Annotated in this window: 48 protein-coding genes, 1 tRNA gene and 2 pseudogenes; 27 read left to right on the plus strand and 24 right to left on the minus strand. The window is 64.6% G+C overall.

Going from position 1 to position 45,074, the window contains the following annotated elements:
* From CV102_RS24330 to CV102_RS24350, 5 genes and pseudogenes are all read right to left on the minus strand, one after another.
* A pseudogene (locus tag CV102_RS24330) lies at window positions 1-152 on the minus strand (galactonate dehydratase); the annotation flags it as partial.
* Window position 153: 1 nt separating this feature from the next.
* Window positions 154-1,275, minus strand: a complete 1,122-nt coding sequence (locus tag CV102_RS24335; protein ID WP_148860596.1) for an ABC transporter ATP-binding protein — start codon at window positions 1,273-1,275, stop codon at window positions 154-156.
* 21 nt (window positions 1,276-1,296) lie between these two features.
* Window positions 1,297-2,133 (minus strand): carbohydrate ABC transporter permease, encoded by an 837-nt coding sequence (locus CV102_RS24340; RefSeq protein ID WP_148860597.1) that lies wholly within the window; start codon window positions 2,131-2,133, stop codon window positions 1,297-1,299.
* Entirely contained in the window at window positions 2,133-3,155 is a 1,023-nt protein-coding gene (locus CV102_RS24345; protein ID WP_148860598.1) for a carbohydrate ABC transporter permease, read from the minus strand. The genes CV102_RS24340 and CV102_RS24345 overlap by 1 nt, the downstream gene beginning before the upstream one ends.
* A 15-nt stretch (window positions 3,156-3,170) precedes the next feature.
* Window positions 3,171-4,463, minus strand: coding sequence for an ABC transporter substrate-binding protein (locus CV102_RS24350; RefSeq protein WP_148860599.1), 1,293 nt, complete (start codon window positions 4,461-4,463; stop codon window positions 3,171-3,173).
* Window positions 4,464-4,793: 330 nt separating this feature from the next.
* On the opposite strand from CV102_RS24350, the gene CV102_RS24355 reads away from it, so the two are divergent.
* Window positions 4,794-5,561 carry an IclR family transcriptional regulator gene (locus CV102_RS24355; protein ID WP_148860600.1) on the plus strand — a complete coding sequence of 256 codons (768 nt, stop codon included), beginning with the start codon at window positions 4,794-4,796 and terminating at the stop codon, window positions 5,559-5,561.
* 89 nt (window positions 5,562-5,650) lie between these two features.
* Entirely contained in the window at window positions 5,651-6,301 is a 651-nt protein-coding gene (locus CV102_RS24360) for a bifunctional 4-hydroxy-2-oxoglutarate aldolase/2-dehydro-3-deoxy-phosphogluconate aldolase (RefSeq protein WP_148860601.1), read from the plus strand.
* A 54-nt stretch (window positions 6,302-6,355) separates the two neighbouring features.
* Here the strand turns inward: CV102_RS24360 and CV102_RS24365 are convergent, their stop codons facing one another.
* Both CV102_RS24365 and CV102_RS24370 read right to left on the minus strand, forming a co-directional pair.
* Window positions 6,356-6,889, minus strand: a complete 534-nt coding sequence (locus CV102_RS24365) for a hypothetical protein (protein WP_148860602.1) — start codon at window positions 6,887-6,889, stop codon at window positions 6,356-6,358.
* Window positions 6,890-7,217: 328 nt separating this feature from the next.
* Window positions 7,218-8,120 (minus strand): serine/threonine-protein kinase RIO2, encoded by a 903-nt coding sequence (locus tag CV102_RS24370; RefSeq protein WP_148860603.1) that lies wholly within the window; start codon window positions 8,118-8,120, stop codon window positions 7,218-7,220.
* Window positions 8,121-8,360: 240 nt separating this feature from the next.
* Here CV102_RS24370 and CV102_RS24375 point away from each other — a divergent pair, with 240 nt between their 5' ends.
* The 3 genes from CV102_RS24375 (at window position 8,361) to CV102_RS24385 (ending at window position 10,991) form a co-directional block, all read left to right on the plus strand.
* The gene (locus CV102_RS24375; RefSeq protein ID WP_148860604.1) at window positions 8,361-9,200 is read left to right on the plus strand and encodes a lipoate--protein ligase family protein; all 840 of its coding nucleotides are present in this window, start codon (window positions 8,361-8,363) and stop codon (window positions 9,198-9,200) included.
* A 48-nt stretch (window positions 9,201-9,248) separates the two neighbouring features.
* Entirely contained in the window at window positions 9,249-10,121 is an 873-nt protein-coding gene (locus tag CV102_RS24380) for a deoxyribonuclease IV (protein WP_148860605.1), read from the plus strand.
* A 72-nt stretch (window positions 10,122-10,193) separates the two neighbouring features.
* Window positions 10,194-10,991: a class I SAM-dependent methyltransferase gene (locus CV102_RS24385; RefSeq protein ID WP_148860606.1), complete on the plus strand. Its 798-nt coding sequence runs from the start codon at window positions 10,194-10,196 to the stop codon at window positions 10,989-10,991.
* A 250-nt stretch (window positions 10,992-11,241) separates the two neighbouring features.
* On the opposite strand, the gene CV102_RS24390 is transcribed toward CV102_RS24385, so the two are convergent.
* The 3 genes from CV102_RS24390 to CV102_RS24400 form a co-directional block, all read right to left on the minus strand.
* A complete protein-coding gene (locus tag CV102_RS24390; RefSeq protein ID WP_148860607.1) occupies window positions 11,242-11,442 on the minus strand; it encodes a hypothetical protein in 201 nt (66 codons plus the stop codon).
* A gap of 65 nt (window positions 11,443-11,507) precedes the next feature.
* Complete coding sequence (locus CV102_RS24395; RefSeq protein WP_148860608.1) at window positions 11,508-12,167, minus strand: DUF7095 family protein; 660 nt, start codon at window positions 12,165-12,167, stop codon at window positions 11,508-11,510.
* An 84-nt stretch (window positions 12,168-12,251) separates the two neighbouring features.
* Window positions 12,252-12,725 carry a DUF4442 domain-containing protein gene (locus CV102_RS24400; protein ID WP_148860609.1) on the minus strand — a complete coding sequence of 158 codons (474 nt, stop codon included), beginning with the start codon at window positions 12,723-12,725 and terminating at the stop codon, window positions 12,252-12,254.
* Between the two features lie 179 nt (window positions 12,726-12,904).
* Between CV102_RS24400 and CV102_RS24405 the strand changes: the two genes are divergently transcribed.
* Window positions 12,905-13,624: an alpha/beta fold hydrolase gene (locus CV102_RS24405; protein WP_148860610.1), complete on the plus strand. Its 720-nt coding sequence runs from the start codon at window positions 12,905-12,907 to the stop codon at window positions 13,622-13,624.
* A 62-nt stretch (window positions 13,625-13,686) separates the two neighbouring features.
* The gene (ncsA, locus tag CV102_RS24410) at window positions 13,687-14,646 is read left to right on the plus strand and encodes a tRNA 2-thiolation protein NcsA (protein WP_148860611.1); all 960 of its coding nucleotides are present in this window, start codon (window positions 13,687-13,689) and stop codon (window positions 14,644-14,646) included.
* A gap of 539 nt (window positions 14,647-15,185) precedes the next feature.
* Here the strand turns inward: ncsA and ftsZ are convergent.
* The 3 genes from ftsZ to CV102_RS24425 form a co-directional block, all read right to left on the minus strand.
* On the minus strand, window positions 15,186-16,367 hold the full coding sequence (ftsZ, locus tag CV102_RS24415; RefSeq protein WP_148860612.1) for a cell division protein FtsZ: 1,182 nt from the start codon (window positions 16,365-16,367) through the stop codon (window positions 15,186-15,188).
* Window positions 16,368-16,369: 2 nt separating this feature from the next.
* Complete coding sequence (locus tag CV102_RS24420; protein ID WP_148860613.1) at window positions 16,370-16,549, minus strand: ribbon-helix-helix domain-containing protein; 180 nt, start codon at window positions 16,547-16,549, stop codon at window positions 16,370-16,372.
* Between the two features lie 198 nt (window positions 16,550-16,747).
* Complete coding sequence (locus CV102_RS24425; RefSeq protein ID WP_148860614.1) at window positions 16,748-17,317, minus strand: double zinc ribbon domain-containing protein; 570 nt, start codon at window positions 17,315-17,317, stop codon at window positions 16,748-16,750.
* A 131-nt stretch (window positions 17,318-17,448) separates the two neighbouring features.
* Between CV102_RS24425 and CV102_RS24430 the strand changes: the two genes are divergently transcribed.
* The 3 genes from CV102_RS24430 (at window position 17,449) to CV102_RS24445 (ending at window position 20,425) form a co-directional block, all read left to right on the plus strand.
* Window positions 17,449-17,522: transfer RNA gene (locus tag CV102_RS24430), tRNA-Tyr, on the plus strand.
* A gap of 1,836 nt (window positions 17,523-19,358) precedes the next feature.
* Complete coding sequence (locus tag CV102_RS24440) at window positions 19,359-19,745, plus strand: DUF5789 family protein (RefSeq protein WP_148860616.1); 387 nt, start codon at window positions 19,359-19,361, stop codon at window positions 19,743-19,745.
* Between the two features lie 68 nt (window positions 19,746-19,813).
* Window positions 19,814-20,425: a translation initiation factor IF-2 subunit beta gene (locus CV102_RS24445; RefSeq protein ID WP_148860617.1), complete on the plus strand. Its 612-nt coding sequence runs from the start codon at window positions 19,814-19,816 to the stop codon at window positions 20,423-20,425.
* Window positions 20,426-20,500: 75 nt separating this feature from the next.
* Here CV102_RS24445 and CV102_RS24450 read toward each other — a convergent pair whose 3' ends face one another.
* Window positions 20,501-20,944: a helix-turn-helix transcriptional regulator gene (locus CV102_RS24450; RefSeq protein WP_148860618.1), complete on the minus strand. Its 444-nt coding sequence runs from the start codon at window positions 20,942-20,944 to the stop codon at window positions 20,501-20,503.
* A 194-nt stretch (window positions 20,945-21,138) separates the two neighbouring features.
* Between CV102_RS24450 and CV102_RS24455 the strand changes: the two genes are divergently transcribed.
* From CV102_RS24455 to CV102_RS24490, 8 genes are all read left to right on the plus strand, one after another.
* Window positions 21,139-22,344, plus strand: coding sequence for a M24 family metallopeptidase (locus tag CV102_RS24455; RefSeq protein WP_148860619.1), 1,206 nt, complete (start codon window positions 21,139-21,141; stop codon window positions 22,342-22,344).
* A 75-nt stretch (window positions 22,345-22,419) separates the two neighbouring features.
* Window positions 22,420-23,043, plus strand: a complete 624-nt coding sequence (locus CV102_RS24460; RefSeq protein ID WP_148860620.1) for an HAD family hydrolase — start codon at window positions 22,420-22,422, stop codon at window positions 23,041-23,043.
* Window positions 23,040-24,002: an adenosylcobinamide-phosphate synthase CbiB gene (gene cbiB, locus CV102_RS24465; RefSeq protein WP_148860621.1), complete on the plus strand. Its 963-nt coding sequence runs from the start codon at window positions 23,040-23,042 to the stop codon at window positions 24,000-24,002. The genes CV102_RS24460 and cbiB overlap by 4 nt, the downstream gene beginning before the upstream one ends.
* Window positions 23,999-24,757 (plus strand): adenosylcobinamide-GDP ribazoletransferase, encoded by a 759-nt coding sequence (cobS, locus tag CV102_RS24470; protein ID WP_148860622.1) that lies wholly within the window; start codon window positions 23,999-24,001, stop codon window positions 24,755-24,757. The genes cbiB and cobS overlap by 4 nt, the downstream gene beginning before the upstream one ends.
* Window positions 24,757-25,317, plus strand: coding sequence for an NTP transferase domain-containing protein (locus CV102_RS24475; protein WP_148860640.1), 561 nt, complete (start codon window positions 24,757-24,759; stop codon window positions 25,315-25,317). The genes cobS and CV102_RS24475 overlap by 1 nt, the downstream gene beginning before the upstream one ends.
* Complete coding sequence (gene cobT / locus CV102_RS24480) at window positions 25,308-26,351, plus strand: nicotinate mononucleotide-dependent phosphoribosyltransferase CobT (RefSeq protein ID WP_148860623.1); 1,044 nt, start codon at window positions 25,308-25,310, stop codon at window positions 26,349-26,351. Before CV102_RS24475 ends, cobT begins: the two co-directional genes overlap by 10 nt.
* Window positions 26,341-27,369: a threonine-phosphate decarboxylase gene (locus CV102_RS24485; RefSeq protein WP_148860624.1), complete on the plus strand. Its 1,029-nt coding sequence runs from the start codon at window positions 26,341-26,343 to the stop codon at window positions 27,367-27,369. The genes cobT and CV102_RS24485 overlap by 11 nt, the downstream gene beginning before the upstream one ends.
* Window positions 27,366-28,145, plus strand: a complete 780-nt coding sequence (locus CV102_RS24490) for an adenosylcobinamide amidohydrolase (RefSeq protein WP_148860625.1) — start codon at window positions 27,366-27,368, stop codon at window positions 28,143-28,145. Before CV102_RS24485 ends, CV102_RS24490 begins: the two co-directional genes overlap by 4 nt.
* A gap of 17 nt (window positions 28,146-28,162) precedes the next feature.
* Here CV102_RS24490 and CV102_RS24495 read toward each other — a convergent pair whose 3' ends face one another.
* Window positions 28,163-30,268 carry a cation:proton antiporter gene (locus tag CV102_RS24495; RefSeq protein WP_148860626.1) on the minus strand — a complete coding sequence of 702 codons (2,106 nt, stop codon included), beginning with the start codon at window positions 30,266-30,268 and terminating at the stop codon, window positions 28,163-28,165.
* A 136-nt stretch (window positions 30,269-30,404) separates the two neighbouring features.
* Between CV102_RS24495 and CV102_RS24500 the strand changes: the two genes are divergently transcribed.
* Entirely contained in the window at window positions 30,405-30,818 is a 414-nt protein-coding gene (locus CV102_RS24500) for a hypothetical protein (RefSeq protein WP_148860627.1), read from the plus strand.
* Window positions 30,819-30,951: 133 nt separating this feature from the next.
* Window positions 30,952-31,161 carry a hypothetical protein gene (locus CV102_RS24505; protein WP_148860628.1) on the plus strand — a complete coding sequence of 70 codons (210 nt, stop codon included), beginning with the start codon at window positions 30,952-30,954 and terminating at the stop codon, window positions 31,159-31,161.
* A gap of 48 nt (window positions 31,162-31,209) precedes the next feature.
* Here CV102_RS24505 and dhaM read toward each other — a convergent pair whose 3' ends face one another.
* From dhaM to CV102_RS24530, 5 genes are all read right to left on the minus strand, one after another.
* Complete coding sequence (gene dhaM, locus CV102_RS24510; protein WP_148860629.1) at window positions 31,210-31,593, minus strand: dihydroxyacetone kinase phosphoryl donor subunit DhaM; 384 nt, start codon at window positions 31,591-31,593, stop codon at window positions 31,210-31,212.
* Entirely contained in the window at window positions 31,593-32,336 is a 744-nt protein-coding gene (gene dhaL, locus CV102_RS24515) for a dihydroxyacetone kinase subunit DhaL (protein ID WP_148860641.1), read from the minus strand. Before dhaL ends, dhaM begins: the two co-directional genes overlap by 1 nt.
* Before the next feature lie 18 nt (window positions 32,337-32,354).
* On the minus strand, window positions 32,355-33,356 hold the full coding sequence (gene dhaK / locus CV102_RS24520) for a dihydroxyacetone kinase subunit DhaK (RefSeq protein ID WP_148860630.1): 1,002 nt from the start codon (window positions 33,354-33,356) through the stop codon (window positions 32,355-32,357).
* A 143-nt stretch (window positions 33,357-33,499) separates the two neighbouring features.
* Entirely contained in the window at window positions 33,500-34,588 is a 1,089-nt protein-coding gene (locus tag CV102_RS24525) for a hypothetical protein (RefSeq protein ID WP_148860642.1), read from the minus strand.
* 349 nt (window positions 34,589-34,937) lie between these two features.
* A complete protein-coding gene (locus tag CV102_RS24530; RefSeq protein WP_148860631.1) occupies window positions 34,938-35,468 on the minus strand; it encodes an NTPase in 531 nt (176 codons plus the stop codon).
* Between the two features lie 304 nt (window positions 35,469-35,772).
* Between CV102_RS24530 and CV102_RS24535 the strand changes: the two genes are divergently transcribed.
* Window positions 35,773-36,747, plus strand: coding sequence for an amidohydrolase family protein (locus CV102_RS24535; RefSeq protein ID WP_148860643.1), 975 nt, complete (start codon window positions 35,773-35,775; stop codon window positions 36,745-36,747).
* Window positions 36,748-36,855: 108 nt separating this feature from the next.
* Complete coding sequence (locus CV102_RS24540) at window positions 36,856-37,104, plus strand: amphi-Trp domain-containing protein (protein WP_148860632.1); 249 nt, start codon at window positions 36,856-36,858, stop codon at window positions 37,102-37,104.
* Between the two features lie 262 nt (window positions 37,105-37,366).
* Here CV102_RS24540 and CV102_RS24545 read toward each other — a convergent pair whose 3' ends face one another.
* Complete coding sequence (locus tag CV102_RS24545) at window positions 37,367-37,723, minus strand: nuclear transport factor 2 family protein (RefSeq protein WP_148860633.1); 357 nt, start codon at window positions 37,721-37,723, stop codon at window positions 37,367-37,369.
* Window positions 37,724-37,910: 187 nt separating this feature from the next.
* Between CV102_RS24545 and hisH the strand changes: the two genes are divergently transcribed.
* Both hisH and CV102_RS24555 read left to right on the plus strand, forming a co-directional pair.
* Window positions 37,911-38,630: an imidazole glycerol phosphate synthase subunit HisH gene (gene hisH, locus CV102_RS24550; protein ID WP_148860634.1), complete on the plus strand. Its 720-nt coding sequence runs from the start codon at window positions 37,911-37,913 to the stop codon at window positions 38,628-38,630.
* 59 nt (window positions 38,631-38,689) lie between these two features.
* Window positions 38,690-39,523 (plus strand): hypothetical protein, encoded by an 834-nt coding sequence (locus CV102_RS24555; protein ID WP_148860635.1) that lies wholly within the window; start codon window positions 38,690-38,692, stop codon window positions 39,521-39,523.
* A gap of 167 nt (window positions 39,524-39,690) precedes the next feature.
* On the opposite strand, the gene CV102_RS24560 is transcribed toward CV102_RS24555, so the two are convergent.
* Window positions 39,691-40,047, minus strand: coding sequence for a hypothetical protein (locus CV102_RS24560; RefSeq protein WP_148860636.1), 357 nt, complete (start codon window positions 40,045-40,047; stop codon window positions 39,691-39,693).
* Between the two features lie 192 nt (window positions 40,048-40,239).
* Window positions 40,240-40,770, minus strand: a complete 531-nt coding sequence (locus CV102_RS24570; protein WP_233710814.1) for an S-layer protein — start codon at window positions 40,768-40,770, stop codon at window positions 40,240-40,242.
* Window positions 40,771-40,970: 200 nt separating this feature from the next.
* Between CV102_RS24570 and CV102_RS24575 the strand changes: the two genes are divergently transcribed.
* The 3 genes from CV102_RS24575 (at window position 40,971) to CV102_RS24585 (ending at window position 44,457) form a co-directional block, all read left to right on the plus strand.
* Window positions 40,971-42,086 (plus strand): tRNA (guanine(26)-N(2))-dimethyltransferase, encoded by a 1,116-nt coding sequence (locus tag CV102_RS24575; protein WP_148860637.1) that lies wholly within the window; start codon window positions 40,971-40,973, stop codon window positions 42,084-42,086.
* An 81-nt stretch (window positions 42,087-42,167) separates the two neighbouring features.
* Complete coding sequence (locus tag CV102_RS24580) at window positions 42,168-43,475, plus strand: YihY/virulence factor BrkB family protein (RefSeq protein ID WP_148860638.1); 1,308 nt, start codon at window positions 42,168-42,170, stop codon at window positions 43,473-43,475.
* A gap of 73 nt (window positions 43,476-43,548) precedes the next feature.
* Window positions 43,549-44,457 carry a phosphatase PAP2 family protein gene (locus CV102_RS24585; protein WP_148860639.1) on the plus strand — a complete coding sequence of 303 codons (909 nt, stop codon included), beginning with the start codon at window positions 43,549-43,551 and terminating at the stop codon, window positions 44,455-44,457.
* Window positions 44,458-44,519: 62 nt separating this feature from the next.
* Here the strand turns inward: CV102_RS24585 and CV102_RS24590 are convergent.
* Window positions 44,520-45,074, minus strand: a pseudogene (locus CV102_RS24590) (glutamine synthetase); the annotation flags it as partial.

Raw genomic sequence — 45,074 nt, forward strand, 5'->3', positions numbered from 1 at the left:
TTGTCGAGCAGTTCCTCGACCGCCGTTCGAACGGTCTTCGCGCGACCTTCGACGACCGGTTCACCCCAGCCGACGGTACCGTCGCTCGTCGTGAGTTTGAGAAAGAGCCAGCGGGGCGGGACTTCGAACAGTTCGTAATCAGTGATTCGCATGTTATCGTGAGACCTCAGTTCCGATACCGGGAGAGACCGCGTCGGACTTCGTCTTCAACGCCGCACCGGAGTCGGCGTCGAAGAGGTACAGTGCTTTCTCGTCGAACGTGAACCTGACCTCCTCGCCGGCCTGCGGTCGGAGGTCGGGATCGATCCGTGCCGTGAGTTCGTGGTCGCCGAGTTCCATGTAGCAGAAGTTCTCGTTGCCCATCGGCTCGACGACGGAGACGGTCGCGTGGTTCGCGCCGTCCTCGGTGAGCGTGATGTCCTCGGGTCGAATCCCGACGCGAACCGTCGAGTGGCCCTCGACGGGGGCCGTATCCGACAGCCGATAGCTGAAACCGGCCGGTCCGACGAGGGTGTTGCCGTCGACCTCGGCGGTGAGGAGGTTGATACTCGGCGAACCGATGAAGTTCGCGACGAACTCGTTGGTGGGCTGCCGGTAGATCCCTTCCGGGGAGCCGACCTGCTGGAGCACGCCGTCGTTCATGACGGCGACCCGGTCACCCATCGCCATCGCTTCGGTCTGGTCGTGGGTGACGTACACCGTCGTCACGTCGAGGTCCTGCTGGAGTTCCTGCAGTTCGGTTCGCATCTCCGCGCGCAGCTTTGCGTCGAGGTTCGAGAGGGGTTCGTCCATCAGGAACACCGACGGCTCGCGGACGATCGCTCGTCCGAGCGCGACGCGCTGTTGCTGTCCGCCCGAGAGCTCCTTGGGTTTGTCCTCGAGCAGTTCGGTGATGCCGAGCATCTCCGCGACGGACTCGACGCGCTCGCTGATCTCCGCTGCCGTGAGCTTCGTCGAGAGCTTCAGCCCGAAGCCGATGTTCTCGCGAACGGTCATGTGCGGGTAGAGCGCGTAGTTCTGGAAGACCATCGCCACGTCGCGTTCGCTCCCGCGAAGGTCCGTCACGTCGCGTTCACCGAACTGGAGCGTGCCCCCGGTTACGTCCTCGAGTCCCGCGATACAGCGGAGGGTCGTAGACTTGCCACACCCCGAGGGGCCGACGAGGACGAGGAACTCACCGTCGTCGACCGCGAGGTCGAGGTCCTCGACGGCGACGATGGATTCGTCGCCGGAGTCGTACACCTTGGTCAGATCGTCGATCTCGATTCGTGCCATCTGTGTTCTCCTATCATCGTGTTACTCTTTGAGCGATCCCGCGAGGATCCCGCTGACGAACTGCTTCTGGAGCACCAGAAACAGGATCGCCATCGGGATGATCGCGAGCGTGGTCGCGACCATGATCTGGTCGTAGTAGATGCGTTGCGTTCCTTCGAGGCCGGCGAGCGCCACCGGGATGGTGTAGTTGCCCGGGTCCTCGAGAATGACCAGCGGGTAGAGGAACAGATCCCACTGGAACAGAAAGAGGATGATCGCGAGGGCAGCCAGCGACGAGCGCATGGCCGGCAGCGCGATGCGGTAGAAGATCTGCAGCTCCGAGGCGCCGTCCATCCGCGCGGACTCGAGCAGCGCGTCGGGGATCGAGCGCATGTTCTGGCGCATGAGGAAGATCCCGATCGGGTTCGCGAGCCACGGGATGATGATCGCCCGGAACGTGTCGGTCCAGCCGATCTGGGACATCATCAGGAACAGCGGGATGACGAGCAGCTGGATCGGCAGGACGAGCGTCGCCAGGATCGCGTAGAACAGCGGCTCCTTGAACCGGAACTCGTACTTCGCGAAGGCGAAGCCGGCCATCGAGCACAGCAGCAGCGACAGCACGGTGTAGACGACCGCGATGAAGACGCTGTTCCAGATCGTCACCACGTAGTTCATCCGCTCCTGAAGGGCCGCGAAGTTATCGAGGAACGCCGTCCCCGGGATGAGCCGCGGCGGGAACTCGATGAACTCCTGCTGTGGGAGGGTCGCCGCGACGATCATCCAGTACAGCGGGATGAGCATGACGACGACCATCGTGAGGATGAACGCGTAGGTGAGGAACATCCAGACGGCGTCCTTGCGGCGTTGTTCGCGCATCAGTCGTCACCTCCGATCCTGATCTGTGCGATCGAGATGGCGCTGACGAGGCCGACGAAGACCACCGTGAGCGCACTCGCGTAGCCGAGGTTCCAGTGGACGAACGCCTGTCGGTAGATGTACTGGACGATGGTGATCGTGGCGTTCGTCGGTCCGCCGCCGGTGATGACGTACGGCTCTGCGAACAGTTTGAACGTCCCGATCGTCGAGAGCACGACGACGAACAGCAGGACCGGCCGCAGTTGTGGCAGCGTGACGTATCGGAACTTCTCCAGGCGGCTCGCACCGTCGATCTCGGCGGCCTCGTACAGCTGCTGGGGGATGTTCTGTAAGCCGGCCAGCAGGATAATCATGTTGTACCCAATCCATCGCCAGGTGACTGCAGCGATAATCGTCTTGCGCGCCCAGAACTCGCTGGTGAGCCAGGCGATCGGACTGACGCCGACCTGGCTCAGCATGTAGTTGATGAACCCGAACTGCTCGTTGAACAGCAACAGAAACACCGTCGAGTAGGCGACGATGTTTGCCGAGATCGGCAGTGCGATCGCCGTCCGGAAGAATCCCTTGAACCGGACGAACGAAGCGTTCAGCGCGACCGCGAGCGCGAGTGCCAGCCCGATCATGAGCGGTACCTGGATCAGCAGGATGTACGTCGTGTTGAACATCGACTGCCAGAACAGCCCGTCGCCGGCGAGTCGAACGTAGTTCGAGAGACCGATGAACTGGAGTTCGGCGATCCGGGGCACCTCGACGTAGAACGGCCCGAAGTCGACCCAGAAGAGGTTCCCCTGGCCGACCGACTGCCACTCGAAGAAGGAAAGATACAGCGTGTACACGACCGGAAACGCGAGGAACAGCCCGAACAGGACGAAAAACGGCGAGACCAGCAGGTACGCGATCCGTTCTCCGCGAAGCGGCGGCAGCTTCGCGGCGACGTCCTGCCGAGCGAAGCGAAGCCGGTCGAGAATCGATGGCTCGCCGTGTGTGATCTGCTTCCCGGTCGATTCAGTTTCCTGAGACATGCTAGATTGCGGTCCTCAGGCCAGGTCTCGTCCCGTGTTGTCGGCAACGGTCTCGGCCGCCGCCTCGACGGCTTCTTCCGGCGTCTGATCGTCCCGAAGCATCCGCTGGAACTCGTCGTTGATCGCCTGGCTGACCTCGGGGGTATCCCCGGTAAACCGGTAGCTCGGTATCTCCTCGGCGACCTCCGCGAAGATCTCTCGAGCCGGCTGTCCGCCGAAGAACTCGAGTTCCTCGCTGAAGATGTCCGCGTCGAAGGTCGTCTCGAGCGCCGGGAACAGGCCGTACTCGTCGTACATGAGCAGCTGCATCTCCTCGTTGGCGGCCGTCCAGCGGATGTAGTCCCACGCACGGTTGTTCTCCGCGCTCTCGTGCTGGTCCGGGATCATCAGACTCGAGCCGCCCCAGTTGGACGCGCGTGCGCCGCCGGATTCGAACGCCGGAATCTTGTAGACACCCCAGTCGCCTTCGGTCTCCGGCAGTTCCGCCCGAAGTGTCCCCTCCATCCACGCCGCCGACGGGAGCGACGCGATCTCGCCGTCGCCGTACGCGCCGAACCAGGCCGACGACCAGCCCTCGAGGTTCGACGCGATGCCGGCGTCGTGGAGATCCTTGATGTTCTGGGCGACCTGCAGCGACGTTTCGGAGTGGATGTTCACCGCGCCGTCCTCCGTGAACGGTTCGCCCTCGAGCTGACGGAACTGGAACCGCCAGAACCCGTCGAGGTCGTTCTCCGGCAGGTTCAGCATGTAGACGTCGTCCGGAAGCTGTTCTCCCTGTTCGATGAAATCGTCCCAGGTCTCGATCTCGTCGGCGTCGAGACCGTGTTCGTCGTAGACGTCCCTGCGGTAGAACACCGCGGTCGGGCCGATGTCCCACGGCAGCGCGTAGATGTCGTCGCCGTCACTGAGCGACTCCCAGACGCCCGGGACGAAGTCGTCGTAGACGTCCGCCTCCTCGATCTGGTCCGTGATATCGAGCACGGCGCCGGTATCGATGTAGCTCGGTCCGTCGATCATCTCGAGCATCGAGACCTCCGGGGCGCCCGACCCCGAGGCGAGGCGGGTTTGCAGGTCTTCCTTCATCGCCTCCCGGCCGAACTCCTCGATCTCGACCGCTGCGTCGTGTTCGTCGTTGTACTCGTCGGCCGTCAGCTCCAGCGAGCGTGCGGCGACGTCCCATCCCCAGCCCGCGATTTCGTCGGCCATCTCGTCGGATTCGGTTCCGGTTTCGTCGTCCCCTCCTTCGGGATCACCGGTTCCGATACACCCTGCCAGCGCAGCCGCACCGAGCGCAGCAGTGCCTTTCATCAATCGACGTCGGCGGAACCGTCCGTACGTGGTATCTTGTGACATGTGGACACCGAGTGTTCCAGACACACTCACGAAACGCATTTAAATCTTTTCCACACCAGCCCAGAGAACAGCGTGTAGAGGGCATTTCGGCCGTGTTTTCGAGGAGAAAACGCCTCCTATTTATAGGCATATATCGACGGAAATGGTGGGTAAAGCGGAATTTATTGCCGGTTCGTGCGTTTCGTTCTACGGCTATAGGGCGAAACGAACACGGTCACTCGAGCGGTGTTCACTGATGGAGAACAACAGTTTAGTAGTTCGACTCTCGTAGTCCAGAGAGAAACAATGGGGGACGAGGATGGGATCTCTGTGCAGGCGACCGCGACCACCTTCGCAGTCATCGAGGCCCTTCGGGATCGAAACCACGCCGGAGTCACCGAATTAGCGTCCGAACTCGATCTCTCGAAGAGTGCCGTTCACAACCATCTCAGTACGCTCGTCGCGCTGGGATACGTTTGTCGTACCAGCGGCAGTTACCAGCTTACGCACGAATTTCTTCGGCTGGGGTTAGCCACGCGCGAACGCAACCCGATCTACGACGCTGCAAAGTCGGACCTGCGAACGCTCGCGGAGACGACCGGTGAGATCGTCAACCTCGTGGTCCCGGAAGCGGATCACGGCGTCTACCTCTACCGCGTCGGTGACGGTGCACACCCGATTCCGGAGGGGGGACAGGTGTCGCTGCACGCGTCCGCCGCCGGGAAGTCGATCCTCGCGTTTCGCGATTACGACGCAGTCGACGCGTACGTCGACACCCACGGCCTGCCGTCGCTGACCGAGCGAACCGTAACCGATCCCGCCACGCTCCGGAGCCAGCTTCGATCGATCCGGGACCAGCGCGTCTCGTTCGACCGCGGCGAACAGACGCCGGACTGGCAGTGCGTCGCCAGTCCGATCGTCGTCGAGGACGAACCAGTCGCTGCGATCAGCGTCTCCGGTCCCGCCGATCGGATGCGAGGCAAACGACTCGAGGAGGACGTGACCGGACTCGTCGTGAGCACGGCGAAAGCGATCGAACTCGAGTTACTCGACTCGAGCACCGGCGAGGCGTGAACGTCGGCCGTCCAGCCCCCTTCCCACGACCCTTCTGCCGCTCGCGACCGTATCATCGCGCTCAAGACCCCGTCACCCGAATCGCGACCATGGGAGCCGCTCACCAGATCGAACGACGAATCGTCGACGGCGGAATCGTCGCAGTGCTTCGCGGAATCGACGCCGAACGGATCGTGCCGGTCGCTCGCGCGATCCACGAGGGCGGCGTCGGCGCGATCGAAATCACGGCGAACGATCCGCGGGTCCGCGAGAAGGTCGCGGCGGTCGACGACGCGCTCGCGGACACCGACGCCGTCGTCGGCGCCGGAACCGTCCTCGACGAACCGACGGCGCAGTCGGTGATCGACGCCGGTGCCGAGTTCGTGCTGTCGCCCGACGTGAACCCCGACGTCGTCACGACGTGCAATCGCCACAGCGTGCTCTCGGCACCGGGCGTCATGACGCCGACGGAGGCCGTCACGGCGATCGACGCCGGTGCGGACGTCCTCAAGATGTTCCCCGCCACCACCGTCGGACCGGGCCACATCGGCGCACTGCAGGGACCGCTCGGCGAGATTCCAATCTTGCCGACCGGCGGCGTGTCGCTCGAGAACGTCGACGAATTCTTCGAGGCGGGCGCGGCCGCCGTCGGCGTCGGCAGCGCACTCGTCGACTACGAGGCGATCGACGCCGGGGACATGGACCAGGTCCGGGAGACGGCGGCGGCGTTCGCCGAGGCCGTCGAAGAGGCGAGAGAATAGGATACTGTCGGGCGACGCGCCCGATCTCTTTTTCGTCGGCCCTTTCGGTCGGCCCTACTCGGACGTGGGAACCCTGCTGCGAATCGTCTCGGGGGCGGCGCCGTTGACCGCCGCGAAGACTGCACCGAGGACCAGTCCGTAGACGAGGTGGCCGACGGCAAACAGGAGCGCGGCGAACAGTTCGCCCGCGAGTCCGGGCACCGGCAGGAACGGCAGGGGGAACCCCGCTACGCCCGCACGAGTCATCGCAACCGGGAAGATTAGCCCACCGGCGACGATGCCGAGCACCGTGCCGAAGACGATGCCGGCGATGACGTACTCGCGGAACGTGTCGACGAACTCCTGAACTGCCCGTCTCGAGATGATTGCTGCGAACGCCAGACCGAACAGCACGCTGAGCGTCAGGTGGATGGTCCATCCGGCGCCGATATCCGCCGCGGGAATCGGTGCAAGCCCACCGAGTAGTTCGATCTGGTTGCCCCCGAGGTGGAGCACCAGTCCCATTGCGATACCGCCCGCTAGCCCACCGGTGAAGCCGCCACCCCAGCGGCCGACGCCGTCGATGGAATGCGTGTCATTCTCACCCATACAAGGACGTAGGGCTGCCAGGAAAAATAAGTCTGCCACTCGACAGAGTTTGGGATTTTCACTCGAGAGAACACGTGAGGACGGTCCGTCCAAAACCGTTGCCGGCCGAACGGACCGTTCGACGGCTCTTCCGGGCGTCTCGAGCGTCGCTTCGGAACCAGGAGTGCAGCCGGACGCGATCTGATTTTGTATATCGTAATAAGATTTATTCAAGGCACGAAGCCGTTCGGCGGGCACTGTACGCAGTGATCCACGGCAGGCCTCAGCCCTCGGATAGCCGCCGCTCACCGGTGAGATTTGTCGAGCGAAAAAGCACCGTGTCGCGAACCTACGCGCGGATCGTTTCGAAGGACTCGTCGGCGATCGACGCCGCCAGTTCGTCACTCGAGAGTTCGTCGGGAACGTGCTGTGGATACTTCCGGCGGAAGTAGCCGAGCAGGTTGTCGAGGTCGCGCCGGAGGAACTCGTCGGCGTTCGCGTGATCGGTCGGAACGGCCTGGGGCCAGTCGAACACCTTCACGCCCTCCTCGCTCACGAAGACGTTGTACTCGCTCATGTCGGCGTGGACGTACCCTTCTTCGTACGCGCGCGAAACTTCCCTGAGGAGCAGATCGAGGACGCCGACCACCTGCGCGTCCTCGAGTTTCGTCTGCGAGAGCTCCACGCCGTCCATCTTCTCCATCACGATGGCGTGGCGGTTCTGGTCGATCGGCCGTGGCACCGCGACGTCGGGGTAGAGCTCCTCGAGGATGCCGTGCTCGCGCTCGGCGGCCTTTCGGGCGGTGTACATCCAGGAGACGTGGTCGTTGTCGGACGTGTAATCGCGCTCCTTGTGGACCTCCCGAAAGTTCGTGTACCCCTCGCGGTGGTACTTCAGGGCCAGTGGCTTGTAGGAGCGAACCTCGTAGACGTCGCTCTCCTTGCCGACGCCCAGCGGCGAGCCGAACTCGCCGATCGTCTCCCGCTCGACCAGGGCTCGCAGCGCGAGGACGTCGTAGCCCTCGAACTGGAGGGTGTAGCCCTCGTACTGGATCGTTTTCTTTTCGACTAACCCGCGCTTGAGACAGCGCTCGAGGCGGTAGTCGACCTCTTCTTCGGTCAGGCCGGAGAACTTCGGGAGTTTCTCCCGCTGGACCCACTCGGAGAAGCGCATTCCCTGCTCTACGCCGGAGAGGAGGTAGAAGTCTTCCTGCTCGAGTTCAGGCAGTAATCCGGCGACGTTCCGCACCATGCGTCGGGGTAACCGCCGTGTACGTAAAAACGTCGTGACGGCGGCTCCCCGACGACAGTTCGAAGCCATCGACCCCGATTCGGGCCGGGTGTTGACGGCTGTACTTGCGCTTTCTTGCCGTTCGACGACGCTTCGACTGTAGTAGATCGGCGGCTACTCACCACCAATAAATCATATGATGCGATATCAAATCGGATTCGCGACGGAATTGCTTTCCGTCCTGCTGTTCTGCAAACGAGCATGACAGCGCTTGCTGACCGCGAGTGGCGGCTCATCACCGACGACGCCCGCGAGGGGGCGACCCAGATGGCGCTCGAGGAGGTCGCCGCCCGAACGGCCCTCGAAGACGACGTTCGAACGGCCCGCGTCTACTCGTGGGAGCCGAGTACGCTCTCGCTTGGGTACCGACAGGAGCCGGAGTCGGTCGACTGGGAGTACTGCGAACGCGAGGGGATCGACGTCACGCGCAGACAGACCGGCGGCGGTGGGATCTATCACGACCGCTACGCCGACATCTCGTATACGATCGTCGCGCCGGCCGACGAGGTACCGGGGGATCTGATGGACTGTTACGCCCTGTTCTGCGAGCCGATCCTCGAGGCGTTCGATCGGATGGGGATCGACGCCGACTTCGCCGCCGCGGAGCAGGACGCCATCTACTATCCGTCGTGCTACCTCCGGGACATCAACCCGGCCCACGACGTCGTCGCGCCCGCGAGCGCGGGAACGGACGCGGAGAAAATCAGCGGGAACGCCCAGTACCGCCAGCGCGACGTGGTGATTCAACACGGCTCGCTGAGCTACGATCTCGAGCCCGATCGCCACGTCGGCGTGTTCGACACCGACGTCACGCCGGAGACGTTCACCGATCGGGTGACCAGCATCCGCGAGCAAGCGGGTATCGACCGTGACGAGGCGGTCGAGACGGTCGCCGAGTCGCTACGGGACTGGTGCGATGGCACGGCGGGAACGTGGCAGGACGAGGAACTCGAGGCCGCTCGCGACCTCGCGGACCGCAAGTTCGGTACCGACGCCTGGGTCAGGAATCGGGACGTACTCGAGGCGGACGGCCAGTCGTGATTCGGCGACTCCGTTATACCTATCACGAGCGGGTACCGACTGGCTTCCATGAACGTCGGCGCACACGTTTCGATCTCCGGCTCGCGCGTCTCTTCCGACGACGAAACACCCCCCTATAGCGACATCCGAAACGCGGTCCACCGCCAGCTCGCGTTCGGCGGCAACTGCGGACAGGTGTTTACGACCTCGCCGCAGGTCTGGGCCCAGCCCGAACTGAGCGACGAGGCCGCCGAAGGCTTCCGCGAGGAGAGCGACGAACTGCTCGAGGGGCCGTGGGTCATCCACTCCGCCTACCTCGTCAACCTCTGTACGCCGAAAGACGACCTCCGACGCAAATCGAAGGAGAGCATGCAGGCGGAACTCGACGCCGCCGAGAAACTGGGGATTCCGTACGTAAACGTCCACCTCGGCGCCCACACGGGCGCCGGCGTCGAAGGCGGACTCGACAACGCGGCGAGTCTCATCGACGAACTCGACGTCCCCGAGGACGTCCAGATCCTCATCGAGTCCGACGCCGGCAGCGGTACGAAACTCGGCGGCGAGTTCGAACACCTCGCGGGCATCATCGAGCGCACCGAGACCGACATCGGCATCTGTATCGACACCGCCCACACGCTGGTCGCGGGCAACGACCTCACGACCCCCGAAGCGGTCGACGAGACGGTCGGCCGGTTCGACGACGAGGTCGGGCTCGAGCACCTCGAGTACATCCACCTCAACGACTCGAAACACGACGTCGGCACGCACAAGGACGAACACGCCCACGTCGGCGAGGGCTACATCGGCGAGGACGGCATGCGCGCGATCGTGAACCACCCCGACCTGCGGGAGCTTCCGTTCGCGCTCGAGACGCCGACGGAGGACGGGCGCGGTTTCGCCTGGAACATCGAGAAAGTGAAAGAGCTTCGAGACGACGTATAAGCCGCCGATCAGCGCGGCGATCCCCGAAGCGAAACCGACCCTGTTTTCACTCTCACTCCCGCATACGCGAGTGTGCGCGAGTTCTCCGAAACCTACCTCGAGCGGACCCGTAAGGGGATGTGGGACGACACCCGCGCGGCGCTCGAGCCCCTCGACCTCGAGAGCCACGAGCGCGTCCTCGACGTCGGCTGCGGCACCGGCGAACTAAGTCGCGTGCTCGCGGCGGAGTGTCCGGGTGAGGTGATCGGCTGCGACGCCGATCCCGACCTGCTCGAGATCGCCGGCGAGCACGTCCCGGTCGTCGCCGGCGACGCCCTCCGACTGCCGTTTCCCGACGATACCTTCGACCTCGTCGTCTGTCAGGCGCTGTTGATCAACCTGCCCGAGCCGGCGGCCGCGATCGAGGAGTTCGCCCGGGTCTCGAGCGACCTCGTCGCCGCCGTCGAACCGGACAACGGCGCCGTCGAGGTCGACTCGAGCGTGCCGACCGAAGAGTCGCTCGAGGCGCGGGCGCGACGAGCCTACCTCGACGGCATCGCGACCGACGTGTCGCTGGGTGCCGACGCCCGCGAGGCGTTTACGGAGGCGGGACTCAGGGTACTCGAGACGCGTCGGTACGACCACGAGCGAACGATCGAACCGCCGTACGGCGAGATGGCGTTGACGATCGCCCAGCGCAAGGCGACGGGCGCGGGGCTGGCCGACGACCGGGAGACGATGCTCGAGGGGGAAATGGACGACGAGGAGTACGACGACCTTCGAAGCAACTGGCGATCGATGGGCCGGGACGTGATCGAGCAGATGGAAGCGCGGTCCTACCGTCGGACCGAAGCGATCCCGTTTTTCGTCACCGTCGGTCGTGTAGAGTGAACAGAGGTAGTCGACTCGTTGCGCCGGTATGTGAGTGGATCAATTTGGACCTCCGTCGGGCGATGGCTGAGAGCCAGATTCCGGTATCGTGGCAACACAGCTTTCCACGTCCTCTCCAGCCGACTCGTGCAGTGCCGTCGATCAGTTCGAGCGACAGCGCGCGCCACCGCGGCCTTGACCGGACAGTTCGAACTCCGTCGTCGACCCGTGTCCGACGACCGTCTCACGACGATCCGTCCCACCGACTCCGTTAGTTCGAGTCCGTGTCTTCAGCTCTTCCGATCAGCGAGACGTAGATCCCGACCAGTCCGAGACAGACGACGAAGACGCCGCTCCAGAGGTCGAGCATCCCCAGAAGCGCGAGCACGGAGCCCGTAAACACGAGCGCGACGTTGAGGAGTAACGCGATACGGGACGTATCGACCCGAGAAGTGAGCGACGACGTATTCATACGAGATACCTCCGATAGGATTGATAAAATTCTTTGTATACTCGCTGGTTCGTCGCGCCTGCGGCTCAGACCACGTCGCCGCGCACCGTTACGCCGTCCTGCTGTTCGCGCCAGGCGTGGAGCTCCTGGGCTGCGTCGCCCGCCTCGTCGTCGTCCATCCCGAGCATCTCGAGGGCGGCCGACAGCGTCGGCAACGCGAGTTCGCTCTCGCGAAGCTTCCGGAACGCCTCCTCGCTCCGGGTGCCGTCGACCCAGAGACAGACACCGCGGGGGTCGAGTAACTGGGTGTAATCGTCTCGGAGTTTCGCGCCGCGGAGCCGCTGGGTGACGTTGTCCTCGAAGCTGGCGTTACACACCTCGAGATGGATCGGCTCGTCCTCCCCGAGGAGGTGGGCCGCGAGGCACTTCTCGGGCGCGGCGTGACCGTTCGCGTTGGCCCGGAGGTGTTCGGGGTACTCGGCGGCCCAGTCCGCCCGGACCGACTTGCCGACACCCTCGATACCGTACTCTTCGCCGGAATCCTTCTCGGGGTCCGTCGGACGCTCGTCGCGCATCAGGACGTCCTTCGTCAGATAGACGTCGAGCCGTTCGACGGGGTCGACTCCCAGCGCGACGTCGCCGAACGCCCAGATCTCGCGAACCGGGACCGGCATCCGCTCTTGTTCGACGGTTTCGACCAGGTCCTCGAGCCGGTCGACCGCGACGCCGCGGTCAAATTCACTCATTACACCGAAGTGGGGCCTCGAGTCGCAAAACCGTTTCTCAGTGTCGATTCGAGCGGCGCCGCTCGAGCCGTCGCGTCGGCGTGGTCAGGCTGCTTTCTCCCGGTCGGTCGTCACGTAAACGGTGTTGCGGACGGTCGCGTGAACCGTTCCGTCGGCGTCGACGAGGTCGACGGTGTAGTGACGATCGACCGCGTCCGTTCCGTCGGTCGCCAGTTCGGCCTCGATCGCGTCGATCTCCTCGTCGGTCAGCGTAAACGTCGCGTACAGCGTCTCTTTCCCCGGTCTCTTGAATCGAATCTCCGCTTCCTTGTCCCAGACCACGTACTCGTCACCGAGGGTATTGAGCAGCATCATCATGTAGAACGGATCGACGGCCGCGTACATGCTACCGCCGAAGGTCGTCCCGACGTAGTTCCTGGTTCGCCAGTTCAGCGGGAGTTTGACTCGAACTTCCTGCCAGTCAGGGGAGATGTACGTGACGCGACCGCCGGTCCGACGATATGCGGGGAAGAGATTGAACCCGATACGATAGAGGCGTGACCGGAGCGAGGCGAACATACGCTCCCTGTAAACGAGCGCGAGGAAAGCCGTTGGCAAACGTCGGACGCGTGGCCAGCCGTTGTTCCGTCGGTCTCGACGGTGTCGCCACCGACTACGTGGACGGGATGCTCTGTCTCGCCAGGAAAAAACGCGTCAAGAGATCGGGTTTTTTATCCGATCACACCGAACGAAAACCTATGAGACACCGGATCTTCCACGATGATGGCGACGACGACCTCGTCTTCGTTATGGGCTGGGGCAACCGCTGGACCCACGAGAACGTCAGCTGGCTCATCGGCAAGCTGACCGAAGCGGGCTACCGCGTGCACGCCTTCGAACTCCCGACGAACATCGACGATTTCAAAGCCGACTGGCTCGAGCCGATCGCGGAGTACGTTCTCGACCTAGAGGAGTACCACCTGCTCGGCCACAGCGCGGGCGCGCTCGTCGGACAGGCGCTCGACGGCGCCGACAACCACGTCTACCTGAGCCCGTGGTGGGGCTACAGCAGCCGGTACCCGGAACCGCTGCTCGAGCTCGCTTCCCGACTCGACACGACGTTCCCCTGTCTTCCGGTCGGGGAGATGGACAGGGACGCCCTCGGCGAGAAGGCCACCGATCACCAGCTCGCGACGATGCCGCGCTGGGTGTCGCCCGCGTTCGTCCGTGAGACCCGTCACGCACAGCAGGAACTGCTCGCGATCGATCACGACGCCGTCGTCTTCTGTTCGCTCCGGGATCCGGTCGTCAGCCTCCGCCCGATCGGCGAACGAGTCCCCGCCGAGCACGTAGTGCTCTACAACGGCGGCCACGAACTCTTTTCCTCGGCCGGCCGAGAACGCTACGTCGAGATGTTGCTCGACGCGCTCGAGGATGGAGCCGACGCCGTCGAAGAACGTGAAACGGTCCCCGCCTGAACCGCACACCACTCGAGGGGGAGACGAAACGGACATACGCGCTCGTCGGTAACCTGTTCTCGATGGATTGTAACCGGTGTGAGGAGGAGGCGATCATGCACGCCGCCTACTCCGGGGCACACCTCTGTGAGAATCACTTCCGCGAGTCGGTCGAAAAGCGGGTCCGACGCCGGGTGCGTCGGGACGACCTCGTTCCCCACGACGTGACGCCTGAAGACCCGCAGACGTGGGTCATCGGCCTTTCGGGCGGCAAGGACAGCGTCGTGCTCACGCGGATCCTCTACGACACGTTCGCCGAGGATCCACGGATCGAACTCGTCGGGCTGACGATTCACGAGGGGATCGAGGGCTACCGAGACAAGAGTCTCGAGGCCTGTGTCGACCTTACCGACGAGCTAGACATCCGCCACGAAGTCGTCAGCTACGAGGAAGAGTTTGGCATTCAGATGGACGACGTCGTCGAAGACGACCCCGAAAACATGGCGGCCTGTGCCTACTGCGGCGTCTTCCGGCGGGATATCCTTTCCCGATACGCCGAAAACCTCGGTGCCGACCTCCTGTTGACGGGTCACAACTTAGACGACGAGGCCCAGACCGCGATGATGAACTTCCTCGAAGGCGACGTCGAACAGATGGCGAAACACTTCGACGCCAGCCTCGGCCCGCTCTCGGAGCGCGACGAACAGGACGAGTTCGTTCCGCGTGCGAAGCCCCTGCGTGACGTACCGGAGAAGGAAGTCGCGCTGTACGCCCACGTCGAGGATCTTCCCGCACACATCACCGAGTGCCCCCACGCCAGTGAGGCCTACCGCGGCGAGATACAGCAACTGCTGTACGACTTAGAGGAGAATCATCCCGGGACGCGCCACTCGATTCTCTCGGGCTACGAAGAACTGGCTGCGATCACCTCCGACGAGTTCAGCGGCGAGGACGGCGCCGACCTTCAGGACTGTGCCGAGTGTGGTTCGACGACGACGCGTGAGATTTGCCGAAAGTGCTCGCTGCTAGAGTCGTTGGCCTGACCGCAACGGCGACGGCCCGACCGTACTCGAGCCGTGTATACGATTGTCATACGCTCGCTGACTGACCGGGCGAGCGATCGAAACGGCACCTCGTCCGGCGATTCTGCGTGCGTTACTGCCGATCCCATCTCGAACAGCAACGAGACTGTCGGACGTGTCGTACGCCGCTGACGACCTATCGGCTCAGCAGTCGCTAGCGTCGTGACTCACGGTGGGTAGTCCTTCGAAAAGCGTGCGGCCGGCGATCGGTGTGGTGTGTCGATCGCCAGCGTCGTCGGCAGTGGTGTGTCAATCGCGGCGGTACCGGATCGGTGGTGTGTCAATCGCGGGCACCGCGTTGTGGTGTGTCAGTCGCCGACGACACTGGATTGGTGTGTCGATCGCGAGATCGCCGGGTCGCACGGTATCGCCGTCAGCGGTAACCGATTAGTGGTGTGTCGATCGGTGGTGTGTCGATCGGTGGTGTGTCGATCGGTGGTGTGTCGATCGGTGGTGTGTCGATCGGTGGTGTGTCGATCGGTGGTGTGTCGATCGTCGGGTTACCGGATGACGTCGACGCCGTTCTCTCGCTCGAGTGCGTTCGTCCCGCCGTCGCTTTTCGCGCCGTACTGGCGCTGTTCGACGTTGTTGCTCGCGTCGAAGTCCGTATCGTTTACGTTCTCGATGCTTTCCCGGGACTTGTCGGCCTGTTTCTGCGTGGTCGGGCCGAGTACCTGAGCGCTCTGGACGCCCGTCATGATCGCCATGACGCGGACCTTGCCCTTGTAGTTCTCCTGGATACGAGCGCCCCAGATGACGTTCGCCGAGGCCTCGAGGCGCTCGGTGATGTTGTCAGCGATACCCTCGGCCTCTTTGAGGGTGAGGTCGGGACCGCCGGTGATGTGAACGAGACCACCGGAGGCGCCCCGGTAGTCGACGTCCAGCAGCGGGTGGTTCATCGCGTCCTTGACGACCTCGTCGCTCTTGTTCTTGTCCTGGGTCTCGCCAACCAGCATCACTGCGACGCCGCCCTGATTCATGATCGTGGACATGTCCGCGTAGTCCAGGTTGATCAGGGACGGCTGGGTGATCGTCTCGGAGATCCCCTTGACGGTCTCGGCGATGATCTGATCCATCACCGAGAACGCCTTGCCGATCGGGAGGTTCGGGACGTAATCGAGCAGTCGGTTGTTGTCGAGGACGATGATCGAGTCGGCCTGATCGCGGAGTTTCTCGAGGCCTTCCTCGGCTTTCACCGTACGGGCGCGCTCGACGTTGAACGGTGTCGAGACCATTCCGACGACGATCGCACCCTGTTCTTTGGCGATCTTCGAGACGACGGGGGCGGCACCCGTGCCGGTGCCACCGCCCATCCCTGCGGTCACGAACACGAGGTCCGCGTCGCCGAGAACCTCCTTGATCGTGCTCTGGGCCATCTCCGTTGCGCGCTCGCCCATCGACGGATCGCCGCCGGCGCCGAGTCCGTTCGTGAGCGACTTGCCGACCAGAATCTTCGTGTCGGCCTCGATCATCTTCAGGTGCTGTTTGTCCGTGTTGATCGCAACGGTGTCAGCACCGTCGACGCCGATGTTGTACAGCCGGTTGATCGTATTGTTGCCGGCACCGCCACAACCGACGATGACGATTCGGGGCTCTCCGAACTCGTCGCCGTCCATCGATTCATCCATCTCACGGGCCTCTTCTTCGGCGTTCTCGAGTGCATCCTGAACGATATCCTGCATCGTTACACCTTGGCCCAGCTGCGTTTGCCAGTTTGCTCGGCTCGTCCGTCGGCCTGTTCGTTGATCATCTCACGAACAGCCGAACGGATGGCCTCGCTGCGGTTCGGGAACTCACCCGAGTCGACCAGTTGTTCGACCTCCTCGATCTGCTGTTTCGGAATTCGCAGTGTCACACGCTCCATGATTGTATTCCCCGTTGGGGTAAGACGGTGTGCGCCCCTGTCAGACGCGCGGTGTCTTACACCGAAACCGCCCGACATCGGGCGGTTTCTGGCAGTTGCCTGCCTGTGTAAGACAACCGTCTTACGCGAATAATAGCGAGACTGTCGTAGATATTAAAGCTTTCGCCCGGGACGAGCTTCTGTGTATTACAACAGTCCTTATTTAGGATGATTGGCGTCCAGTACATCCGCAGCGGGTGTCCGACGGCCGCAGCTCGGACAGAACGACCAGTCCGAGCGAACCTCGTCGCCACACTCACAGAACAGCCGACGTGACGCTTTCTCACCGCAGTTCGGGCAGTACACGTGCTCTGCATCGACGTGTTCACCGCACTGTCCACAGCTGGTCTCGCGCTCTGTCTCCCGGTCAGACGGACGGTGAGTGTCCTGCTCGGTATCGGCTTCGGGAGCCGTGACTCGAGACCCGGCTTGGTCTTCGCGTCGCGCCTGTCCTCCCTCGAGCGAGATCGTGACGTTCACGTCCTGGGGTTGGGGGGACGGCTGACGGCGTCCGACACGCTGATCACCGAGTCGATCCGTGAGTAGATCGTCGACACGCTCTCGAACCAGATCGTCGATCGCGGTCTCCGTCGTCCGCTCCGGTTCGGACCGGCCCTCGTCTGTGAGGAAGGCACGCAACGCCTCTCGCATGACTTCGCTTTTCGAGGCGTCGAACTCCTCGAGTTGCGAGACGAGGTCGTCGTCCGCCCGGAACGTGATCTTGCTCATGGTCGCAAGTTGGTCCCCCTGTTAACAGTCCATCTATATGAATCATTCCTCTGTGAGCGAATTACCTCGTCGACACTACTACTGAGAATGATAACCCTTATGTCCTTCTCGGCGACTACGTTTGAGTGCAACCGCCCTTAGCTCAGACTGGTAGAGCAGTCGACTGTAGATCGACTTGCCCCCCGTTCAAATCGGGGAGGGCGGACTTTTACTGCGAACAACGTGAGCAGTCAAACGTCCAACCGAGCCGATTTGAACATGAGAGTCGCAGCGGCCGAGCGAAGCGAGGCCGACCGTCTCTCAGCTGTTCAAATCGGGGAGGGCGGACTTTCTCCGAAATCCGACTGACACGATTTGAGCTCGTGAGTCGCGCGCAACGAAGTGAGCACGTCTTACAGTGTTCAAATCGAGGAAGGCGAACGCTCGTTCGACGCAGACACGGCTCGAGGCCACCCACGGACGAACCACGGCCAATCCTCTCGGGCGAGTCGTTCGTCTGACGAGAAGACGGCTATCGACGTCCGTCGCCCGACCGAGAATCGACGGAGCCCGTACGAACAGTGAAGAGACGTGATCGGTCGACGTTTTTTCCCGAGGAGATCGTCCGCGAGCACGAAGTCAGTCGAGCCGCAACCACACTCTTCTCTTCCGATCGGCTGGATCGTTCCGTTCAGCCATCCCTCTCGGCAGACTCTACGCGAGAGTTCCAAACAGAGGTCCCCTCGAGAAACAGAGCCGCGGATCGAGCAGTTGCGTAGCAACTACACGCAACACAGCTGATTCGCGGGTGATCCCCGATGAGAGAGTCCGCGCACGCGAGCGGTGACCATCTCTTCGAGCACGCAATCCGTTTGCCAAGTTGGTGACAGTGAAACGACAGATTAGATCGAGTAGTAGCAGGTAATACGACGATGTTTCGGTCGAGAGAACGGTTTCGGTCGACGCTCCGAAATACGAAACGAACGACGGCTCCGCCGGAGCCAGGTGGAAATTACGATAATTCGGTCGAACCGTGTGTAACTCAGAACCACGGTAACCGTATTCAATGTGCCCGCGTCTCGCAGACGAGCGTGCCGGAGGTAAGAGCGCCCACGGCCGCGGCCGAATGGACGTCACGAGGGACGCCGTTCGGCCACTCGTGACACACCACCTGCCGTTCGGGAGTTCTCTACCGGGCACCCCTATCGATGACGCACGAAGAGCGAGAGAAGACGGCGGCGGTATGCGAAACGTGCGGCGCGATCTGTGTCGCGTGGATACTGTCCGACGAGAGCGTCGTTCCAGTGAGCACCACCGTCAAATGTGAGTGTGACGAGACTGTACTACGCGTATTCGAGGGAACCGAGACGCTGGCAAACGAGGAGTGAACCAGCCGCCCCTCGAGCGGTATACTACTCGCTAGATACCGTTCGACTCGTCCTGTATCACGTTTACACGAAGTCGAATCGTGGACGTGCCGATAGCAACAACATAATTTTAACCGCAAATCTTATAATCTTATCTGTTACACTTGGAAACGAGCTGGCTGGTAAACCAGGCGGTGAATCGGCTCCAGTACAGCTTACCTGCACCTTTCGTTCGGCGTTACTGGAATTCACAGTGACGACAGCCGGGACGTACGTAGCTGCGAACTCGAATCTCTCGGACCTCCAGTTCTGGTGTTCGTCGATCCACGACTGATCCAATCGATTATGCAAAACCATTGTAGATACGGTCGTTGATATCTCGAACTGGGTTGGGATGCTAGGGGGTGTTCATAACGTGAAGTCCAGCCCGCCCATCTTTCCGAAACCAGGCTACTGGGGTGTACGTCGACGTCGAGAGAACTGTTCGAGGGTGACGTTCCTGCGGTAGCGGAAGCGAAACGGGTGGTAACCGGTGGTTCGATCGCGACTACCGCAGGGTACGAGAGGACGGGCCGGACGGGAACAAGAGCCGTAGAAAGTGGCAAACTGCGCACCGAGGGGTTCGAAGTCGAACTCCGTTTGGGCACGCTCTCGCCGGCAGGCTGCTTTTGACTCGTCTCGTGGTAGCCACGAGCATGAGCGAGGACGGACCGAATCGCGACCGCGCACAGGATCGTGCCGAACAGCGCAAATCCCGGCGGGCCGACGAGACGGAGTCGATCCTCGAGGACGTCGAACGCCACCTCGGAGAGCTCGAGTATCCGACCACGAGCGAGGAGATCGCTTCCGAGTACGGCAGCGAGCCGATCGACATGCCGAACGAGACGGAGTCGCTCGGCAGCGTCTTCGACCGACTGGCCGGCGAGGAGTACGACTCGCCCGAGGAGGTTCGCGAAGCCGTTTACGGCGAGGTGACGGGCGAGGCCGGCGGCAGACAGGAGGCGAATCCCGAACGCGATCTCGGCCAGCTGGACGAGGAAAAGCAGGGATCGGCGGGCGAGAGCGGTAGCGACGCGCTCTGAGTCGCCGGTTCGGCGGCGACGACCGTGAGAGCAGAACCGATTTACGTCAGCGTCGTTTTCACTCGAGTATGGATTACGAATCGAGTCTCAACCGAGCGATGGACGAGGTGCCGGACATCGGCGGTGACGAGAGTCGCCTGGAGATCCCGGATCCGGAAACGCAGAAAGACGGCGCGTTTACGCGGTTTACGAACCTGGACGACATCGCCGACGTGCTTTCGCGCGACGACGAGCACGTCCACCGATTCATTCAACGCGAGATGGGGACCAGCGGCAAACTCGAGAACGGCCGCGGCCGGTACAACGGAACGTTCTCCGAACAGGACTTCAGCGCGGCGATCGACGCCTACGTCGACGAGTACGTCCTCTGTTCGGAGTGTGGCCTGCCGGACACCCGTCTCGTTCGCGAGGACCGCACTCCGATGCTTCGCTGTGACGCCTGTGGTGCGTTCCGTCCCGTCACGAAGCGCTCCGCGAGCAGCCAGCAACAACAGCAGGCCGACGCCGTCGAGGAGGGTAACACCTACACGGTCGAGATCACCGGCACTGGACGCAAGGGCGACGGTGTCGCAGAGAAGGGCAACTACACGATCTTCGTCCCCGGTGCGGAGGAGGGTGACGTCGTCGAAATCTACATCAAGAACATCTCCGGCAACCTGGCGTTCGCTCGACTCGCCTAATTCAGCGACTCGTCCGTTCTTCCAGTTCGTCTCGTTGGCCGTAGAACCCGTACAGATCAGTCGTCGTGTCGCTCGTTAGTCCGCACTCGGCGCGGTGTCGGGACTGCAGACGACCTTTTCGCGACCGAGTCGGTACCGGTCGACCACACCTCGTTTCTCCAGATCCGTGAGCAGTCGGCTGACCGTCGACGACGACCAGCCGTACTCCTCGACGAGCCGACGCTGTTTGAATCGCCCGTCGTGTTGCTCGAGGACCACGCGCACGTACTCTTCGGGAGTATACCCGTACTCGAGCAGTTCGTTGCGACTGGTCGGACCGGTACCAGGATCGACGAGCGCTGTCTGGATCTCGTTCTGGCTTGCCGCTGTATCCACGGTGCAAACGGAGTTCCCGGACTCCTCACGCGGATCGGCGGCGGAGTCGATCCGCAGCTGTTCACCGAGGGTGATGCAGCGCCGACCCAGCCGACCGGCGCGGGCGACCAGTCGCGAGACGAGTGAGGGCTGACGGCAACTCATTCGTAGTCGACTCTTGACTGGGTAGTAAAAGCGCTATTCGCAAAACCGTCCAAACGTCGGAGACTGGCGCGAACGGCGACGCGGAGACGGTTCGTGCTGGACGAGCTACGGCCGACGGGGCCGCTCTTCGAGAATCGCGGCAGCCCGTGACCCCAGTGACTAGATACTTTACACCGACGTCCGTTCCGGCAATCATGGTAACGCAACTTCCGGCGGGCGAGTTCGAGGGTCGCCTCGAGCGCGTTCGAGATCGCCTCGCGGAGACGGATGCCGACGCGGGCGTCTGGTTCGGCGCGACGAGTATCGAGTACCTCGTCGGCTTCGATCACATCCAGACCGAACGCCCGGTCGTTCTCGCGGTGACGGACGACCGAATCGAGATCACGGTCCCGCGCCTCGAGGTCGAACGCGTGAGCGCGAACCCCCGCATCGACGCGGTGCACCACTACGACGATTATCCGGGCGGACGGCCGATCCGAACCGCGGTCGACATGCTCGAAGGGCTGGACGTCGACCGCGTCGCGTCGGACGGCGAGGGTGCGCCCGGGACGATGGGATACCAGGGACCGCCGCTGACCGAGTTCGTCGACGTCGAGACGCAGGGATGGGTGTCGCGGCTGCGCTGGGAGAAGTCGGACGCGGAGATCGATCTGATCCGCGAGTCGGCGAAATGGGCGAATCTGGCCCATCGCTATCTCGCCGACTACACCGAACCCGGCGCACACCCGGCGACGGCGAGCCAGCGAGCATCTACGGATGCCTCGCGAGCGATGCTGGACGCGCTGGGCGATCGCTACGTCGCCCGGACCCGCGGCTCCGGTCCCGTCAGCGCGGGCTACATCACCGGCGAGCAGACGCGGCTCCCGCACGGCCACACGGCGAACCGACGACTCGAGGAGGGCGACGTCCTGGTCACGGGCGCGACGGCGAACGTCGACGGCTACCACTCCGAACTCGAACGGACGATGTTCGTCGGCGAACCGAGCGACGAGCAGGCCCACTACTTCGAACTAATGTGCGAAGCGCAGGATATCGCGATCGAGGCGCTCGGTCCAGACGTCCCGATTGCAGCCGTCGACCGGGCGGTCCGGAACTACTTCGAAGAGCAGGGTGTCGCGGACCTCTCCCAGCACCACGTCGGACACAACATCGGCCTCGCAGGCCACGAACCGCCGTACATCGATCAGGGTTGGGGCGACCACTGCGAGTCCGACGACACGAGTTACGATGCCGACGACGCGATGATGCGACCGGGACACGTCTGGACGATTGAACCCGGCATCTACACGGAGACGTACGGCTACCGCCACTCCGATACGATCGCCGTTACCGAGGACGGGATCGAGTGGCTGACGTACTATCCGCGAGACCTCGAGTCGAACATCATTTCCGTCGAGTAGTCAGCAGCGCCGCGACGGCACAGCACTCTTGCGCCGACCGCGAGAGTAAAGTCAACTTGTGCTAGTCACACTACCGTGGCAGTCTCGTTCGACCTCTTCGGTACGCTCGTCGACGCCGACCAACCCGCGGATCCCGCGGCAGCCGTCGCCGACGAACTCGAGGCCCGCGGCGTCGACGTTCCGCCGGACTGGAACGAGTTGTACGCCAGTCCGCAGATCGACGCGCCGGACGGTGCGGAGGTTCCGCTCCCCGCCCACGTCGACTGTGCGCTCGCGAGCCGTGGCATCGACTACGAAAACAACGCCGTCAGACGGGCGGTCGTCGCAGCGTTCGATCCCGACGTCGAGACCAGGGCCGGCGCGCTCGAGGCCGTCGCGGCCGCCCGAGAGCGCGGCCCGGTCGCGATCTGCTCGAACTGCAGCGTCCCGGAACTCGTCGCGCGGACGCTCATCCGGTCCGATCTCGAGCGCGACGAGTTCGACGCGATCGTAACGAGCGTCGCCTGTGGCTGGCGCAAGCCCGCCCCCGAAATCTTCGAACTGACTGCCGACGAACTCGGCGTCTCCCCCGACCGACTCGTCCACGTCGGCGACGACCCTCGAACGGACGGCGGGTGCGAAGCCGTCGGCGGAACGGCGATTTTGCTCGAAGACGTCCCGCTGCGGGAGCTACCCGCACGAATAGAAACACGCGTATGACACTGACGACGGCTGCGCTGGTCGGGTTCGCCCTCGGCCTCGACCGCCTGGTCGGAGAGCCCCCGAACGCGGCGCATCCGGTCGCGTGGCTCGGCCGACTCGTCGGTGCGCTCGACCGGAAGTGGAGCGACGACGACGGCCGCCAGCGACTGGTCGGCTACGCGATCGCGCTCGTCGTCCCGCTCGTTCCCGCCGCCGTCGCCGGCACCGCCGTTCTCGTCGCGGCCGCTACCCACCCAGTCGCCGCCGCGCTCGTCGCCGGCCTCGTCCTCTTCCTGACGAGCAGTCTGCGAATGCTGCTCGAGTTGACTCGAGAGGTGGTCGCGGCGACCGAATCCGACCTCGAGACGGCCCGCGAGCGGGTTCGGGGGCTCGTCGGACGAGAGACGGAATCGCTCACCCCCGAGGAACTCCGCAGCGCAGCCCTCGAGAGCGCCGCCGAGAACCTCGCCGACGGGTTCGTCGCAACCCTGCTGCCGTTCGCACTGCTCGCGCCGATCTCGCTGCCCGCCGCTGCGGCGGCCGCCGCGTGGGTGAAGGGCGTCAACACGCTCGACTCGATGCTCGGCTATCCCTCGAAGCCGATCGGGACCGCGAGCGCGCGCCTCGACGATCTCGTGATGTGGATCCCAGCCAGAGTGAGCGCCGCCGCGATCGCGATCGCCGCGGCCGATCCGTCGGCGCTCCGCTGCGCCCGGCAGTGGGCCGACTCCCCGCCGTCACCGAACTCGGGCTGGCCGATGGCGACCCTGGCCTGCGCGCTCTCGGTTCGATTCCGGAAACCGGGCGTTTACGACCTGAACCCCGAGGCCGAACTGCCAGCACTCGAGGACGGCGAGCGAGCGATCGCGCTCGTCGGACGGGCGGCGATCGTCACGGCTGTGATCGCGATCGTACTTGGGGTCGCACTCGCGTCGCTCCTGGGAACGCAGCCGACGCTGGCGGTGATCGCGCGATGACGCCCTGGCTCGCCGCCTGCCGGGGCGCTGTCGGGTTCCTGACGCGCCTCCCGGCGAGTCACCGCGACGGCGACTGGGAGGCCTTCAGGGAGACGCCGACCGCGTTTCCGCTCGTCGGCTATCTCGTGGGCGCGCTCGCGGCGATACCGCTGCTCGCAGCGGACACCCTCCCGTCACCAACCGTGGCGTTCGGCTACCTGCTCGCGGTGTACGCGGTAACCGGGATCCACCACCTCGACGGCGTCGCGGACCTGGGCGACGCGCTGGTCGTCCACGGCGACGACGAGCGCCGACGCGAGGTTCTCAAGGATACGACGACCGGTGTCGGCGCGCTGCTTTCCGTCTCGCTCGTCGTCGCCGGACTCGCCCTCGCGGGGTTCGGTCTCGCCGGTCTCTCGATCCTCGAGGCGGTCGCAATCGCGGTCGCGGCGGAGGTCGGGACGAAGCTCGGAATGGCCGCGCTGGCCTGTTTCGGGACTGCGAGCCATCCGGGGATGGGCGAGCAGTTCACGACTGCGACGACGCCGGCGTCGTTCGTCGCGCCCGCAGCGGTCGCCGTTCCCGCGGCGGTTCTCACCTGGCCGCATCCGACCGCCGCGGTCGCCCTCTGTGGCGCGCTCGCCGGCGTCGCGCTCCCCTGGCTGTGGGCGAACCGCCACCTCGGCGGCATCAACGGCGATATCTTCGGCGCCGCCAACGAAATCGGTCGCGTCGCCGGGCTCCACCTGGGGGTGATCGCGTGGACGCTGTCGTGATGTGCGGCGGAAAGGGTACCCGCCTCGAGAGCCCCCGCGAGAAGCCGCTCCACCCGATCGGCGGCGCGGCGATGGTCGATCGCGTGCTGGCAGGACTCGAGGCGAGCGCCGTCGAAACCGTCTTCGCAGCCGTCTCGTCTAACGCGCCGGAGACGAGCGAGCATCTCGAGCGAGCCGACGCCGTTCGAACGATCGAAACTGCCGGCGAGGGCTACGTGACCGACCTGATGACGGTCCTCGAGCATCCAGCGATCGAGCCGCCGGTGCTCACCGTTGCGGCGGACCTGGCGCTGCTCGAGGGTTCGGTCGTCGACCGGTCCCTCGCGAGACACGGCGAACGTACAGCCTCGCTGACGGTCTCCGTCCCCGTCGCGCTGAAACGACGACTCGGCGTCAGCGTCGACACCCGACTCGAGTCCGCCCCCCACCTCGCGCCGACCGGGGTCAACGTCGTCGGCAGTTCGGAGGAATCCATGACCCACGTGAGCTACGACCCGCGACTGGCGGTGAACGTGAATCGTCTCGAAGACGCTCGAATCGCGGAGGAACGATGCGGGTAGTGCTCGCCGCCGGGACGACCGAGACGGCGCTGATCGACGGCATCAGCGCTGCCGGCGCCGCCCCGGAGCTGATGGCGCACACGCCATCGGCCGACGTCGAGATCCTCGCCTACGGCGCGCCGACGGCCGCGCCGGTCACGCCGGTGAGTCCGACCGGCTGTCCGACGCCCGCGGCCGTGACCCGCGCCGTCCGGGAGGTCGTCGGGTTCGAGGTGGCGGTCGTCGACGCGGGGCTCAGCGAGCCGACGGGCGCTCCGACGGTCGACCTCGGCGTCGAGCCCGGTACGGATATCCGGGAGCCCGAGGCCGTCCCCCAAGCGAGCTCGTTCTACCCACGCGCGAGAGAATACGGTCGGACCCTTCCCGACGACACGCTCGTGATCGGTGAGACGGTCCCTGGCGGGACGACGACCGCACTCGGCGTGCTGACTGCGCTCGACGAACCCGGTGGCGTCTCCTCCTCGCTGCCCACGAATCCGCTCGAGCGGAAGCGCCGGGTCGTCGAGACGGGACTGGCCGAGAGCGACCTCGAGCCGGGCGACTGCGAGGGCGATCCGCTCGAGGCGATCCGGGCCGTCGGCGACCCCGTTCAGCCGACGGTCGCCGGCATCGCGGCCGGCGCGCTCGAGACCGGCACCGACGTGACGCTGGCCGGCGGCACCCAGATGGTCGCGATCGCCGCCGTTCTCCGTCACGCCGGGATCGACGCGCCGGTGACGATCGCGACGACCTCGTTCGTCGCGGACGAGCAGGGAGACGCCCTCCCTGCGGCCTGCGACCGACTCGACTGCGAGTTGCGCGTGACCGACCCCGGCTTCGACGAGCGCGACCACGTCGCGATGGCGCGCTACTGCGCCGGCGAGGCGAAGGAGGGCGTCGCGATGGGCGGCGCGCTCTCGCTCGTCCCCGACGGCCGTATGAGTGCGGTCAGGGACCGACTCGAGGTCGTCTGTGCGCGTCTCGGGATCGAACCCGAAACCGGCGAGCAAGAGGGCGCCGCGACCGAACCGACGGAGGGAACGCATGGACCCTGATGCGATTCGAACCGGGACGCGGGTCCCCCACGGCGGCGAACCCGACCGCGAGATCCTCGATTTCTCGGCGAACACGAACCCCGAAACGCCCGACGGGGTGAAAGCGATCTATCGGGACGCGTTCGAGGCGTCTCGTCGCTACCCGGACGACGACTATCCCGACTACCGGGCCGCCGCGGCCGACTTCGTCGGCTGCGATTCCGAGAACGTGATTCCGACGCCCGGCGGGCTCGCGGCGATTCGGCTGGCGATGGAGTGCTCGCTCGAGCCGGGTGACGAGGCGCTCGTCCCCTACCCGAGCTTCGGCGAGTACGCTCGAGAGGTCCGGCTGCAGGGAGCGACGCCCGTGTTTACGCGCGTCGACGACCTGCTCGAGCACCGTCACGACGTCCTCGAGACCGTCGCGCTGGCGGTCGTCTGCACCCCGAACAACCCGACAGGTGAGGCGGCCGACCCCGACGCGCTGGCGTCGTTCGTGGCTCGCTGTGGAGACGCGGGGACGACGCTGCTGGTCGACGAGGCGTTTCTGGGCTTCACCGACTTGCCGTCCGCGGTCGGGTTGGACCGCGAGCACGTCGTCGTCGCCCGGTCGCTCACCAAGCTGTTCGGCCTCCCGGGGCTCCGGGCCGGCTTCGCCGTCGCGACGGGCGAGCGGCGTGACGGGCTCGAGACCGCCAGACGAGCCTGGTCGCTCGGGACACCGGCGGCACGGGTCGGTGCCTACTGTTTACGCCAGGACGCGTTCGTCCGGGAGACTCGCGAGCGCGTCGCCAGCGAGCGCGAGCGGATGCGAACTGTGCTGTCCGACCGGTTCGACGTGACGCCGTCGGACGCGCCGTACCTGCTGTGCGATGTCGGCGACCGCGACGTTGCTAACGTACTCGAGGGGGCCCGCGAACACGGCGTCGCCGTCCGTGATGCCACGACCTTCCGCGGCCTCGACTCGCACGTCCGGGTCGCCGTCAAGGACCGCGCGACGAACGATCGACTGCTCGAAGCGCTCGGGTGTGACCCATGACCGACGCCACCCCCGAGCGCGCCGTAAACGCCCGCTGCCGCGAGGGCGTGCTCCGGCTCTCCCGTCCCGACGCCGAGTGGCTTTCGACCGGCTGGAACGGCGGTCGCCGGGAGGCCGACTGTGCGTACAACGTCTCGGTACCGGAAGGCTGGGAGCGAACCGATCTCGAGCAGTACGTCGGAGAGCGACTCGAGCGGGCCGGATTCGCGGACCGCGGCCCGGTCCTGCTCACCGGCGTCGACGTCGCGGACGCACGCGGCGCCCGCTGCGGGCCGGTGACCGTCTACGCGACCGCGGGCGTCTCGAATCCGGCGGCCCTGCCGATGGATCCCGCGGGCGGCTCGCTCCCGGAGACGGTCGCGTCGGAATCGGACGCGTCGGCGACGGAGCCGCCGACGGGAACCGTCAACCTCCTCGTGTACACCAGCCGAGGGCTCGCAGACGGCGCCCTCCCCAACCTGCTCACGGTCGCCGCCGAGGCGAAGGCGGCGACGCTGCTCGCGGAGACCGGCTTCCCCGGGACCACCACGGACGCGGTCGTCGTCGGACACGATCCGGCGGGTCCGCCCGCGGCGTTCTCGGGGAGCGGAACCGCGGTCGGCGCGGCGACTCGAGCCTGCGTCCGCGACGCCGTCCGGGCCTCTCTGCGTGCACACTACGACGGCAACGACGACGAAATCCCCGATTCGGTCGAGGGTGCAACGTACGGCGTTTCGACCGACGTCCGGTCCGAGCCGATTCGACCGCGACTCGAGACGGATTCCGGTCGGGAGTGACCGAGCGGTGGCGAGCGCTACGACAGCCGGAGGAACTGTCGGTCGTCGGCTCGTTCTTCGGTCGCGGGGTACATGATGACGAAGTTCCCGTCGGTGAGCGTCGAGATGCTCTTCGGCAGCGTCTGCAGTTCGGGGTGCCAGCCGACGTCGTTCCGGCGGGAACTCATACAGACGACGAGATCACCCGATCGCACGTCGTCGCGAAGCGTCGCGAGCAGTCCGTCCCAGCCGGATATCTCCTCGAACTCGCCGGGCGCTTCCGGCTCGACGAGCGAGAACAGGCGTTCGAACTGCTCCGGGTTGCCGTCGACGGCGAGCCCGTGGACCGGCGCTCCGGTATCCTCCGAGACGAGTTTGACGGTGTGCAGCGCTTCGTAGAACCCGTCGTTGTGGTCGATTCCCGGCGGCAACACGAGGACGATTCGTTCCGTCGTGTTGAGCGGCTCGCGAACCCGTCCGACGAGCGTCAGCTGGGTGGTTCGACTCAGGACCTGGTCGATGATGTGCCCGAAGACGTTCTGGACCCGCGAACGAGCGCCGTCCCAGCCGATAACGAGCGTCGTGATCCGGTTTTCGGCCGTCGAGTTGACGATGCCGGACGCGGTGTTGTGATTGATTCGCGTGTGAGTTTCGATCGGGACCTCCGCGCCCGACGCGTACTCCTCGACGCCCCCGAGGACGTCCTCGGCCTCGGCAACCTGCGCTTCGGTTCGGGTGTTTCGATCCGGGCGGACGACCGAGACCGTGTGAATGGGCTCTTCGTCGCGTTCGTTGCGGATGGTGAACGCGAGATTCAGGAGCGATTCCATGTACTTCGAGTCCCTCGAGACCGGAACGAGGATTCGCTGAGGCGTGTCGCTCGGATCGTACTCCTCGTGTTCGCGTGCGCGAACGAGGGCGCTACCGGCTCGTTCGACGAGTGTGGGACTGACGAGACTCACCACGAGGATCATCAGGACGACCCCGTTGATCATGTTCTGATCGAACCCGGGGACACCAGCGTCGAAGCCGATCTGGACGATCGCCAGTGCCGCTGCCGCTTGTCCGACCGAGAGACCGAACATCCCGAGAACCTCGCTCCGGTCGTAGCCGTACACCTGGCCGGTGGCCCACGAGGCGATGTACTTCGTTATCACGACCATGATGAGCAGCGAGAGGGCGATAACGAGCGTGTCGAGCCCCTCGGTAAGCACCCAGATATCGACGAGCATTCCGACCGAAAGCAGAAAGAAGGGGATGAACAGCGCGTTGCCGACGAACTCGATTCGGTTCATGAGCGGCCCCGTCTCCGGAATGAGGCGATTGAGCGCGAGCCCGGCGAGGAACGCACCGATGATGTGCTCGACACCGACGAGTTCTGCGAGGAACGCACAGATGAACAGCACGGCCATGACGAACAGGAACTCGAAGTAGCTCTCCTCGGTGTGGCTCCGGAAGAACCACCGCCCGAGTCGTGGCACGGCCAGCCACACGCCGACGAAAAAGACCGTCAAGCCGATCGTGAGCTGTATCCAGAACGCGGCGTCGAGCGCCCCGCCGGCGGCTGCGACGACGACCGCGAGCACGAGCAGGGCGAGCGTGTCCGTGATAATCGTCCCGCCGATGGTCGCAGTCATGGCCTCGTTCTTCGCGATTCCCAGCCGGTTGACGACCGGATATGCGAGCAGCGTGTGCGAGGAGAAGATGGCCGCGAACAGCGACGCCGCCGCGAACGTCAGATCCAGCACGTAGATGCCGACTACGGTCCCGACCGCTTGCGGGATCAGGAACGAGAACAGCCCGAAGACGATGCTTCGATCCTTGTACTCGATGAACTGGTTGAGGTTGATCTCGAGGCCCGCGATGAACATCAGATAGATCAGCCCGACCTCGCCGAGCAACTGGATCGTATCGTCCCGCTCGAGCAGATTCGCTCCGTTGGGACCGATCGCCGCGCCGACCAGGATGATTCCGATGATCCCTGGCAGGCGGTACCGCTTGAGCACGAGCGGCGCGACGAGGAAGATCACCATCGCGAGCCCGAAGATGAGAACGGGATCGTCGAACGGGGGCGTCAGAGACGAGGCCGCTGCCGGCGTTGCGACCGAGCCGTCTGCCGACGCGTCGAGCGACCGAGTCTGCATTAGTGATTCGCCCTTCACCACCTCGAACTATCAATGGTGATCCCGGCAGTGACCGCCTACCGGTCGCTCTTGCCGCCCGAAGAGACGACTGGTCGACACGCCGAGGTTAAATCCGCTCGCGGCGTACACCCGTTCGATGGTCGACGAGGACCCGCCAACGATCCGCTCGGTCGCCGTCTCACCGGACGACGCCGTCGACGCCTTCGTCTACAGCCAGGAGAATCCTGGCGAGGCCGTGCTCCGCGTGACGCCGCCGTTCCACGGCCGAATGCGGGCCAGAATCCACGTCTACCGCGTCGACGACACGCACCTGACCGGTGCGGTTCACCTCTCGCCCGACGACGTTATCGAGGACGACGTGGTCGAAGCGTACCCCCGCCTCGGGGACGAACTCGAGGACGCTCCGCCGGACGAAACCGAACGAACCCGAAAGCGACACGCCGAGGCGGTCGAGGCGTGGCAGGAACGAGCGCGGGAGGCGATCGTCGAGACAGTGTCGATAGAAACCGCCGACGGCGCGCGCCGCGTCGAAGTCAAACAGATCGGATAACGATACTAGTTACTATTCCGAGAGTTCTTCGAGTCCCGATGTTCGATTTCGCCACGAATCGGCGCACAAGACCATACTTTCACTTTCACTCCGGACGGATCGGTTTGACGTACTATCAGCCAAAGTGGTAGGTATGACGCTCATCGTGGATCGGATGGAGGATCGAAACGAGCGAGAGGAATCGACGGAGACGGGACCGACCGCTACGTCGGAACGACGGCGAATCGACGTGACGGATCTGCACGCGGACGGAATCTCGGAGTTCGTCGACGCGAACGTCGACACCGACGCCGTTTCGCTCGAGCACCGCGGCGCCCGGACCTACCTCGTGCTCGAGAGTTGAGGCGAACGTCCGACGCGCCAAACGCGTCGTCTCGGTCGCGCCAGCGTGCTACACCTTCGAGACGTCGGCCGCGTCTTCCGCGGCCTCGCGAACCGACTCGACGGTCGCGCTCGGTGACGTCGCCGCCACGGCCGCATTGAGCGCCCCCTCGAGGATCGGTGCGTCGGCGATAGCCACCTCGTCGACGGCAGCCTCCTCGATCGCGAGTTCGGCGTTCATTACGGCACTACCGAGATCGACGAGGACGACGACGCCCCCCTCGCTCCCGATGGCTTCGATCGCTTCGCGGATCGGACCCGGCGTCGTCCCGATCCGGCCGTCTTCCGTGCCGCCGACGGCCTCGATGCGGGCGTCTCCGCCCATTTCCTGGGCAATTTCTCGGATTCCATCTGCAGCCTGCCGACTGTGTGAGACGACGACGATGCCGACCATCAGGCACCCTCCTCGTTCTCTTCGTCGACGGCGGCCTCCTCGACAGCAGGCTCTTCGAGTTCCTCCGGATCGACCTCTGTCTCAGCGTCCACCTCGACCTCGCCGTCCAGATACTCCGTCGCGACCGCGAGCAGTTCCTCGAGCAGGTAGAGCGTACTGGTCGCGCCGGGGTCCTGATGACCGACGGATCGCCAGCCGAGGTACGACGCTCGGCCCTTCTTGGCGCGTATCGGCGTCGTAAACGCGACGCCGCGCTCGGCAGCGTCGACGGCCTTCCCGAGCGCCTCGAGGGGGTCGTGGTCGTCGACTTCGACCGCCTTCTTGTAGGTGTGGACCGCCGGCGTGATCGCGTCGACCATCGTCTTGTCGCCGACGGAGGCCTTCCCTCGCTCCTCTACGGTCTCGAGGTAGCGCTCGGCGAACGCAACTGTCGTCTCGGCGGTGATCCCGTCCTCGAGTTCCTGGCTGGCTTTCATTAACGACCCGCCGTAGAGCGGTCCGGCGGCGCCGCCGACCTCCGAGACGAGCGCCACGCCCGCGGTCTTGACGAGCTCCGCGGGGTCGCCGTCCGTCTCCTCGAGTCGTTCCAGGGCGGCCTGGAACCCGCGGTTCATGTTTGCACCGTGGTCGGCGTCGCCGATCGCGGAGTCCAGATCCGTCAGGTGTTCTTTTTCTTCCGCGAGGCGATCCGCCATCGCCTCGACCGCTTCGTGAATCGCTTCGGACTGCGTCTCTCGATCCATCCTGTCGTCACCCATCGATTACTCCGTCACGGTCAGTCCAGGCGTTTCGGCCGGGGCGGCGAGCAGGTCCTTCAGTTCGTCGTCGAGTTCGAGGACCGTGATCGAACAGCCCATCATGTCGAGCGAGGTCATGTAGTCGCCGACCCAGGCGTCCCACGTGTCGAGTCCGCGGTCGTCGAGCAACTCCTGAAGCCGACGGTTGACCACGTAGAGTTCCATCAGCGGCGTCCCGCCCATCCCGTTGACGATGGTGGCGACCTCCGAACCCGACTCGAGGTCGAGGTCCTCGAGCACGGCCTCGGTGAGGTGCTCCGTGATCTCGTCGGCGGACATGATCTCCGTGCGCTCGGTCCCCGGCTCGCCGTGAATGCCGATCCCGAGTTCGATCTCGTCCTCGCCGAGATCGAACGTCGGCTCGCCCTTGTCGGGCGTTACACACGACGTGAGTGCCATTCCCATCGTCCCGACGCGCTCGTTGGTCTTTTCGGCGACGCGTTTGATCTCCGCTATGTCGCCGCCGCTGGCGGCCATCGCTCCGGCGACCTTGTGGACGAAGATCGTTCCGCAGACGCCGCGGCGACCCGACGTGTACAGCGAGTCCTCGACGGCGACGTCGTCGTCGACGACGACGTACTCGACGTCCGTGTCGGCCTCCATCTCCGCCATCTCGACGGCCGTCTCGAAGTTCATCACGTCGCCCTCGTAGTTCTTGACGACGCAGAACACCCCGTCACCGCCGTCACACGCCTGAATCATCTCGCTCAACTGGTCGGCCGTCGGCGAGGTGAACACCTCGCCCGCGGCCGCGCCGTCGAGCATTCCGTCGCCGATGTACCCTGCGTGTGTCGGCTCGTGTCCGCTTCCGCCCCCGGAGACGAGACCGACCTTGCCTTCGACGGGAGCGTCGTCGCGGACGACGACCTCGGTTCCTTCGAGTCGTCGCAGTTCCGGATGGGCAGCGACCATTCCCTCGAGCATCTCGTCGACGACTGCTTCCGGTTCGTTGATGAGTTTCTTCATACTCCTCACGAGGATTGTGGGCACATAGCACGATAACGCTTGCTCGTAACCACGTCGAGCGAAAAGCGGGCGACGAGGCGAGGGAAACGCCGAAGATCCTCGAGCGTCGCCCGAAGCGGATCGAAACGGAGCCGACGATCGGGTTAGACCGGGAGCGGGACCCAGCCCGACGTCGGGAAGACGCCGACGAGGGCGAGGATGGCGATGACGAACGTCGTCGCGACGATGCTGGTCGCGGGCGGGTCCCAGTGCGTATCGCCGTGCATGTAGAAGATCCGCTGGGACAGTTCGCCGAACAGGGAACCGAGGATGCCGAAGATCGCGCCGAGAACGATCGCCTCGGCCAGCAGGAGTTCCGCCTGAGCGGTGCTCGGGGTGGCGTCGGCCAGCGTGAGTCCGGCGTATGCCATCGGCGCCGTCGCAGCCGGCAGCGTGATGTGGTGGGTGACGGGAACCGGCACCTGGAAGATGGCGAAGTCGTCGGTGATGCCGAGGTTGAGGAAGATCAGGCTGGCGGCGCTGATCCCGAACGCCAGGTACGGACTGCCGGTCGCCCAGAACGTGAGCCCGCCGAGGACGCCGAACGCGAAGCCGACGATGGTGACGCCGGACCACTGGTAGTACCACGGCAGCCAGGGTTCGACGTCGAGGCGAGGATCGGGTTCGCCGGCTTCGCCGGTAGTCACGTGCTCGTCCTCTCGCTCGAACGGCGAGACGTCGAGGATGCCATCGGCGCGAACGTCACCGATCGTGTCGTACCCGAGGGCGATTCGGTGTGCGAGTGCCGAGATCACGACGCCCATTGCGATCGGATCCCACGGCAGGCCGAGGCCGTCGGAGACGAAGAACACCAGGAAGCCGAGGACGCCGAACGCGCCGCCGACGAGCAACACGTCGTCGTGCTTGCCGGCAAACGCGATCAGGATGTTCTTCCCGTCGTGGTACCCCCAGTTACCGCCGAAGCCGGGCTCCATGTACCCTTGCTTCGCGGCGTACGCGGTCGCGGCGGCACCTGCCGCGAAGGCGATGTGCGGGCCGAAGAACGCACCGAAGGCGATCTCGGCGGTGACGGCTCCCGCGGGATCGCCGAGCCCGAACCCTTCGTCGAGGGTAACCATCCCGGCGATCCTGGCCATCTCACCCGCGACCACCATGAACCCGGTGAACACGAACGCGGGGAGCGCGCCGAGCGCCGCGCCGAGGACGCCGCCGGCGAACGCGGCGACGAGCATCGCGAGCAACAGTTCGATAGGCCAGCCGAGCACCTGGAGAACGACGATTCCCACCGCTGGGTCCTCAACTGGCACGGGTGATCACCTCCGGTTTCGGCCCTCTCACCGCTGGTACAGTAGCCGCCCGTTTCGGATCCGATCGGCGTGTCCTGTTCACACCGACCGTCGTCCGTCTCACCGCTCGACTGACAGTCTTGATCGAAGCGTCGTCCATCATGGTAACCACTTGCGTTCTCTCGGGCATCGGCCCGAGAGCAACGTCACGAGACACCATTACAAACAGTCAGTAATAATTTCCCCACGGATCGGAGAAAGTCCCAATCAAGTGAAATATCTGCTGAGGGCTGAGTCACTTCGATCGAATCCACTCGAGTAGGTCCGCCGGAAGCGCGTCCCGCGTCTCCGGAGTCACCTCGACGGTCGTGACGTCGTCGCGCGATCGCACCGTCTCGAGAAACGGATCCGAATCGCGGACGGCGATCGCCGCGAGGACCGGCGTCCGCGACTCGAGTGCGCGCTGTGTGGCCGTGACGAACCGGTCGCTCTCGAGTTGCATCGGTGCGATTTCGTCGATCACGACGCAGTCGCAGTCGTCGGCGGCTGTCGACAGCGCTCGTCGGGAGAGCCGATCGATCGTCTCGACGTCGACGCCGTACTTGCCGACCGCGGGGTCGTCGAAATCGACGTGTGCCATCACCGCCCGCTCGTCGGCTGCGAGGTCGACGATCTCGAACCCGACTCGCTCGCCGTCCTCGCGGATTTCGGGACAGGAGAGACCGCCTACCGTGTACCCGTCTTCGCGAAGCGAATCGATGGTGCGTTCGAGCGCGGTCGTCTTCCCGCTACGCGGCGGACCGGTAACGAGGGCGTTTCGCGGCATCGGTCGTCTCGTCAGTACCGCGAGCGGCGACGTAGTGGTACCGGCTCGAGGGCACCGGCCCGATTCCGACGTTCTCCCTCCGTGACCGGTTCGCGCAACGACCGGTCCCCCGGAGCGTTTTTACGGCGCTCGTCGGACAGACCCTATGACTCCTGTTCGAGACGAAACCGACGACGATGGAGATCCGCGGACTGATTCGGGAGCGACCGCGATGTCGGCCGCTACGCAGCGGGACGACGTTCCCTCGCGGGGTGCTTCGGGCTCGACGAGCGACGGTGGGGGAGCGCGTCCCGAACGGGGGACGATGCGGCGGCGCGTCCTCGAGCGAACCGCCGGTATCGTCGCCGCCGGCGCGATCGGAGCGACGGGATCGGTCGGTGCGGCGGCGGACGAACCGGATGCCCGAACGGTCGATCGCATCTCCGTCTCGCAGGACGTCGACGAGTTGCCGCTGGTCGACGCCCACGTCCACCTGATCCCCGAAGAAACGCTCGACAGGGAGCCGCTGAACGCGGACCAACTGGTTGCGTGGATGGACGAGAACGGGATCGACCGCGCCGTCGTCCTGGCGCTCGACTCCCCCGAGAGCTACCCCGTGATGGCCTCGAGTCCGTGGATCCTCGACCAGGTCGAGACCTACCCCGACCGGCTGATTCCGTTCTGTACGATCGATCCGCGAACGCTCGTTTACGGGATCGATACCGCCGAGGACCTGCTCGAACGCTACGTCGACCGCGGTGCCCGCGGCTTCGGCGAACTGAAAGCCGGCCTTCCGATCGACGACTCGCAACTCGAGACGATCTACGAACTGTGCGCCGAGTACGAGCTCCCGATCCTCTTTCATACCGACGAGAAGGCGATGATGGACGAGGTCGGCCTCCCGCGGCTCGAGGACGTGCTCGCCTCGTTTCCGGAGGTCGACTTCCTCGCGCACGCTCACGCCTGGTGGTCCCACATCGGTGACGACGTCAGCGAGGCCGACCTCGGTGACTACCCGGAGGGCGAGATCGACGAACCCGGCCGCGTCCCGGAACTGCTCGGCGAGTACGACAACATCTACGGCGACCTCTCCGCACGGTCGGGCTGGAACGCGCTCTCCCGCGACGAGGCGTTCGCCCAGGAGTTTCTCGAGAGCCACGCCGACCAGCTGGTGTTCGGCACCGACTATCTCTATCCCGGACAGGAGATCCCGCAGTTCGACCTGTTCGACCGATTCGACCTCGAGGAATCGGCATGGGCGGATATTCGGTATCGGAATCTCGAGGACGTGCTGCGGTGAGAGCGGATCCGGAGATTTCGTTCACCAGTTACTCGTGACGTCGATACCCCTGCCTGCCGTTTCGCCGCCAATCTATTTACGTTCAATCGGTGACGCGACTAGTGTCCTATGAGCGAGAAAACTGACCACGAAGAGAGCGTCTCGCGCGACGAAGCAGCCGACCTGTTGCAGGAACTCGCCCGCGAGGTCCGTGGCGAAGGGCCAGCCGACATCCACGTCGGAAACAAGATGTTGGCGCTGAATCCGTCGTCCGTTCTCGAGTACGGTGTCGAAGTCGAGGAGCGATCACCGATGATCGGCGGCGACCACGAGAAAATAACGGTGACGCTGAAGTGGGAAGTCGAGGACGAAGCGTAGATCGTACCGGTCTCGTCCGTCGTCGTTTTCGATCAACGTTATTTCGAGGGGAGGGTCGTCACGTCGTTCAGTCACCGCTTCGTTCGTCCACCCCTCCGCTCTGCTTGCAGGTCGTTCTCGCGCCTCGCTTGGCTCGCTCTCGCTCAGTACGCGCCACCGAAATACGGAAGAGACGGCGCGGAACGAGGTGTCGTCCTCCTGTGCGGAACAGGTGTTTTACCGATCTCTCCGGATAAAACAGGCGTGCTACTCACGACTACTGCTACACTTCGTCTCGGTCCGTGAACGTGTAGCGCCGTGCAATCGCACCGTCTTCGAACTCGTGAAAGTCGGCGAAGCCGAACGTGACGGTCTCCTCGCCCTGGCGACCCGAGAACGAACCGCGGACGGCGACCGTATCGCCGTCGACGACGACGTCGTGAACCTCGTGCGTGCCGTCGTCGAGCGGCCGCCCCTCGAGGTAGAACTCGCGGAGTTCCTCGCGACCGGTGATCGCACCCTGTCCCGGACGCTCGTACCGAACGTCCTCGGTGAACAGTTCGACGAGGTCGTCGTAGCGCTCGTCGTCGACCGTTTCGTAGTACTCTCGTACTACCGCTTCCGGTTCGTTGGTGGCCATACGATAGCTACGAGATGGAGCACGTAATTCCTGCGTTCGGGGCCGCCGGCGTCTGCTCGCGGCTTCTTCTCACGAGTCAGGGGACGCCGGCCCCGTCTCTCGAACGCTTCCGTTCCGCGACGCGCGACGCTGGCGCCGAACCTGCGGGAATGGCAATACACTTCTTTCCGCCGTCCCGAGAACGGGTATGAGCACCGCTACGTCCGACCAGCAGCAGTCGCTCGCCGACGTCGTCGTCGTCGACTACGGCCTGGGGAACCTGCGAAGCGTCACCCGCGGCCTGGAGCGGGCGGGCGCCGACGTCGAGATCACCGACGATCCGGAGGCCTTCGCCGAGGCCGACGGAGTCGTCCTTCCCGGCGTCGGCGCGTTCCGCGAGGGCGTCGAGAACGCCGATCCGCTTCGGGAGGACCTCCTCGAGGTCGCCGAGACCGGAACCCCCCTGTTCGGCATCTGTCTCGGCATGCAGATGCTGCTCACGACCAGCGAGGAGGGCGAGAACGAAGGCGAATCCGCAGTACAGGGACTCGATCTCGTTCCGGGAACGAACGTTCGATTCGTGGAGGGTCAGAAGGTTCCGCACATGGGGTGGAACGAACTGCACGTCGAGCGCGACCACCCGCTCGTAGAGGGGGTTGACAGCGTTGGATCGGAGATCCAACGAGCAGACGGATCCCCCAGTGGCGGATCCGTCGACGGGCAGTACGCCTACTTCGTCCACTCCTACTACGCCGTCCCCGACGACGAGGACGCGACGGTCGCGACGACCGACTACGAACTCGAGTTCCCCTCGATCGTCGCCAACGAGGCCGGCAACGTCTTCGGTACGCAGTTCCACCCCGAAAAGAGCGGCGAGACGGGACTGCAGATTCTGCGGAACTTCGTCGACATCTGTAGTCGGGACTGACGCGAGTCGCCGGCGACCCGTGAGATCATTTTAAGACCGTTCGCCGAACATCACCGGTTATGTACGGCATCCTCACCGACGATCGCGACCTCGCTCGAGCGGATATCGGTGATCACACGTACTTTTTCACCGAATACGTGGACGGCCGGAGCCAGGACCCACTCGAGGGCGCGGTCAGCTCCGTCGCCTGCTGGGGCGATACGGCGACGGTTCGCGACGAACCGGACCGGGCGGCCGTCGACGCCGACGGGACGCGCGCGACGCCCGCCGCGGAGGGCCACCACTGGGGAACGGTCTGTCCGACCGATTCCGACTACCGTGACGGACTACTCGAGCTGATCGAACGCGCTGGCACGGTCGGCGGCGTGCGACTCACCACGCTCGGTTTCCCGGGAGACTCGTTCTGTCACTGCGACCGCTGCGAGCGCCGGTTCGACGCGAGCGAGTTCGAGGACCGCGACGCGTGGCGGACCGAAGTCATCACCGAGTTCGTCGCCGAGGCGGCGACTCGAGTCGAGGGCGACCTGATCGCCACGCTCTATCCCGACCCGTATCCGGGAGCCCTCCGAGAGCGGGCCGGTCTCGACCCACACGCGCTCGCGACTCACGTCGACGGCTTCCTCGTCCCGCTGTGCGGTCCCGGCTACGAGACGATTTACTGGGTCGAGTCGCTCGCGAGAGGGTTCGCCCGCGAGCTCGAGGACCTCGACGCTTCGCTTGCGATCCAGCTTTCGGGGACCGAGATCGAACCCGACCGACTCGCCGGCGTCACCCGACGGGTCGAACCGTACGCGGACGAGATCGTCTACGGGACGTATCCGGGCGACGCCGAAACGGTCGAGGAGGCGATCCAGCAGCTTCGGGAGGAAGAGCCGGCGGTTGTGGTCGACTAGCGGGAGAGAGCAACACGTCTTCGCACTCGGAGAAGCGTGAACAGTCCGCGAGCGAAGCGAGCGGTTCTCCGACGGCTCGGCTTCCAGCCTCGCCGTCGGTCCTTTTTCATCGAAGTTTTTGCGCGAGTGGGTCGCCGAAGGCGACCCCGACGCGGAAAAAGTTCGGTTTACAGGAACTCGCGAACCTCGGAGTACCACATGTCGTGGTAGTCGACGTGGCCGACGCGGCGGGCGATCGCCACCGCGAGGACGTGCCAGCAGAGATCGGTGGGGTCCTCATCGTCGAGGTTGTACTCGCTATCCTTGCAGGTACAGCCGCCGTCCTCGACGATGTACTCGTCGTCGTAGCCGACGACGATCGTGAAATCCCGGTAGCTCTTCACCCGATTCTCGCTGACCGCCTCGATGGCGCGAACCCCGCGATCACCGTGCAGGTTCGAGATCTGCTCGACGACTTCCGGCGTCAGTTCGCCGGTTTCCTCGAGTCGGGCCTGCCAGCGTTCGACGGGATTCGCTTCCGACACGCGAGAAACTCGGTGTTGGACCGTAAAATCGGTTTGGTTGTTCCTCGAGTAGGTCGGCGTCGGATTACCGTCCCGGTCGGGATACTGTCCACCCTCGCAGTTCGGCCGTGCGAACAGTCAGTACTGGTTCGGTGGCTACCGAGAACCGAAACTGAAGAAGAGGAGGGGTGTCGACTCGTGCGGTTGTGTTCGTTATTCGTCGTCTTCGTCGTCTTCACCTTCTTCGTCTTCGCCGTCTTCATCGTCTTCGCCTTCCTCATCCTGGTCGTCGTCGGCTTCCTCCGCTTCCTCCTCTTCGTCGTCGAGTTCGGAGTCAGGCGTCGCGCCCTCGAGGACGAGCGTCAGCTCTTCGTCCTCCTCTTCTTCCAGCGTGACGGTCTCCTCGACGGTATCGAACTCGTCGTCGGTGCTTTCGACGGTCACCGTGTACTCGCCCTCGTAGATGAGGCTGACACCCGACAGTTCGCCGTCGTTGACGTCGGCGCCGTGGTTGGAAGTGAACTCCTCCTCCTCGTTTTCGATCGTGATGTCGAGACCGGTGGAGACGGCTTCTCCGTCCTCGTTCTCGAAGTAGATCGTGAGATCGCCGGGGTTGTCGAGATCGAAGCCGTCGTCATCGTCGTCGGACGACGTCTCGTCGTCCGAACATCCTGCGAGTCCGACGGTCGTCAGGGCGACGGCGGCTGTTCCAAACTGGCGGCGGGAAAGCAATTTTTGCGTCATATTTCTCCAGAGCCACCACCCACTGATAAACCTTTAAGATTTCTTACTTATTGTTCGTTGGTATCAGTTGTCGAGTGTCTATAAATACCGTGAGTGATGCTGGTTATCGCGGTTGGGAGTCACAACCATTTCCAGCTCCGGTCGAAACGATCGGGGAGAGAGATCACGTCGTTTTTCGATCTCCGCCGCCGAAGGAGCGTATGCGCGTCACCGAGGGCGGAATCGAACTCGAGGTCCCCGGCGAACAGACCGAGGGCGTCGAGGAGTCGGTGTTCTACAACCCGCGACAGGAGTTGAACCGTGACCTGACGATCGCGACGCTGCGGGCCTTCCGCGAGCGCGAACCGCGAGCGGAGTCGTACCTCGACGCGATGGCCGCCAGCGGCGTCCGCGGCGTCCGGGCCGCCGCCGACGACTGGGACGTCACCTGTTGTGACGTCGACGAGGAGGCCGTCGCCCTCGCCGAGGAGAACCTCGAGCGAAACGACTGCGAAGCGACCGTCGAACACCGCGACGTCAACGCCCTCATGCACGAGGAGGTGTTCGACGTGATCGATCTCGACCCGTACGGAACACCGATGCCGTTTGCCGACGCTGCCGTCTCGAACTGCCGCGATCTGCTCTGCGTGACCGCGACCGACACGGCACCGTTGTGCGGCGCTCATTTCAACAGCGGCGTCCGCTCCTACTCCGCCGTCCCGCAAAACACCGACTACCACGCCGAGATGGGTGTCAGAATCCTGCTCTCCGCACTGGCTCGCAGCGCCGCCCGCTTCGACGTCGGCGTCGAGCCGATTCTAACCCACGCGACCAGCCACTACGTCCGGACCTACCTCGAACTCGAGCACAAGCCGACCGCGGCCGACGCGGCGATCGACGAACTCGGCCACCTCTACCACTGCGAGGACTGCCTGCACCGGGAGGCGGATCCGGGGCTGATCGCCGATCCGCTCGAGACGTGTCCGAACTGCGGGGGAACGCGAATCCTCGCCGCAGGTCCGGTCTGGCTCGGTTCGATCCGCGACCGGGAGTTCGTCGCCGACGTTCGCGAGACGGTTCCCGACTCGTTCGGAACCGCCGAGAAGGCCCGAGAGCTCTGCGAGGTGCTCGAGGCCGAACTCGACCAGCCGACCCACTACGACCAGCACAAGCTCTGTCGAAACTGGGGGCTGCCAGCCAACGCGATGGACGACTTCCTCGCGGATCTGCGGGAGGCGGGCTACGAGGGCTCTCGAGCCCACTACGGCGGGACGACGTTCAAGACGGACGCCTCCGTCGCGGAGATTCGCGAGGCAACTGCAGACTCGCTCGACTGATCGGCTCACCGTCTCGTAGACTATCTACTGCCGGCCTATGCCACACAACGGTCTATCTGGCGGTATCTCGATGATCGACACGTGGTCGATCACAGACGAGGACTCGAGTTCACGACGCACATCGTACGGCTCGCTCGGACCGAACAGCTGACGCTCCTCGCGGCCGGCGTCGCCTTCTACGGGTTCATCTCGCTCGTTCCGCTGATGTTGCTCTCGCTGGCGATCGCGGCGTCGATCGGCGGCGAGCAACTCGCAGCACGGGTCACGGCCGCGGCCGACGACATTCTGACGCCGTCAGCGCAGCAACTCCTCGCCGAGACGCTCGTCGACGAGTCCGGCCGCCGGGGAGCGACGGTCGTCGGTGCACTGGGCCTCCTCTGGGGCTCGAGCCGGGTTCTCCGCGGTCTCGACCGCGCGTTCTCTTCGGTGTACGGAACCGCAGCGTCGAAGTCGCTGCTCGATACGCTCTGGGATGCAACGATCGCCGTCGTCGCGATCACGATCGGACTCGGACTGGTCGGCGTCCTCGATCTCGCGCTCGCGCTCGTTCCGTTCGACGGACTCGCGTTCGTCGGTCCGCTGTTCGTGCTGCTGGGACTGATCGTCGCGTTCTGGCCGCTCTACGTCATCTTTCCGGACGCCGACGTCGGACTCAGTGAGGCGTTTCCCGGGACGCTCGTCGCTGCCCTGGGGTGGTTCGTGCTCAGTCGAACCTTCTCGCTGTACGCCGGGATCGCCACCGAGTACGCGTTCTACGGCGCACTCGGGGCCGTCTTCCTCGTGCTCGTATGGCTGTACGCCGGTTCGATTATCCTCATCTTTGGTGCAATTCTCAACGCAACGCTCGCCAACCGTGAAGTGGATCGGCAGCTACAAAGTCCCCGCCCCCGACAGCTTTCCACAGAAGCGATGACTGACGACGCTACGGGTGCCGACGAGGGGACCGCGCAGGATCGCCCGGATTCGGGCGGCACGGAGCGAACGGGAACACGCTCGAGCGCCCGGACGCGGGACCGCTCGGACGATCCCGCTGCGCTCCGCGAGGAGATCGAACGGCTGCGCGACCGCGTCGACGAGTTCGAAGACGGGGTCGAGCGCCGCACGGTCAGGAAAGAATCCCTCGAGGGAGAACTCAAACAGTACGTTCGCCGGCGTGTTCGACGAAGCCACGCCCACGGCTGGGGACCGTACCTCGTCTTGCTGTACGGAACCGCGATGGCGATCGCGGCGTTTTACTTCCTGACCGGCGGGTGGGCGATCCTGGCGATGTTCGTCGTCTGGACGTCGACCCTCGGCGTCTACGTGCTGATGGTGCTGGTCGGCGCCGGAATCTCCCTGCTCGGAGTGCCCGGCCGACTCCGCGACCGCGTCAGTGAGTGGCGGTCCTGACGCCCTCCGACCGGCCTGAAACGAACGACTCGTTTTTCCACCGCCAGCTATAACGGCCAGTCACAGTGGCGTCATGTGGTTCGAATCAGCACACGTCGAAGCAACCAGGGACAGTTTCCCCGAGTGGATGGCGCTGTGGTTTGCGCTCCTCTCTCACCTCGGCAGTATCTGGTTCGTCGCGCCGGTAGTCGTCCTCGCCTACTGGTTCTGGGACCGCCACCGGTTCGCGCCGTGGCTCGGGATCGTCACGGGCGGCTACGCCGTCATGATCGGGCTCAAGGAACTGTTCCAGATCGCCCGTCCGGAGGTCGGGCCCGCTATCGAACCCGAGACGCTGCCGACCGTCGTCGCGTTCCTCTACGCCCCGGCCGTCGAGTTCGAGACGATGGCGTTTCCCAGCGGCCACGCCCTCGCCGCGACGATCGTCTGGACGATGCTCGCCCTCGAGTCGGACGTTGGAACCGGACGACAGCGGCTGATCGGCGCCGCAGCGATGGTCGTCCTCGTCGCATTTTCCCGGGTCGCCGTCGGCGTCCACTATCCGACCGACGTCGCAGTCGGCGCGCTGGTCGGCGTCGGCTATCTGGCGACCGCCCTGTGGCTTCGAGATCGTGTTGCGAAGACGGGACGTTTCACGCCGACCGTCGCCCTGTTCGCGAGTGCGGCGGCCCTCTCGGTGCTCGCGATGTGGGGGAGCGGTAAACCCGACGCCACCGCACTCCTCGGCGGCAGTCTCGGTGCGGCCCTCGCGTGGCGATACGCGAGACCGGCACGCGAACCGTGGTCGCTCGGCTTCCGCGGGTTCGGTCGTGCGTTGTTCGGTCTCGCGTTGCTCGCGACCGTTGCACTCGTCCTCCTCGTCGTCGAGACGACCGTCGTCTGGTTCGCCGTCGGACTCGCGGGCGGCCTCGTCGTCGTCGGTCTTCCGCAGTTTCTCTCCGCGCTGTCGACGGCCGCGACGCGGGCCGATGCGACGAGCTAACGACTCGTTCGAACAGGCCACAAAAAAGATCCAGATCGGTGGCGTCGTACTGACGGCGGCGGTTAGAACGTCTCGAGGTAGCGGTCGAGTTCCCACTGGGAGACGTCGATGAGGTACTCCTCGAACTCCTCGCGTTTGGCTTCGACGAACTTCTCGCCGATGTGCTCGCCGAGTGCGTCGTAGACGACGTCGTCCTCCTCGAGGGCGTCGACTGCTTCGCCGAGGTTCGACGGCAGCGTCTCGATGCCGTACTCTTCGCGTTTCTTTTCGTCGAACTCGTAGATGTTCTCGCGGACCGGGTCCGGACACTCGAGGTTGTTCTCGATTCCCTCGAGACCAGCATGAATCATCACGGCGAGTGCGAGGTACGGGTTACAGGAGGGGTCCGGCGAGCGCAGTTCGACGCGCGACGCCGCGGGGACGCGAGCGGCGGGTTTGCGGATCAGCGCCGAACGGTTGCGGTCGGACCAGGCGACGTAGACGGGGGCCTCGTAGCCGGGAACCAGGCGCTTGTAGCTGTTGACGGTGGGGTTCGCGACCGCCGTGATCGCCGGCGCGTGCTCGAGGATGCCGGCGGTGAAGGCGTGTGCCTCCTCAGAGAGGTCGAACTCGTCGTC

Origin of the sequence: Natronococcus pandeyae (assembly GCF_008122205.1) — an archaeon.
Lineage (GTDB): Archaea > Halobacteriota > Halobacteria > Halobacteriales > Natrialbaceae > Natronococcus > Natronococcus pandeyae.

Excerpts from the sequence above, each read along its gene's own strand:
- CV102_RS24335 (WP_148860596.1), bottom strand. The coding sequence starts at position 1,275 with ATGGCACGAATCGAGATCGACGATCTGACCAAGGTGTACGACTCCGGC.
- CV102_RS24340 (WP_148860597.1), bottom strand. The coding sequence starts at position 2,133 with ATGCGCGAACAACGCCGCAAGGACGCCGTCTGGATGTTCCTCACCTAC.
- CV102_RS24345 (WP_148860598.1), bottom strand. The coding sequence starts at position 3,155 with ATGTCTCAGGAAACTGAATCGACCGGGAAGCAGATCACACACGGCGAG.
- CV102_RS24350 (WP_148860599.1), bottom strand. The coding sequence starts at position 4,463 with ATGAAAGGCACTGCTGCGCTCGGTGCGGCTGCGCTGGCAGGGTGTATC.
- CV102_RS24355 (WP_148860600.1), top strand. The coding sequence starts at position 4,794 with ATGGGGGACGAGGATGGGATCTCTGTGCAGGCGACCGCGACCACCTTC.
- CV102_RS24360 (WP_148860601.1), top strand. The coding sequence starts at position 5,651 with ATGGGAGCCGCTCACCAGATCGAACGACGAATCGTCGACGGCGGAATC.
- CV102_RS24365 (WP_148860602.1), bottom strand. The coding sequence starts at position 6,889 with ATGGGTGAGAATGACACGCATTCCATCGACGGCGTCGGCCGCTGGGGT.
- CV102_RS24370 (WP_148860603.1), bottom strand. The coding sequence starts at position 8,120 with ATGGTGCGGAACGTCGCCGGATTACTGCCTGAACTCGAGCAGGAAGAC.
- CV102_RS24375 (WP_148860604.1), top strand. The coding sequence starts at position 8,361 with ATGACAGCGCTTGCTGACCGCGAGTGGCGGCTCATCACCGACGACGCC.
- CV102_RS24380 (WP_148860605.1), top strand. The coding sequence starts at position 9,249 with ATGAACGTCGGCGCACACGTTTCGATCTCCGGCTCGCGCGTCTCTTCC.
- CV102_RS24390 (WP_148860607.1), bottom strand. The coding sequence starts at position 11,442 with ATGAATACGTCGTCGCTCACTTCTCGGGTCGATACGTCCCGTATCGCG.
- CV102_RS24395 (WP_148860608.1), bottom strand. The coding sequence starts at position 12,167 with ATGAGTGAATTTGACCGCGGCGTCGCGGTCGACCGGCTCGAGGACCTG.
- CV102_RS24400 (WP_148860609.1), bottom strand. The coding sequence starts at position 12,725 with ATGTTCGCCTCGCTCCGGTCACGCCTCTATCGTATCGGGTTCAATCTC.
- CV102_RS24405 (WP_148860610.1), top strand. The coding sequence starts at position 12,905 with ATGAGACACCGGATCTTCCACGATGATGGCGACGACGACCTCGTCTTC.
- ncsA (WP_148860611.1), top strand. The coding sequence starts at position 13,687 with ATGGATTGTAACCGGTGTGAGGAGGAGGCGATCATGCACGCCGCCTAC.
- ftsZ (WP_148860612.1), bottom strand. The coding sequence starts at position 16,367 with ATGCAGGATATCGTTCAGGATGCACTCGAGAACGCCGAAGAAGAGGCC.
- CV102_RS24420 (WP_148860613.1), bottom strand. The coding sequence starts at position 16,549 with ATGGAGCGTGTGACACTGCGAATTCCGAAACAGCAGATCGAGGAGGTC.
- CV102_RS24425 (WP_148860614.1), bottom strand. The coding sequence starts at position 17,317 with ATGAGCAAGATCACGTTCCGGGCGGACGACGACCTCGTCTCGCAACTC.
- CV102_RS24440 (WP_148860616.1), top strand. The coding sequence starts at position 19,359 with ATGAGCGAGGACGGACCGAATCGCGACCGCGCACAGGATCGTGCCGAA.
- CV102_RS24445 (WP_148860617.1), top strand. The coding sequence starts at position 19,814 with ATGGATTACGAATCGAGTCTCAACCGAGCGATGGACGAGGTGCCGGAC.
- CV102_RS24450 (WP_148860618.1), bottom strand. The coding sequence starts at position 20,944 with ATGAGTTGCCGTCAGCCCTCACTCGTCTCGCGACTGGTCGCCCGCGCC.
- CV102_RS24455 (WP_148860619.1), top strand. The coding sequence starts at position 21,139 with ATGGTAACGCAACTTCCGGCGGGCGAGTTCGAGGGTCGCCTCGAGCGC.
- cbiB (WP_148860621.1), top strand. The coding sequence starts at position 23,040 with ATGACACTGACGACGGCTGCGCTGGTCGGGTTCGCCCTCGGCCTCGAC.
- cobS (WP_148860622.1), top strand. The coding sequence starts at position 23,999 with ATGACGCCCTGGCTCGCCGCCTGCCGGGGCGCTGTCGGGTTCCTGACG.
- CV102_RS24475 (WP_148860640.1), top strand. The coding sequence starts at position 24,757 with ATGTGCGGCGGAAAGGGTACCCGCCTCGAGAGCCCCCGCGAGAAGCCG.
- cobT (WP_148860623.1), top strand. The coding sequence starts at position 25,308 with ATGCGGGTAGTGCTCGCCGCCGGGACGACCGAGACGGCGCTGATCGAC.
- CV102_RS24485 (WP_148860624.1), top strand. The coding sequence starts at position 26,341 with ATGGACCCTGATGCGATTCGAACCGGGACGCGGGTCCCCCACGGCGGC.
- CV102_RS24490 (WP_148860625.1), top strand. The coding sequence starts at position 27,366 with ATGACCGACGCCACCCCCGAGCGCGCCGTAAACGCCCGCTGCCGCGAG.
- CV102_RS24495 (WP_148860626.1), bottom strand. The coding sequence starts at position 30,268 with ATGCAGACTCGGTCGCTCGACGCGTCGGCAGACGGCTCGGTCGCAACG.
- CV102_RS24500 (WP_148860627.1), top strand. The coding sequence starts at position 30,405 with ATGGTCGACGAGGACCCGCCAACGATCCGCTCGGTCGCCGTCTCACCG.
- CV102_RS24505 (WP_148860628.1), top strand. The coding sequence starts at position 30,952 with ATGACGCTCATCGTGGATCGGATGGAGGATCGAAACGAGCGAGAGGAA.
- dhaM (WP_148860629.1), bottom strand. The coding sequence starts at position 31,593 with ATGGTCGGCATCGTCGTCGTCTCACACAGTCGGCAGGCTGCAGATGGA.
- dhaL (WP_148860641.1), bottom strand. The coding sequence starts at position 32,336 with ATGGATCGAGAGACGCAGTCCGAAGCGATTCACGAAGCGGTCGAGGCG.
- dhaK (WP_148860630.1), bottom strand. The coding sequence starts at position 33,356 with ATGAAGAAACTCATCAACGAACCGGAAGCAGTCGTCGACGAGATGCTC.
- CV102_RS24525 (WP_148860642.1), bottom strand. The coding sequence starts at position 34,588 with ATGCTCGTCGCCGCGTTCGCCGGCGGCGTCCTCGGCGCGGCGCTCGGC.
- CV102_RS24530 (WP_148860631.1), bottom strand. The coding sequence starts at position 35,468 with ATGCCGCGAAACGCCCTCGTTACCGGTCCGCCGCGTAGCGGGAAGACG.
- CV102_RS24535 (WP_148860643.1), top strand. The coding sequence starts at position 35,773 with ATGCGGCGGCGCGTCCTCGAGCGAACCGCCGGTATCGTCGCCGCCGGC.
- CV102_RS24540 (WP_148860632.1), top strand. The coding sequence starts at position 36,856 with ATGAGCGAGAAAACTGACCACGAAGAGAGCGTCTCGCGCGACGAAGCA.
- CV102_RS24545 (WP_148860633.1), bottom strand. The coding sequence starts at position 37,723 with ATGGCCACCAACGAACCGGAAGCGGTAGTACGAGAGTACTACGAAACG.
- hisH (WP_148860634.1), top strand. The coding sequence starts at position 37,911 with ATGAGCACCGCTACGTCCGACCAGCAGCAGTCGCTCGCCGACGTCGTC.
- CV102_RS24555 (WP_148860635.1), top strand. The coding sequence starts at position 38,690 with ATGTACGGCATCCTCACCGACGATCGCGACCTCGCTCGAGCGGATATC.
- CV102_RS24570 (WP_233710814.1), bottom strand. The coding sequence starts at position 40,770 with ATGACGCAAAAATTGCTTTCCCGCCGCCAGTTTGGAACAGCCGCCGTC.
- CV102_RS24575 (WP_148860637.1), top strand. The coding sequence starts at position 40,971 with ATGCGCGTCACCGAGGGCGGAATCGAACTCGAGGTCCCCGGCGAACAG.
- CV102_RS24585 (WP_148860639.1), top strand. The coding sequence starts at position 43,549 with ATGTGGTTCGAATCAGCACACGTCGAAGCAACCAGGGACAGTTTCCCC.